Here is a 57671-nt window from a genome sequence, read left to right as displayed (position 1 = left end):
CTGACAGGAGAAATGAATACCGCTGTCAGTAGTGTATATGCACTGGAAGGCCAATGTTTCTTCATTGGTGCCTGCGCTCTGGTTTCTCAAGAAATGATTGATATGATATGCCAAACCGAAGAACATAAAGCTCTATTAGAGACAGGTGGAGGTTATGCCTGTATTTACGGACCAGATGGTAAACAGATTGCCAAACCATTACCCCCTAATGAAGAAGGGTTATTGTATGCAGATATCGATCTCAGTGCGATTACCTTAGCAAAAGGGGTTGCAGACCCCGTCGGACATTATTCACGACCAGATGTCACCTGCCTGCTCTTAGATAAAACCCAACATCAACCTGTTATTATGAAACAAGACTATTGCTGTAGTAGCGAAACTGGCGCCGAAAAAGAGAATATTAGAGGAAACTCAGAAAAAGAATCTGATACCATTAATACCAACACTAAATAGAAAAGCATAAAGTAATCTTATAAATTCATTTTCAATTGCGCAGTCGTGATTTAATTGTGTTATTCCCTGAATACACGGCTGCGTCACACATCGCTCATCCTTTACTTAATCCTTCACCCCTTCTTTCAGTAAGAACATCCCCCGTTATTTATTTAAAAATATTTATCATTTATCCTGTTTACAGCTTATCACAGGGAGCCTTCACCAAATATTCCTATCACCCAGGAATACCTTTCCATTCCCTTTCTCAACGGCTGTACTGATTTGCTGCCATCCGTATATAAAAAACAATAGATAAACATTTATATATAATTGGACTAATTAATAGTTTTATAATGTTATTAATTGATATTTGATATTACATCAGTTTTATTATAATTACTCTGCCTTACGATTATGATGAGAAATTACAACATAATATGTTGGCATGAATAGCAAACTCTGTGAATCAGTTTAATACTGATAGCTATATAAATAATAAAATTAATCAACCTGGAGGATTATATGTCAAATTCTGAATACGATATCGCAAATAAAAACAATGCTTATCAGGAAAAAGAAAAGGAATATACTGTAGTCAATGGGAAATATTGGCAATATGAGCAAAAAGGAAACAAAAATAACAATAAGGTTTTTGTTTCCTTAATGAAAGACAATCAAAATGACCCAATCTGGATAACCTCTGACATTAAAGAAACGAGTCTATATATAATAGAAAGCTTATTTTCTTATCACAAATTTTCATCCGAATTACAACATACTTTGAAAAAAGCAGTGAACGCTGTTTTCAATGAGTATTCTGAAATAAAACACTCTGAGTTACTGCATAACATTAATAATATATTCAACCTATTTTTTATAAAAAATTATAATACAAGCGATATCGATGCAGCAATAAATATTTTAACAGCAAAAATAGAAATTTATGACAAACTGGAAAAAATCAATCAAGATAAAATAGATTCAAATAATACTAAAGTGGATATATGGGAGGAGCTAGGTATCAATGCCGAAGAGCCTTTACTGAAAATATATCGCGAAGCATTCTCTACAGGCGATATTGATGATGAGATCTATTCAGATGCATTACTAACTTTTATGTCAGATGGCAATATAGAGTTAAGTGATAAAGAGAAATCAGATTATAACCAACGAATTAATGATAAAGCAAATCTTTTCAAATCCTATAAAAAAGGAATTAAAAAAATAACGGACTTAATTACCTCAAACAATATTAATCCAGGTATACCCATTATTCATCCGGAGACAAATCAAACTATTAACATTGGCGATGACATACTATTAGCCCAATTAGCTAAAGAAGAGATAGCAATAAAAAAACAAAACCGGGGCGAATATAATCAGAAAGATATCTTTGACCTGCAAACACTACAAGCTGCTAAATATCATTTATTAGTCTTATCTTCGTTAGGTGCTCTACTCTATCAAATTGCCCCTAAAGTCGGAAAAATGACTAAAGGTCATGGTGATTATCGCGATGTTATTTTCGCCCAAAATCAGGCTAAGTTATTATTTAAAAAAAATAATATTCAATATGATACTGATCATGTTCTTACCCAGGAATCAAAACATATTGATATGGAAGGCTGTATTATTTTAACAGCAGCAATCATTTATCGAATGAGAAAAGAAAATGCTAATGTGGAACAGGCACTTAATTACTCCACATTAGAAACAATAAAATTATTTGAAAATGACAAGATAAAACTTACCCCTTTCAATAAAAAAAATGTAAAGCCGGCAGGGTACTTTTCTTTTATCGATTTCAAAAAGAGAGATAAATTTGACTCACAATACAATTTTAATGAGCAATTTAATGTTTATAAAAACCAATACAGTCATTACGAATCCATTTCACTCAGTAAATTAATACTCTCATCTCCGGCTGCAAAATTAACTGTCGAAGAGATTATTAACCCACCAGAAGAAGCTTTTCTCTATTCAGTCGAACAGGGTATGGGAAATGTCGCCATGATAAAAATGTATCAGGGTAATTGGTTGGTTATTTCAACGATCCAAGGCGGTGTGAAAGCAAAAAAATATTCCCAGCAACAAGTTGATAGCAATCCGACCTTACGTGCCATGTCTAAGCCCAATGCATTATTTTTCATTGAAAGAAAAATTGAGATAGGCATGGGAATATTAATGCCAAATATGATGGTCAACACCGGAAAAAGACTTTTCCCAACGGGTTATGAACGAGCCCAAACCTTGAGCGGCTTCGCAGAAACAAGCAGATATAAATATTCTTACGATACATTTTGGAATGATTATTATGGTATAACTTCAGGAATGAATGTAAGAATTAGTTTCACTGGTTCACCTAAATTTAATTTTTATAAAGAAGAGAACTTACTTTCTGTTACGGCAACGGTAATACAACAAGGTTTAAACGATATTGCAATAAAAAGTAAACAGGCGCTGGATATTACCTCTGGGTGGCATATAGCAGCAACCATTCTTATTCCTTTCTATAATGTTATCTATAAATCAACGACCGATAGTGAATATAAATTAACGGGAGAAGATATTGGTTCCATTGTCTTTGATACAGCAAATGTGCTTTTGGTTGTTGCTACCCTGGGTATGTCATTGACTGAATCAATGGCCGCAAAAGTAACACAAACTACATTGCGCCTCAGACAAGCTGGTCTGACCGGGAGAGCTTTAATTACAGCGGTTGTCAGGACACTACCAGAGCATGGAATCATAACCTTACGTCAATCCTCTGGAATTATACTCGGTGGGTTAATTGATTTAATCGAACCTTTACCTATCAGATCAACACTAACCTTAACTTATCGGGGAGTGATCAGCGCAGTCGGTGCAATGAGAAATAGCATTAAACTTGAGAAAAGTTTCGTTGATATTTTCGGAAAAAGTACCAGAGGATTAGGTAAACTTAAAAATGAATGGCAAGTCAGAAATATTTCACTCGATAGGATGGTACCTCATACAAATGAAGGAATATATAAAGGGATTTATTCAATACGCCCTGCTAATGTAGAAGCAGCGGTTAAACAGAACTACTATATAAAGGAATCTGGTACTAACTATCAAGTTAAATGGGATGATGCAAATCATACCTGGCGTGTCGTCAACCCGGCTTACCCCAAACAATTTAGTTACTGGCCTGCGGTTAAATTAGATAAAAATGGACATTGGATTACTCATGCCGATGTATCTAATAAATTTCTTATTCTGGAGCAAAGTAAAAAAATAGATCAGGAACTTGAAGCAGCATACAGTAATATTAATAACGATAATATATTGGATGCATTTATTCATATCAACACCGCATTCAAAGATTGTGAAAGATATGATATTGATAAACTATCAGATATTACTGACACATTAACCCATTTCTTCGAAAAATCACTAAAACTTGGAGATAAGACAGCTCTACTCAGCACAGAAATAGTAGATATCCAACAGACCTGGATACGTGAAATCATCTTACCATTGCAAAACAACCTGAATATTTCGGTTGAAAAAATTAATGCAATAAAAACAGAACTTCCCTATTTATTGAGAAAATCCTTTCCCTTTGATAACGAATCAGTGGTAAATAAAATTGCGTTTTCTATCGAGGAAATACCTACCACACTGATGCCAAAATATAGTTCAGGTAATATCTCAAAAACGGTACGATATACATCGTTAGAGAGTAACCATGTAGATATTCCTCCTGTCGGGATCACAATAACAGGTAATAATATATTCATCAATCAGGTCACTCGTATACTCAATGAAATAGAGGAGATACCATCCGGAAATATTATTATTCAAGAGATTGAGAAACAAGGTATAAATATCCAGCCACCTACCATGAGTGCCATTGTACGCGAAAAAGATGGGCAATTTTATGCCAAAAACAGCGCCGGCAGCAGTATCACATTTGATCCAGATAACCATCTGATTGGCATGGAAGAAAAGATTACCGAGGAACCTTGGCGTTCTCGTGAACCCGCGATTGCTTTATATCATGAGATGCTACATATCTATTATAATCGTTACCCAACATGGTTTACTTCTATCGATAATAAAATGATTGATAAGAAAATCAGTGGTGGTTTTTCTGCACTAGAAGAATCACGTATTGTGGGAACAAGATATTACGTCAATGATGAAAATACGTTATTCGATTTCAGTAATTCTGATTATTTATTGGAGAATAATTCAGCCCTGTTAACGGAAAATAGATTCAGAGCAGAATATGCCATATTTAAAGGAAAAAGTGAGTATATTATCCGACCTTATTCTGGCAAGGGCGATAGTCAAATTCCGCTGACAAATATCAAAATAAACATAAATGAATCACACCGAAATGTCATGGGCGTGGGTGATGGAAAACCTGAAAAAATGCCCGATGAGTCGGCAACCGATTACCGAAACAGAGTGAGAGAATGGAGGAAAGGCAATAAGAAACCAGAAACAGATATTGGAACGGGCGATATTAGAAAAACAAAAGCGGAAACCAGGATTAAACTTTTGAAAGAAAGTCATCCTCAATTTGAACCACAAAAAATTGAGCTTGGGGGTGCATTCCAATTATGGACGGTACCGAATGAACCTGCGAATAAATTGATGCTGAGTTCACACGGATATTTTTTCTCTGATAGTGCAGCGACAAAAGTCCCCGCAGGAAAAACGATCCAGTTTCTTGGTCCTCACGACAAGACATTATTGGAAGCACCGGAAAATCCATTGAATTCTCCCTTTGATGTTACATTGGGTAATAGCGGCTTGACTGTACAACCTTATGCAACAATTAAAGCAGGCAACACAGCAAGTCTGGCTAATGTAAAAATAGGTGACAAAACTTTTACCGTAAACGATATTCAAAATATGACTGCCAATGATGTTGAAAACTATCTACTTGCTACCGGAGTAGAAGCTAATAGCTCAAATCATGGCAGGGTAAGAAATTATGGTATTAAATATTACGAAAGAATGCCTGATGAAGAAGTTAAGGCGGCAATATGGAAAAACAGAGCAGACGATACGGCAATCAATAAATATGATGCACTGGTGGTTAGCCCTGAAGCAGGAAACCGTAAAAAATTGTCCGATATTTTTGCTCTGATGAAAACAGACGAAAGGATGTCAAAGTACGACGAAATAACCTTTGTTGCTTGTCGTGAAGAATTGAACAGAATAAACATGAAATCAGTTCATGATACCGGCCTTGGCGGCGGTTATGAACCCAAGCTGGAACCAACTGTCATTCTTTCACGTCGGCGACGGGAAGCGACATTCACCCCCGATGGAGCAGTAATCTATTCGGTTATTGCGGTAAATCTGCATCATAATTTCATAACAGAAAAAATCGTCGGCATAGCCCCTTTCCTGTTTATAGATAATTAAAAGGTCTTTTTGTATTACTTGAAACACTAAATTGAGGCGAGGAATGTTTTCTCGCCTTATTTATTTTAAACTGTACTAGAATCCAGCCTCACTCCTCGCGCCGTGAGGAGTAAGAAAAAGCATCCTACGATTTTGATATCTTATTTAGCCTGCTACGTAGATCTGCGGGGGCAATATAAGGTATCTTCCTTGTTTATCAACAATACTATATTCACTGAGGTATTCCCCGAATTTAACAAAATCTAAATTTGAGAAATCAAGTCTAGGTAATTGTTCTACAGGATGTTTTGCCACATTACCTCACATTTCAAAACTTGATGTATAGGTAAGTATGACAATAAATCCTTAAGGAGATCAACACGAATAAACCCGATTCATGAACTGTTTGAAACGGAGGCAGTGAAAATGAAGTCCAGGGATTTATTGAGATTAAAGAGTTCTCAATCTCAGAGGCTACCCTCTTTAAGAGAGGCGATTAAAAAACGATCGGCGCGTTTAACGTACCAACCAGTAGCCGAGTCCCCCATTTGGCTCGTCACTCAGAAAATTTTTTTGCTCAGTTCCGATCGGCTGAAAATTTAGCTGATGAACCTACCAGCAGGCTGGTATATCGCTGATATTTCTTCAATAAAGGACTCATATAAAACTTTAAAGTATCTTAAATATCTTTATAAGCTTCAAATAGAACTATTAAACCATTCTCCTTTCATATCAAATTTTGGTAAAATAAGAGATATGATAAAATCTCTTAACCATAAAATTTAAACTTAAGAGGTGTATTTGTGGCTCTAATGCTTTATACCGAATCGGAGTTGCTAGAAGAACTTGGGCACCGCCTCCGGGAACATCGGCTGCGGCGTAACATGCTCCAAACAGAACTAGCGCTCCGAAGCGGTATTTCCGTCTCAGCGCTCAAAAAACTTGAAGGCAGCGGGCGGGGTACGCTTGAAAATTTCATGAAGGTCGTCTTTGCTCTGCGGCTGGAGAATGAAGTGAAGTCCCTGTTTATGCCACAACAGATCAGCATTGCACAGCTCGAAGCCATGAAGGTACCGGTTCGCCAGCGCGCTCGAACCCAACGTTCGTCTCGGAAACTCTCCGGCAATGGCCGCGCTCATCAATCAGGGGACTCAAAAAAATGACGACGCGAAACTTTCAATACCGGTCACTGGACCGACTACAGGTGATCTACAACGGTCATGGAGAACAGTGGGTATTGGGTCATCTGGCCGAAAGTACCGTGCATTCCCGCTATTTATTTGAGTACACCCACAAAGCTCTTGATAGCGGCATCGAATTCTCGCCTCTGCAACTACCGCTTTCCACTAATACTTACGCGAATTTTGAACACTTTCAGGACTGGCTCCCTGGCTTCATTGCAGATTCCCTGCCGGATGGATGGGGACGGCTGCTTATGGACCGGTTCCTTCGCCGTAATCATGTCGATCCTGGGCGAATTTCCGTTCTGGAACGTCTTGCATTGCTAGGCGATAACACGATGGGAGCTCTGACCTATCAACCGGCTCTACCTTTACCAGACGACCAGGAAGACAAATATAGTATTCTGAACTTGACCGGGCTGGCCAAGCAAATCCGTAAGGAAGTCACTGGTCAGGACTCGGAAGCACTGCGTGAACTTTTCCTGCTTGGCGGCTCGCCTCACGGAGCCAGACCAAAAGCACAAGTAGAATATAATCCCTCCACCGGCCAAATGAAAACGACGGCGTTCCCAGGGAGTGAGCCTTGGTTGGTCAAATTCCCCGCAGCAGAGGAAAATCCTTGGGTCTGTGCCCTTGAAGAAGCGTATGCCTGTACTGCCAGAATGGCGGGCATTAATTTCCCCACAAGTCGCTATTTCCGCCTTGAAGGAGGACTAGCCGCATTCGGTGTCCAGCGATTTGATCGCGAGAATGGAATGCGAATGCCAGTACTGAGTATGGCCGGCGCCCTACATGCCGACTTTCGATTACCCTGTATGGATTACATAGATATCTTACGGGCGACTGGCTCCATCACGCGCTCTGTTGTTGAGCGGGAAATCCAAGCCCGGCGTATGGTGTTCAACGTGTTGATGCATAATCGTGATGATCATGTGAAGAATTTCTCCTTCATTTTGAATGAAAGCAATGAGTGGGTAGTGTCCCCCGCCTATGATTTGACCTTTGCGGACGGCCCCGGCGGACAACATCAAACCTCGGTGACCGGCCACGGAACGGATATCACCCGCACCATGTTGTTGAAGGTTGCCGATAATGCAGTCATCTCACCGGCCAGAATGAACAGCATTATTGATGAAGTAGCGGATATCGCCGCCAATTTCGCTCATACTGCACGGAATGTAACTGATGATATTCCCGCTGACGAACTTCATCAGGTCACGGACTGCATTAACCGAAATCTGTCCTGCCTCAAACGATAGATTCAGGGTACGAACCTTATTAGATTCTTCTGTTAATCAGAATCCGACGGCAGAGAGTACCGCACATCGGCAGTGTCCTTGCCGTCGCCTGAAAAGAGTGGCCGCCAAACCTACGGTTTTATACGACGATTAAATCACAACCCTAATTCAGATAATCCGGGATGATCGTCAGGGCGACGTCCTAAAGGCCAATGAAATTTTCGTTCAGACTCTTTTATTGGAAGATCGTTAATACAAGCATAGCGGTTGTACATCAAACCATCTTCATTAAATTCCCAGTTCTCATTACCATATGAGCGAAACCAATTGCCGGAACCATCACACCATTCATAAGCATAACGAACCGCTATTCTATTATCAGTAAAAGCCCACAGCTCTTTGATCAGTCGATATTCATGCTCTTTTTCCCATTTTCTGGTTAAAAATTCTTGAGCCTCCTTACGGCTATGAACGAATTCAGAACGATTACGCCAATGGGTATCCAATGAATAAGCCAATGATACCTTCTCAGGGTCGCGGCTATTCCAGCCATCTTCAGCCAAACGAATTTTTTGAATAGCGGTTTCCCGGGTAAATGGTGGTACCGGTTGGCGAATTTCTTTTATATCAGACATGTTATCTCCTCATTAAATTTTCCATTAATTCACATTGCATTCATTTAATAATACTTTCGCAATATTCATCGCATCTAAAACACAATTCTTATCACTCATTACATGAGCCATGGTAATCGCACCTTCTATCAAAAGTAGAAATTTCCTCGCTAAATCTACCGCTAAATCTGGCGATATTTCTTCACAAATAGAGAGAACATAAGTAAAAACTTTATCTTTATGCTCCTTAGCAATTATTCTCACCGGATCATCAGGATTAAGGCGTTCACCAGATGTATTGATAAATGCACATCCTCTAAAATCATCACTTTCGAACCATGTTTGTAATACCAGAAAAATATTTAATAATTTTTCTTCAGGCGTTTTATATTCGGCGATTGATGAGGTAAACCACCGCATCCAACGCTCATCTCGCCGGCGAAGAACCTCTTCAACCAACCCATCTTTCGTACCAAAATAACGATAAATTGTCTTACGTGAAGAACCTGTGGTGCGCGTTATAAGATCAATACCTGTAGCAGCAATCCCCCTTGTGTAAATCAATGCCTCTACAGCATCCAACATGTTTTCCCTGATGTTGGGCACCTGCTCACCTTCCATGCCTTTTAGGGTAGAACGATCGTTCTCCATAGTCAACCTCTTTACTAAAAAAATAGATTTAAATTGTTATCTCTATGATTTAAAAAGTAATTATAATACTTATTACCTTTTTCATCAAAGGTACTCATTTCCACATAAGAACGACATTAAATAAAGAGAAATCAAAGAATAATATTAATTTTCTTATTGCCGTTTCTTACTAAGATATATCAATAAAAAAATAGAATTATTTTTTAAGCATAGGTAAATAATATCATTAAATTATTTTCATGGAAATTTATAATAATTTATCTCATCTCTTTATTGTAAATAATTTTTAATTTAAATATTTGGTAATATTATTAATTAATATCTTAAAACGCTATCAATAATCAGACTGGGAAATAAAATGAAGGGCGAATACCCGCCCTTCTGTCAGCCACCAGCCAATTTAACTGTCATACCTTTGGCTTCAAGTAATTGTTTTAATAAGTCTCTTTTATCGCCTTGAATTTCTATTTCGCCATCCTTTACTGAACCACCACAACCACATTTTTTCTTTAATTCAGCCGCCAGTTTTCTTAGTGCCTGATCATCAACATCAATCCCAGTAATTACGCAGACCCCCTTTCCTTTACGACCACTGGTTTGGCGCTGAATACGGACAATACCATCACCTTTTGGGCGCTGAGGTTTAACGGCTTCTTCCTGAATACGGCCTCCGTCCGTGGAATAGACCAAGCGCGAATTATTATCTTGCATTAACAAGCTCCTGCAATAGATTGATTAATCTGACGCAATGCTGCCGCAGGATCAGCTGCACGAGTAATCGGGCGCCCGATCACCATATAATCAACCCCAGACAATACCGCTTGTTCTGGGGTCATGATACGGCGCTGATCACCCGCATCACTGCCTGCCGGACGAATTCCCGGAGTGACTAATTGGAAATCCTGACCGCAAACCTTTTTCAATTGTTGAGCTTCATGAGCAGAACACACTACCCCATTCAGCCCACATTCCTGAGTCAGTTTTGCCAATCTTTCAGCCTGTTGCGCTGGCGTAATATTCATACCAATGTCTTGCAGATCCGATTGTTCCATGCTGGTTAATACAGTGACGGCAATTAATAACGGAGCATCACTACCATAAGGTAGCAGCGCTTCTTTCGCAGCAGTCATCATTCTGGCCCCACCACTGGCATGTACATTGACCATCCAAACCCCCATTTCAGCCGCCACCGCCACCGCTCTGGCTGTAGTATTAGGAATATCATGGAATTTTAAGTCCAGAAATACTTCAAAACCACGTTGGTGTAGTGATTTAACAAACTGAGGACCATTAAGGGTAAACATCTCTTTACCCACTTTCAAACGGCAATCCTGCGGATCAATTTTGTCGGCAAACGCCAGTGCAGAATCTTGATTGTCGTAATCTAAAGCCACAATTACAGGCGAGTTAATCTGTTTACCGAATGATGTTAAGGTATGCGATGTCATTTTTTAACCTTTTTGACCAACAAAGAAATATTACTGTGACACTGTCACTGACCATCCAATCCACGAATAGGTTTAATAGAATCCCATAAACGACATGATGGGCAGTGCCAATAAAGTGAATGAGAAGTAAAGCCGCATTTATGGCAACGATAATCGGGCTTGGTACGAATTTGTTCACCAACCATGTCCCGCAGCAAAATAATACTTTCTTTCGCTCGGCCCTCTTCTGCTTCAGCCAGATGGTAATCCATCAGACGACAAAATAAGCGCATGGTCGGATGGCGTTTCAGTTGATGGTTGATATAGATTTGCGCGACTTCATGCCCTTCTTTCTGCTCAATAATATCAGCCAACAGAAGTTCAGCCGTTGCACCACTATTCTCTTCCACACAACGTTTCAGGAAATTTTCCCATTCATCATTCTGATTCAGGTGCTGATAGCACTCCTGGAGCATGGGCAATGATTCACTGACGAGCTCTTTATCCTGCTCAAGAACAGATTTCAAAGAATCTGCCGCTTTGGTGTATTCCTGCCGGGCCATAAACAGACGTCCCAGCATAATAGAAACTCTGGCGCAATTTTTATCGGCCTGAACAGCTTTATTGAGATAATCAATTGCTTCATCAAGATCATCACCGCTCATTTCTTGCAAAGCCAGCTCACAATAAAAATGGGCAATTTTTTGCCGTAACTCATGTTTACCGGATTTAACTAATCTTTCAGCAACATCAATCGCTTTTTTCCAATCACTGGTTGCCTGATAAATAACTAGAAGCGATTGAAAAGCATTTTGCCGAAATTCTTTTTCATCCACCAACTGAGAAAACATATTTTCAGCGCGATCATATAAACCCGCTGACATATAATCACGACCTAGTTGTTGAACTGCGAGTAGACGCTGCTCAAACGTCAGAGAAGCACTTTCTATAAGCGATTGGTGAATACGGATAGCCCGCTCTACTTCCCCTCTGGAACGGAACAGATTCCCCAAAGTCAGGTGAGCTTCAAAAGCGGAACTGTCCTCTTTTAGCATTTCAAGGAACAGATCCACGGCTTTATCCTGCTGGTTTGAAAGGAGAAAGTTAACCCCGGCTACATACTCCCGTGACAAACGATCAGCATTTTGTTGCTTATCCTGTTGAGCACTTCTGCGCCCCATATACCAACCATAAGCAGCGGCCACGGGAAGCAACAGAAACAGCAGCTCTAACATAGGAGTTTATTCCCTGTTAAGTATAGGTGATGAATGAACAACTGGAAGCTCCAGTTGTGCTTCCAATCTCTTAATCTTGCGTTCTGCTCTTCCTAATGACAAACGAACACGAAGATAGAATAATCCACAGATAACCCAGCCTAACACTAAACCACTCGCAAACAATACGGCCAAAAGTGTAGATACCGAGTAATCCCCTTTAGCAATCAGATAGTTAAAAGTAACAACCTGATCATTATTTGATCCAAGGGTCACAGAGATGACAAAGATCACCAATACCAGTAATAAAATCAGAAAATATTTCACATTTTTTCCTGTTATCTATCGTTGCTTGGGTATTATGCCAAATAACCGGCATAACGACTCGTTAAATTAGCATTTCCAGTCTGGACAAAGGAAGCAATTTATTACGATAAATGCTCCTTTCAGCGCTTTCTTAATGTCTTCTCATTAACTTAGTGTAAATAGGAAGCAATTACATATTAAAACCTTATTTGAAGTGAGGACGTTTATACCCTTCATCTTTCAAGTTGCTACTTTGTTGGCTGCTTTCACTTACCCCAGTCACATCGTTATCTATGCTCCCGAGGATGCGTTCACTTGCCGCCGCGCTGCATCTTGAAATCCATAAGGTATATGTCCCGAAGGAAATGCATACCCCGTTTCATTTTTCCAGTGAATGAGTTGCCAGTGAGAAATACGATGATCGGTTCTCAGATATTGTTTCAGTAACTTAGCTCGCTGTTTTCTCTGATGCTGATAAAACTCACTTGTTGGTACTTGATAATTTTTTGCTAACCAGACGACATAGGGGCGAGGCTCCTTAACCGTATTTTTTAATTAATATCTTTATTCTCTGTCCCACTAAAAGCTCCCCTACAACAACCGCAACCAATATTATTCCCTGTTTGGCCGGAGTACGGGATAATAATAACCAGAAAATAAAAAATAGAGAAATCAGATAACCCCCATGGCTCAGCAAAGGTATCCGTTATCCAATACAGTATTTCAAGCCACAAGCTCCCCCCATCGGTTGCCATTGCCACCCTTCTACCAACACCGCTACAGATGGCAGCAATAAAATCAATGTTACTACAACAATAGGCTTGATGAATTGATTCATGTCTGATACGAAATACTTTTATGTACATTTTAGAAATCTGCTTATAGCTTAACATACTGATGCTATAACTCTTGCTTACATATAATTATTTAAAAATTTTCACAGATAATTTTTTGCAAATATGGCAAAATATATACACGTTATAACCAGAGAAAACCTCCTATGCAGTTTCAGCTGATTTCCCAGACCGGTATTGTTTTTCTTTATCTATTCTTACAATGAGTCTGAATCAACATATGAAAAATAAAATGCAATTAAAACGAGTATCTGAAGCTAAATTACCCACGCCATGGGGTGACTTTTTAATGGTCGGTTTTGAAGAAATTGTCACCGGCCGAGATCATGTCGCCTTGGTATACGGTAATATTTCTGATAATGAACCTGTTCTCTCCAGAATCCATTCAGAATGTCTGACAGGTGATGCCCTATTCAGTTTACGTTGTGATTGTGGCTTTCAACTTGAATCAGCCCTTGCTCAGATCGCTAAAGAAGGGAGCGGTATATTACTTTATCACCGACAGGAAGGCCGTAATATTGGTCTGATAAACAAAATTCGGGCCTATGCGTTACAGGATCAAGGAATAGATACAGTCGAAGCTAACCATCAGTTAGGTTTCGCCGCCGATGAACGTGATTTCACTTTATGCGCAGACATGTATAAATTGTTGGGAGTTAATGCTATCCGTTTACTGACAAACAACCCTAAAAAAGTAGAAATTATGAACGAAGCAGGTATTAACATTGTGGAACGCGTTCCGCTAATTACCGGTCGCAACCCTAAAAATGCTTATTATCTGGATACCAAAGCCAACAAAATGGGACATTTATTACCTAAAGATATTACCTAAGAACCTCAAGTTATTTTTTCACCCACTTAAACAAGCAAAGACGACGCCAATATCAGCGCCGTCTTTATACCATATAAAAATTATTTCAACATATGACGGATAACATAATGCAAGATACCGCCATTACGAAAATAATCCAATTCAGTCCCGGTATCAATACGACACCGAGCATTAACAATTTCCTTGCGTCCATCAGCATAAGTCATTTTTACCGATACGGTTTGACCAGGCTTGAGATTATTCATCCCTCCAATATCAATCGTTTCATCACCTTTCAGATTCAACGTCTTACGGTTTATTCCCTGGGGAAACTCTAACGGTAATACCCCCATACCAATCAGGTTCGAACGGTGAATACGTTCAAATGATTCCGCAATAACCACCCGAACCCCCAATAACCGGGTTCCTTTCGCGGCCCAGTCTCGGCTCGAACCAGAACCATATTCTTTACCCGCAATCACAGCTAAGGGTATTTTTTCTTGCTGATAACGCATGGCCGCATCATAAATCGCTAATTGTGTCTGTGATGGTATATGACGGGTATATCCTCCTTCTACGCCAGAAATCATCTCATTACGGATACGGATATTAGCGAAAGTGCCACGCATCATAACTTCATGGTTACCACGTCTTGATCCATAAGAGTTAAAATCTTTAGGAGCAACGCCATGCTCCTGAAGATAGCGCCCTGCTGGGCTGTCAGTTTTGATATTTCCCGCAGGAGAAATATGGTCTGTCGTTACAGAATCCCCAAGAATAGCCAATATATTTGCGCCATGAATATCCGTTATGGCCTCCGGCTCTACTGTCATCTCACTAAAGAATGGCGGGTGGCGAATGTAGGTAGAATCAGGCTGGAAGTCATAAGTTACAGAACTGGCGACATCCAGCGACTGCCATGTCTCATCACCATCAAATACTTCGGCGTACTCTTTGTGAAACATGTCAACCTTAACTTTATCAACCGCTTCGGCAATTTCTTTCCTGTCAGGCCATATGTCTTTCAAATAGACATCATTGCCTTGCTGATCCTGACCAAGAGGATCTTTGGTCAGATCCTTTTTCATGCTGCCAGATAAAGCATATGCCACAACTAACGGTGGGGATGCCAGCCAGTTAGTCTTTATCAGAGGATGAATCCGACCTTCAAAGTTCCGGTTACCAGACAGGACCGCACCGACGGTAAGATCAGCTTGCTTAATCGCAGTTTCAATCGGTTCAGGCAATGGCCCGGAGTTACCGATGCAAGTTGTACAGCCGTACCCCACCAGATTAAAGCCAAGTTTCTCCAGATATGGCGTAAAGCCGGCAAGTTCAAGATAATCCGTTACCACTTTCGAGCCGGGTGCCAGTGAGGTTTTTACCCATGGCTGGCGTTTAAGCCCTTTCTCAACCGCTTTTTGCGCCAGTAAACCCGCGGCCATCATCACACTGGGGTTAGATGTGTTGGTACAAGAAGTAATCGCGGCAATGACAACAGCACCATCTTCTAACTCATAGGTCTGGTTATCCAGATTAACCGGCGCTGAGGCTACTTTTCCCTGGGCTTTATTCATCTCCAGATCAATGGCTGACTGAAATGCCTGTGGTACCCGCGCTAAAGCAACTCTATCCTGTGGACGTTTCGGCCCGGCGAGACTGGCCTCCACCGTCGACATATCCAGTTCAAGACTGCTGGTGAATACCGGTTCATCACCCGGATTTCGCCATAACCCCTGGATTTTACAATATGTTTCAACCAGAGCAATCTGCTGTTCTGTGCGCCCTGTCAACCGCATATAACTCAGCGTAATATCATCTACCGGGAAGAAGCCACAAGTCGCACCATATTCCGGTGACATATTGGCAATGGTTGCCCGGTCTGCCAGCGGCAAATCAGCTAATCCATCACCATAAAATTCAACAAATTTCCCAACCACACCCTGTTTACGCAGCATCTGAGTCACTGTCAGCACAAGATCTGTCGCAGTAATCCCTTCGCGTAACTTGCCGGTGAGTTTAAAACCAACCACATCAGGGATAAGCATGGAAACAGGTTGTCCTAACATAGCCGCTTCCGCTTCAATACCACCAACCCCCCACCCCAGAACACCGAGGCCATTGATCATGGTGGTATGAGAATCAGTGCCAACCAGGGTATCAGGATAAGCCAACTCCCGCCCGTTATACGTTTCATGCCAAACCGTTTTACCCAGGTATTCCAGGTTTACCTGATGGCAAATTCCTGTTCCTGGCGGTACTACGCGAAAACGGTTAAATGCATGTTGTCCCCAACGCAGAAACAGGTAACGTTCATAGTTACGTTCCATTTCTAATTGAACATTTTGTTCAAAGGCATTTTCCGTGCCAAATTTATCCACCATGACTGAATGATCAATGACCAGATCAACCGGTGACAATGGATTAACCTGTTCAACATCTCCACCAAGGCGCTGAACCGCGTCCCTCATCGCCGCTAAATCAACGACGGCCGGAACTCCGGTAAAATCCTGCATCAATACCCGTGCTGGCCGGTAAGCAATTTCCCTGTTTGCATGGCCTGTATTTTGCCAATCAATAATGGCCTTTAAATCATCAACAACAACAGAGTTGCCATCAATATTGCGTAGTAGATTTTCCAGAAGAACTTTCATTGATTTAGGCAAGCGGGAAATATCGCCTAAATGTTTAGCAACCAGTGGTAAACTGTAATAATCATACTCTTTACTTGCAGCGGAAAGTGTTGAAACACAAACCTTTTTCAAATCAAACGACATAACTCCTCCTTCTTATTATCTTGGCGTAACTTAAAGCCATCTTAATGATAATGGCACAAGTTAAACATAACATATAAGCAGGTATTTGTTTTTTATTGCCACACAATTTGCTAATTCAGTGTATCTATCAGAATTTCAGTAATAAATTTTGATAATTTAGTCGGGTAAACAATCGAATGATAATCGGATAGAATTAGTTTTCCATCAATTGGATTTAAATAATTAATCAAAAGAATAAGGATAAATCATGGATATGAAAAACTCAATTATGAATCACCAGGAACATATCGAAAAAATCAATGAAGCCAATAAGTTCTTTCACATCGATGAAGCTTATTTTAATATAGAAAATACAAACAAATACAATGAAAAAGATGGTTTAGTACAATTCATTGTAGCAACACAATTATCTGATCAAAAAGACGTTTTAGAAAAAACCAATAGCTTAAGTCAGACATTGATTGCCTTATCCTCCATCGTCACTAATTATGTAAATAAATATGCAGAAAAGCATGGAGAGCAATATAAGACAGATATGGCATTCTGGAGTAAAGCAGTAAGCAAACTGCCTTTAATGGGTACTAGCAAAGTTGAGTCTAAAAACTATACAGATTCATTAAATGGTCTAAGTATTTCAAAAAGTTTCCTTCATTTTATTATGAATGTTGTTGTATTTGAAAATACAGATATGCTGACAGATTTCGCCCATTTTCTTACAAAACAAGGGGAAACGATTCGTTTAGGTATACGGAAAAACAAAGGCTTCTATTCTACTGTAACGCTGGCGATTGCCATCGATACCTTAGTTGTAGGAGAGAAAACCGTATATATTCCTAAACTGAAGCTTTACCAAGTTAATTTTGATAGCAGTAATGCAAACTTTTTATCAAGTTGTGCTTCTAATGAAAATGTTAATATTGATTTCAAATATTCATCTTTAATATCAGTATTCGACTATGAAGCTCTTGATCATCCCGATGTTAAAGCCAGTTTTGATAATTTCATTAATAAGCAAAGAAAAACATCAATAGAAGAATCAGATGATTTCTTCAGTGGTGAATTTGACGCACTCTAATAAATAAATTCCGGGAGATAATGGCTATCATTATCTCCCTCACCATTTTACTACACGATTGGTAACTGGATATCTTTGAACATTGCTTCAATATCTTCATTTGAACGCAAAGCAACAGCCTGATCAACAACATCTCGCGTCAAGTGAGGTGCAAAACGCCACATAAAATCATACATATAACTGCGCAAGAAACTACTGCGACGAAAACCTATCTTCGTCGTGCTGTAGCCAAATTTCTCACGCATATCAATGCAAATAAGATCTTTATCCTGTATCGGATCAACTGCCATACTAGCAATAACCCCCACACCTAATCCCAATCGGACATAAGTTTTAATGACGTCGGCATCAGTAGCTGTGAAAACAATTTTAGGCTTTAAGCATACTTTATCGAATGCAACATCTAATTCAGAGCGGCCAGTAAAACCAAATGTATAAGTGACCAATTGATAATTAGCTAATTCTTCAATTGAAACATTCTCTTTACCCGCCAACGGATGATCTGGTGTAACAACTAATGTCCTATTCCAATGGTAGCAAGGCAACATTATCAGATCTTCGTACAAATGCAGCGCTTCAGTTGCGATAGCAAAATCAGCGTTCCCTTTACATACAGCTTCAGCAATTTGCGTCGGCGATCCCTGATGCATATGCAAAGAGACCTGCGGATAACGTTCAATAAATCCTTTAATCACCGGAGGTAATGCATAACGAGCCTGTGTATGGGTAGTGGCAATATATAGTGAACCACGATTCGGATAAGTATGTTCACTAGCAACTGACCGTATTGCATCAATTTTGGACAATACTTCACGGGAAATTCGGACAACCTCTTCACCTGCGGGAGTAACGTGCGTCAGGTGTTTACCACTACGGGAAAAAATCTGAATACCTAACTCATCTTCAAGCATCCTAACCTGTTTACTGATCCCTGGTTGAGACGTATACAGCCCTTCAGCTGTAGATGAAACATTAAGGTTGTGGTTTACCACCTCCACAATATAACGAAGTTGTTGTAATTTCATATAAGTACCATCCCAGAATAAACGCTGTGAACAATTATGACTTAAAATTTAGCCTGATATTGCTGTTTGCTATTTATTATAACTAATAGAAATAATTTTATCGTCGCATATAACCACTATAACACGATTATATATTTATATAACGAATAATTGAAAAATCATAATGAAAGTTATAGCTGTATTTCAATTCAAATATTTTAAGATTCTGTTGATAGATGAAAAAAGCCAACCTAATAAGGTTGGCTAATAGAAGAAAATGACTTCTTTTTGAGAAAAAAGAGAGGGTTAATTCTCTCAATAATTGTTACTTTTTATCTTTCTCAATCCATTTTCCATCAACATAGAACACGCTCCACCCCGTTGCCTTGCCATTTTTCTCTGAAGCAGCATATTGCTGTTTAGTTTTACGACTGAAACGGATAACAGTTTTATTACCCTCAGCATCTGCCACAGGCGCATCAGCCAGATAACGTAATTTTTCCGGCAGGCGGTCTTTAAAGAGAACCAACTCTTCTACCAATGGTGCCCTCGTTTCCCTGGATTTAGGGAAAGTATTAGCCGCTAAAAATACACCGGCAGCGCCATCACGCAATACAAAATATGCATCAGACTTTTCACAAGGCAGCTCTGGTAATGGTACTGGATCTTCTTTTGGTGGCGCGACTTCTCCACTACGCAGGATCTTACGGGTATTTTTACAAGTTTCGTTGGTACAACCCATGTATTTACCAAAACGCCCCATTTTCAGGTGCATTTCAGAACTACATTTATCACATTCAATAATCGGGCCGTCATACCCTTTAATGCGAAACTCACCTTCTTCCACTTCATAGCTATCACAAGCAGGGTTATTACCACAGACATGCAATTTACGTTGGTTATCGATGAGATAACTGTCCATTGCTGTGCCACATTTTTTACAACGGCGACGAGCACGCAACGCATTTGTTTCCGCTTCATCCCCTTCTAAAATGTTGAGAATTTCATTTTCAGGAATAAGGTTAATCGTCTGTTTGCAACGTTCTTTCGGTGATAGCGCATAACCCGAACAGCCCAAGAAAACACCCGTAGTTGCAGTTCGAATTCCCATAGGACGATCACAAGTCGGGCACGCAATGGACGTTATCACCATAGGATTAGGCCGCATCCCCCCATCTTCCGGGTCTTTATTTGCAACTTCTAGCTGTTCACTGAAATCAGTGAAAAACTCATCCAGAACCCCTTTCCATTCAGCTTTATTACTTGCAACCTGATCAAGCTGATCTTCCATCCGTGCGGTAAAATCATAACTCATCAGCTCGTTGAAATTTTCCTCCAGCCGATCAGTAACAATCTCACCCATTTTCTCCGAGTAAAAACGACGGCTTTCCACCCGAACATAACCACGATCTTGAATCGTAGAGATAATGGAAGCATAGGTAGATGGACGACCAATACCGCGTTTTTCCAACTCTTTAACCAAAGATGCCTCACTGTAACGTGCTGGTGGTTTGGTAAAGTGCTGGCTCGGAATCAGTTGTTGTAAGTCAAGTTCAGTACCAACCTCAACAATAGGCAACGTGTGATCTTCATCACCTTTACGCAGCGCAGGCATCACTTTTGTCCAACCGTCAAAACGTAATGTACGGCCTTTGGCTCGCAACTCAAAATCACCAGCCTGTACAGTCAGCGTTGTGGAATCATATTTCGCTGGTGTCATTTGACAAGCAACAAACTGACGCCAGATAAGCTGATAGAGTTTTTGAGCATCAGCATCCATATCTTTCAGTTGTTCAGCCATGACATCAACACTGGAAGGGCGAATCGCTTCGTGCGCTTCTTGTGAATTTTCTTTACTGCTGTAGGTATTCGCTGCTTTCGGTAGGTATTTGCCACCAAAATTATCACTGATATAACCACGAACCATATCCAGCGCATCCTGACTCAGGTTAGTTGAGTCAGTACGCATATAGGTAATATGTCCAGCTTCATACAAACGCTGAGCCATCATCATGGTCTTTTTAACACCAAATCCTAAACGGGTGCTGGCAGCTTGTTGCAATGTGGATGTGATAAACGGCGCCCCGGGTTTACTGGATGTTGGTCGATCTTCACGATCAATAACCTTATAACGGGCTTTTTCCAGCAAAGATACAGCGGCTTGAGTTTGTTCACTATTAACTGGCTTAAACGGTTTACCCCGTTTATGAGTCACTTCCATATGCAGTGAAATTTCACCTTTTGCCAGCAAATCAGCATGTAACTGCCAATATTCTTCTGGTACAAACGCTTTAATTTCACGCTCTCTTTCTACAACAAGACGCACTGCTACGGATTGCACACGACCAGCAGAAAGCCCTCTCGCAACTTTTTTCCACAGCAGTGGAGAAACCATATAACCGACAACCCGATCCATAAAACGACGGGCTTGTTGGGCATTTATCCGGTCAATATTCAATTCACCCGGCTTATCAAACGCCTGCTTAATAGCGTTTTTAGTAATTTCGTTAAAAACAACCCGGCTAAAACGATCACTATCGCCACCAATCACCTCCCGCAAGTGCCATGCAATGGCTTCTCCTTCACGGTCAAGATCCGTTGCGAGATAAACATGATCTGCTTTTTCAGCTAGTGATTTCAGCTCCGCCACAACCTTCTCTTTACCTGGCAAAATCTGATAATTAGCTTCCCAGCCGCGGTATGGATCAACCCCCATACGGTTGACTAACGCCGCTTTCTCATCCTTTTTAACTTTCTTCTTAGGCTTATCGCTAGATGAGTTTGAACTCTTTTGGCTGGCTGAGCCACTGGTCGGTAAATCACGGATATGACCAACGCTGGATTTCACCACGTAGTCACTTCCCAGATATTTATTGATTGTTTTGGCTTTTGCCGGGGACTCCACTATTACAAGAGCTTTACCCATAGTTATCTTTACCTAGTTATCTTTTCAGATGATGGAATTCACAGAGCCATATCACGGTATTTAAAACCTCTTTTTATATTGCGATAGATTCTCAATATATCAACTTATTTTTATCCAGTTGATTTGCCAGAACTCAAAACACGTTGAATTATCTAAGGTATTTTAGATACCGCCCATGGGCTATGCAAATGAATAAAACGATCATCGTAAACAAAATCTTCCATCTGCATTACGAAAAGTCCACACTCTACCTGATAAAAAATGATGCGCAACAAATTATTTTTGACAAGGACAGACAAATGCAAAAGAGAACGACACCGATTAAACGTGAGCAATTATTGGAAAAAGCCAACTGTATTATCCGCCAACATGAGGATTTTATTGATGGTATGTATACAAACAGTGCAAAACAAAAAGGAGAAATATTAGTGTTTAGTGGTAAGTTTTTTCTGAATGAACATGGTTTACCAACAACCAAAAGTCCAGCTGCTTTCAATATGTTCAAGTATCTGACACATACTCCTGTCAGGACAATATCATCTCGAAAATTAATAATAAAAACCTATCAGGCAACGAACAGGCAGATATATGAAATTCATATAAGAATATATCTGCCGAACATATGAAACACTTTAGACTAGAAACCTCAGATATCCCTTACACTTCCAGGGTGAGATCGGAGAAAAAACCTGCCATCAGGGGATTAAACAACTCCGGCGCTTCCCAAAATGGTCCGTGACCAAGATTGAGCAAATTATATACTTGACCCGTCCAAAGATTTTTGTAAGTAATTCCATTTATGTAGTCGATGTTGACAAATAAATCTTCTACACCATTGACAATCGCCAGTGGAGTTGGATTGGTTTCAACTAACAATCGCTGATCCATGACATCCAGTGAAATAGATGCTTCAGACATATATTGCCGAGCTAAACCATCAGTCCGTGCAACTGCGGCTCTAAGAAATGGTTCACAAAGCGCATTTTCTCCATACAACGCAAGGGTATAATCGGTAATTTCTTCTTCAGTTAGTGAAGCTTTACCAGATATTGCCATAAACCGGTTTGATTTAAATCCAAGGCTGACATTTTCTGGGCCTGGGCTAACCGGAGGCGTACCACAAATCATCAACCCTACAATACCTGGGAACCTCGGGATCATTTCCAAACCAATATGACCACCCAGTGACCAGCCGAAAACAGCAACTTTGTTGATGCCTAATTTTTCCAATACTTCAATAATACAGAGAGCATAACCGGGTATCGAATAAGTCCGGCGTGGGTCCACTGCATTCGATGAAGCACCATGCCCCGGTAAATCGATAGTCAAAACCCGATATTCGTCGCCAAAGCAGTTAACTTGATGGCGAAAAATGTCTTTACAACTTGAATTACCATGTATAAGGAGCACCGGTAACCCGTCACCACCAGTATCAGCAACAGAGATGACCGCATGACTGGTCTGAATATCGTATTGCGAAATAGCCATAATACTTTATTTCCTTATGAATATTTATTATAAGTCAAAATTTTTCTTGGAGTTACATAATGCGTTTAAATGCGCCGGCCAATAGCGCTATGCAAAAGTGATTGGTATTTGTTTTGAAGATCCACCAAATAAAACACATAAACGCGAAGTCAGAGTATCAATTATTGGTGTAGAAAAGCCTGCTTTTCATCACACAGGAGAAGGGGACGTGAAGCAAATTATGTAATGACTGTAATATTTTGAAAGGGCCAAAATTTTCAGGGGAATGTCAATCGCCCTGTTCAATTAAAACATCAACAGGGCAAGTTATTGGGAATAATATCAAGGCACTTCTTAGCGTCGAAATAAAACACCATTTGAGGTATGCCAAGATGCTATTATTCATCAAAACAGAGGTTTTTCTCCTCTTTGCCACCAGCGTAATAATAACTTATCAATACTTTCCATTGTGCTGCCGGTGAAACGCTCTACCATGCGCTTACGACGTGAATAATTGACACCAATCACTTCACAATTATCTATTTGAGCAATTAACAGATCATCACTGACACCAATTTCGTCAATCAGTCCTTTCTCTTTTGCCTGAGTGCCATACCAATATTCTCCTGTAGCCACATTTTCCACATCAAGTAATGGACGATGTGTATGAATAAACTCTTTGAATAATTCGTGAGTCTGGTTGAGATCTTCCTGAAACTTTTTCCGGCCTTGCTCTGTATTTTCACCCAAAAAAGTCAGCGTGCGTTTATATTCACCCGCCGTATGCAGTTCTACATCGATATCATTCTTTTTCAATAGCTTATGAATATTTGGGATCTGAGCAACCACCCCAATGGAACCAATAATGGCAAATGGTGCAGCAATAATGCGATCAGCAACACAAGCCATCATATAACCACCACTGGCGGCAACTTTGTCCACAGCAATAGTCAAGCGAATCCCTTTCTGACGCAAACGGGCAAGCTGAGAGGCAGCAAGTCCATAGCCATGAACCATTCCTCCAGGGCTTTCAAGACGCAACAACACTTCATCTTTTGCATCAGCAACGGCTAAAATCGCGCTAATCTCTTCACGTAATGAATCGACCTCATGTGCATCCATGCTGCCTTTAAAATCCAGTACATAAAGACAAGGTTTCTGTAACCCTTTCTGACCCGTTTTAGCTTGACTCTTCTTCTGCTTAAATTCGAGCTTTTGCTGCTTATTAAACTCTTTCTGCCAGATTTTTCTCTCAGCTTCCGTCATACGTGCTCGCTGCATTTGACGCTGTTTATCCCGGTACACCTCACCAAGATCTGTTAGCTTCAACTCTCCTTTTGGCGAGGATTTACGCATTCCTATGCCAATACCAAATATAGCCAGAACAATCACAGCCAACACTAGCGTTACCACTTTGGCTAAAAACAACCCATAAAGAGATAAATACTCCACAAATCCACCTTTTTTCTTCACAATACTAAAAATAAATATATTTCATTATTTTCATTTAAAAACAAAATATTATAATAAACCCGTATTCAATCAAAACAAATATGTACAAATAAAAAACATCCAGTATATCGGGCTTAGTAACTAATTCTACACCATTAGACAGAGAAATGGGGATCAGTTCAAAAATGAGAGAAATCATTTAGCAGTGAGAAAGCAAATTATTATTGCTGTAAACAATAAGGGCCAAACGGCCCCATCATTATGCTGCCCTTACAATATAGTTAAATGCGATATTGCGAGGGCGATTCTCTGAAGCCACAGGAACAACCCTTGACGCCTCGAATCCAAAGCCGTATGGAGTATCAGGGTTAAAATTATTTACCGATTTAAAACTGCCATCTGTCCCTATTCCAACAACTTGACTAGCATAAAAAGCCCCTCTTGTTGCCAAATGATAGTTTGGTGCTATCGTGCTGGCGAATGAACCCTGAATATTTCTGATGGCATCCCCCTGATGAGTTAGAATTCTACGGTTATTATCAACACCCCGGCCATCATCCCAACCTCGAATAAATTCCCCTCTTAAATCGGGTAATCTACCATCAGGATAAGCTTCTGCTAATTTCGGAAATTTCGACTTATCAAAGACCGAACCATTACACTGCAACCACCCAGCCGGTGGTATGGTAGTCGGCCAAGGCACAGGAACACCTACAGGAATGTTAGGAATATTTGAAATTTTCTGCTCTAATGCTTCATTTAATTGAGCAGTGAGTTTAGCTATATCACCATTATCCAAAACATCCCCGCCAGATTGTTCCGCAATAAAATTAGCTACAACAGATGATATTATTGAGGATTGGCGTAATACCTTATTTAATACATGAGTAGAAGCATTCTCTGGTGGAAATCCCATCTGTAAACTCTGACTTTCTTCATATTTTTCTTGACTCACTACATTAGCATCATTACTAATAGAAAAGGCTTTAAAATCATTTCTTTGGTTCATATATCTTCCTTAAATTAAATAATACCATTTCATAATCAACATATTTAAATCATTGTAAGAATAATCCCCTTGCCACTCACGCCAATCAAAGTCTAGTTTAGAAAAAGAATAATGCAGTGTTCTTATTACTTATAAGGTTAACTATTTTTGTATAATTGGCAGCAATAAATAGTTCAACATTTTTGAACCGAAAATATAGCCAACATACTTGTACTTAACATGTAGAAACTATATTTATCTCTCTTTTCCTGTAATTCCATCTATTTGATGATGGTATGAGTAATTAAACAGATTTAACTAAAAACAAACACCAGCGCCTTCAATGTTTCACCGTTTATCTCCTGAGCAATCAACCTTTGCAAATTTGACTCAGCATACAAACTTCTGTTTTGATAATCAGAGCTGCCACTGACGGCAACAACCTGCCCCATCAATAACAGGAAATCTTCAAATGTTACATTACCAACCCAAACACGACCTCCTACAGCAACGTATTATTCTGGTTACAGGCGCTGGAGATGGTATTGGTCGTGAAGTGGCTTTGACTTATGCCCGTTATGGTGCGCAAGTGATCTTGCTTGGAAGAACTGCATCTAAACTGGAAGCCGTCAAAAAAGAGATCGAGCAAGCAGGCGGAACCCCTGCAACTATCTACACCCTGGATCTACTCACTGTCACAGCCAAAGAATGCAAAGAATTGGCTGACGATTTAGCAAAATATTATCCACGTCTGGATGGGATTTTACATAACGCCGGATTACTGGGCGCTGTTGCCCCAATGGCAGAACAGCCAGCTCAGTTATGGCATGATGTTATGCAAGTCAACGTCAATGCGACTTTCATGTTGACTCAAGCACTACTTCCACTGTTACTGAAATCCCCTGACAGCTCACTCATCTTTACCAGTTCAAGTGTTGGCCGAGAAGGTCGCAGTGGCTGGGGAGCTTATTCTGTATCTAAATTTGCCACCGAAGGCATGATGCAAGTTTTAGCAGAAGAATATAAAAACAGTTCCCTGCGTGTTAACTGTATCAACCCCGGCGGAACACGAACAAATATGCGTGCCAACGCATTCCCTAACGAAAATTCTGCTAAACTGAAAACTCCAGCAGAGATTATGCCACTGTACCTTTATTTAATGGGCAGCGACAGTCTGCATAAAACAGGCATCAGTTTTGATGCGCAACCCGGACGCAAAGCAGGGCCAGCCGAATAATGACAATAAATGACAACCAGCACCAAAAAAGGCAACAACGTCTGAAAGAAAAAGTAGATTCCCGTATTGAAGCCGCACAGTTGGAACGGGGAATTCTCATTATTTTTACTGGCAACGGTAAAGGTAAAACCACCGCGGCTTTCGGTACTGTCACCCGCGCAGTAGGTCATGGACTACGTGCCGGTGTTATCCAATTTATAAAAGGTAAATGGGAGAATGGTGAAAAAAATCTACTGGAGCAGCATGGTGTAAATTTCCATGTTATGGCTACCGGTTTTACCTGGGAAACCCAAAGCCGGGAAACGGATACTACCGCCTGCCACCAGGTATGGCAGCATGCTCTGGATATGTTATCTGATCCTAATTTGGATCTGGTTGTACTGGATGAGCTGACTTATATGGTGAGTTATGGCTATCTTCCTCTCGAAGATGTTATAACCGCCCTAAACCACCGACCAGAGCACCAATCCGTCATTATTACTGGCCGCGGTTGTCATCGCGAATTATTGGAAATGGCGGATACCGTCACAGAGATGCGCCCGGTAAAACATGCCTTTGATGCCGGCATTAAGGCACAAAAAGGTATTGACTGGTAGGAAAAAGGCCCCGTTATTACACGAGGCCCACAGGAATAGCAATTAACCAGAAATAGAAATTAACGACCCTTTGATGCAGTTGTACGACCTGCATTCTGGCGGGAACTACCCGGACGTTTTCCTGCCGATGGACGTGATGCCACTCGAGCATGACGTTTAACCGCACGGCGGATCTGGTTGGCTTTCATACGACGTTGATCACGTTCGACCGCCACTTTGGAAACTGTCTCTTCGTTTAAACCAACTAATTGACGCAGATAGTTAGTTTGTTCCAGACCAAGCTCTGTCCAACCTCCACGTGGTAAGCCTTTTGGCAAACCAATATCACCATAACGCACACGAATAAGACGGCTTACTTGTACACCAACAGCCTCCCAAAGACGACGAACTTCACGGTTACGCCCTTCTGTCAGCGTCACATTATACCATTGGTTCATCCCCTCACCGCCTTTAAAAGCGACGGTGCGGAATGCTGCTGGACCATCTTCCAGCTGGATACCTTTAGCGAGTTGCTTCAATTTGGCATCATCAACTGCACCAAAAACACGGACGGCATATTCGCGTTCCACTTCACGGCTTGGATGCATTAAACGATTAGCTAACTCCCCATCCGTAGTAAATAGCAACAAACCACAAGTATTTACATCCAGACGCCCTACAGCTATCCAACGGGACCCCAGTAATTTAGGCAGACGATCAAAAACGGTTGGCCGTCCTTCCGGATCGTGGCGGGTACAAAGCTCACCTTCTGGTTTGTAATACGCCAGAACACGGCAAATCGCTTTTTGTGATTCTTTGATATTTAATATCCGGCCATCAAGGCGGATTTTTGTCGCGGGCTGCACTGCAATACGATCACCTAAAGTCGCAATCTTGCCGTCAACACTGACGCGCCCTTGTTGAATATAACCTTCTATTTCGCGGCGGGAACCGTGGCCGGAACGCGCGAGAATTTTCTGTAACTTTTCAGATTTTTGTGTCTTACCGCTCATTGAGCAACCTCTGTTGTCGCCTTCACAGGCGTCGTGTTATATATCGATCAATACGTTATAATAAAATCTTCTTATAACAAACTGATTTTAATACATTTTATAACATAGAATGTTAGAAAACAGGTCATACACTCTAGTTCGTGGCCGAACATTCTACACTAATTTTATAATCAATGATTCCAATAAATCACTCAGTCAGCTGAATGTGCTTAAATTCATGGTAAAAATACAAACATATTATTGTGGTAATCAGTTGAAACATGATTACTTAAAGATATGAATATCCATGATATTCAAAAGATAATAAAATTCCTAAATGCGATAAAATAACCAACGACCGACAGCTGTTAATTATCGATATTCCAGCCAGCATTCTTTCAAAACAAATTCACGTTGAAATATCAAAACCAAGATGAAAGTGGTCATGAGATATTAATCCACCCCACCAGCCACACTTTATTAAACTCTAATCTTTATCATTCCTGAATTGATGACAAATTTGCAATACTTTTCAGTGAATCAGGGACTGTTTCTCTGAGATTAATAATTCAAAATTAACAATAACCATTTCGATTAAATTAAAAAGCCAAAAATATAAAGCCCGTGTATAATGCACAGGCTTTATATAGATTCTGAAAATAATTACTGCTTAACTTATAAAAATGGAGTTATATTCCCTGCTCCTTCGCGTATTATAACCGGCGTATCATCAGTTAAATCAATTACAGTTGTAGGTTGTTGCCCTAAATAACCACCATGAATAATCAGATCAACCAGTTTCCCCAAATTATCTTTAATTTCTTCGGGATCAGATTCAGCAAAATCATTACCCGGTAAAATCAGACTGGTTGACATCAATGGTTCACCCACTTGTTCAAGCAGAGCCAGAGCAATGGGATTGGATGGAACACGTAACCCTATTGTTTTCCGTTTATCATTCATCAAGCGACGAGGAACTTCTTTAGTCGCACGCAAAATAAAAGTGTAATTGCCCGGTGTATTATTCTTAATCAAACGGAAAGCCGAATTATCGACGTAGGCATAGGTCGATATCTCTGATAAATCCCGACACATCAAGGTAAAATTATGATGACTATCCAACTGACGAATACGACATATCCGTGTCATCGCATCTTTATCTTCCAAACGGCAACCAATCGCATAACCAGAATCAGTCGGGTAAACAACTACTCCACCTTTCTTAAGCACATCCACACTTTGCCCTATTAGGCGTGGCTGCGGATTATCTGGATGAATATAAAAAAACTGGCTCATAAATTACCTCTTAATTTTATGCAGCCCCTACAGTGACCAGTTGCGCCATATTGGTACCACATCACCGGGTAACCACAATTTACGCCCTAATTCTATCCATGCGCAAGGCTGGTGAAAATCAGAACCTAACGAAGCCATCAAATCATATTCCCGTGACAATTGGCCGAGATATTGCCGCTCGTTAGGTGCCTGCTGGCACTGTGCAACTTCCATCGCATCACCACCATGTTGCTTAAACCAGACAATCAAACGTTTCAACCACTTAGTAGATAAATCATACCGCCCCGGATGAGCAATGACTGCCTGTCCACCTGATTGATGAATGACATCAATAGCTTGTTCAATTGTACACCATTGCGGTGAAACGTATCCGATTTTTCCCTTTGCCAGATATTTTTTAAATATTTTCGCAATCGTTGGCTCTTTACCTATTTCGATTAAATAGCGGGCAAAATGGCCTCGAGTCACTTGTCCACCATCCGCTAACCGGCTTGCCCCTGCCCAGGCATCGGGAATACCGACCTTTGCTAGTCTGCGGCCTATTTCAATTCCTCGTTCTTTCCTGAGTTCAGATTGTCTATTAAGTAATTCAATCATTGCATCTGACCGAATATCAATGTTCAACCCCACAATGTGAATCTCTATATTTTGCCACAAAGTCGATATCTCAACGCCTGATATGAGTTTCAATGGCAAATTGTGTTGGCTGATATGTTCATGAGCTAACGGAATGGCATCCGTTGTATCATGATCAGTCACAGCCAATACATTAACGCCCATTGTCACCGCACGTTCGACCAACTCCGACGGTGAAAGTGAACCATCCGATACTGTCGTATGGCTATGAAGATCATAAATTGTCACCAACTCAGTGACTGAATTTGTCATTATCTCTTTCCCTGACCAAATAGATTAAGAATAAGCTTAACGGTAAATGGTGATGTTTTACAGATTAAAGAAAGGGAGTGTTCGATATTCAGATAATTATTAACAATATCAAAAAATTTAGACGGGGCTTTCTATCGTTCCTAATGTATTTCCCTTGATCTCGTACAGGTGGAACAGAGCCAGTGCCACCTCACGGTTATCCGAGTTCGGTATTATGTTGCCATCTGGCAAAGATTTAGATCTTCTCTTTGAGGAATGACGAAAAAATCCTGACATCAAAATCGTGCGAGAACCCAATTTTTAAGCTTCACTCTGAAAAACATAACTGAACAAATATATACCCAATAGATTTCAAGTTGCAGGGCGGCAGCAAGTGAACGCATCCCCAGGAGCATAGATAACGATGTGACTGGGGTAAGTGAAAGCAGCCAACAAAGCAGCAGCTTGAAAGATGAAAGGTATAAATACTTCATAAAGCGCTTGACATATCAATACCGAACCAGTTTACTAGTACACAAGGTTAAGACAATGTCGTCTTATAGACTATCTCAATACTAAAGAGGCACTGAAAATGACTGCATTTATGATGTCTATCCGTTGGTGGCACAACTTCCCATTAAGGGCGGTATGGTCACGCACATAAATCATCAGTGCCAAATTACCAAAACCCGCCACAAGGCGGGTTTTTTGTATGCGTAATTCATTATCAGGACATAAAAATGACGGATAAACAACCAAAACTAATCATCATTGAGCAGGAAACCGCTTATCAGCCCGATCCTGCGCAACTATTCAATCAACTCTGCGGTGAGCGTCCAGCAACGTTATTGCTGGAATCTGCGGAAATTAACAGTAAAAAAAGCCTGAAAAGCCTAATCATCATCGACAGTGCCTTGCGTGTCAGTGCAAATGGCAATACGGTCACTTTTGATGCTCTGACAGAAAATGGTCGAAATTTATTACCTTTTCTAGCCCAAAAATTTACCAAAAACATTCAAGCCGAAATTACGCGCGATTCTCTTCAATTAATCTTTCCTAAGACCAACCACAATATGATGGATGAAGATAATCGACTGAAAGCTATGTCAGTATTTGATGCATTACGCGCCCTTCTTTCTCTAATGGAAGTGCCATCACAATATAATGCAGAGGCTATATTCGTTGGCGGTCTTTTTTCCTACGATCTGGTGGCCGGGTTTGAACCGTTACCAACAGTAAAAACGGTTCAGCGCTGTCCTGATTTTTGCTTTTATTTAGCAGAAACTTTACTGGTGATCGACCACCAGAATAAAAATTCCCGTCTGCAAATCAGTCTCTTTAGTGATTCTCAAGAAGAAAATCAACGCCTTAAACAGCGCTTGAAAATACTCACAGAACTGATCACAAAACCCGCTCAACCCATAAAACAAATCGCTGTACCTGCAATGAAAGTTTCGTGTAATCAGGATGACAAGATATATGCAGAAATAGTCGCACGGTTACAACAATCTATCCATCAAGGCGATATTTTTCAGGTAGTTCCATCACGACGCTTTTCTCTACCCTGTCCAGCACCGCTTAATGCTTATCAAAAGCTTAAACATCGTAATCCAAGCCCCTACATGTTTTTCATGCAAGACAAAGATTTTTGCCTGTTTGGTGCTTCCCCTGAAAGCGCGCTTAAATACGATGCATCCAACCGCCAAATTGAAATTTATCCTATTGCCGGCACACGCCCTCGTGGACGCGATGCCACCGGAGAATTAGATGCAGATCTGGACTGCCGGACAGAACTAGAGATGCGTACAGATCACAAAGAATTAGCTGAGCACTTGATGCTGGTTGACTTAGCTCGCAATGATTTGGCCCGTATTTGTGAACCTGGCAGCCGCTATGTCGCCGACCTGACAAAAGTGGATCGCTATTCCTTTGTTATGCATATGGTTTCCCGCGTCGTGGGAACACTACGCCATGACCTGGATATTTTTCATGCTTATCAAGCCTGTATGAATATGGGAACTCTCACCGGTGCACCAAAAGTACGAGCCATGCAACTTATCGCCCATTACGAAAATGAACGTCGGGGCAGCTATGGTGGTGCTGTCGGCTATTTCACCAGCAAAGGTGATATGGATACTTGCATCGTCATCCGCTCTGCCTACGTGGAAGATGGCATAGCGACAATTCAGGCTGGCGCTGGTGTAGTACTGGATTCTGTACCTTTGGCAGAAGCTGAAGAGACCCGCAATAAAGCCAGAGCCGTCATTCGTGCAATTGCTGAAGCTCATCAAGCAGAGGAGATTTTCTGATGGCAAATATTCTTCTGCTCGATAACGTGGATTCATTCACCTATAACCTCGTCGATCAATTACGCAGTAATAATCATCAGGTTGTTATCTATCGCAATACCGTTGCAACCGAAATCATTATGGAACAGTTCAGAATACTGCCATCTCCGTTACTGATGCTTTCACCGGGACCAGGCAAACCGTCTGATGCAGGATGTATGCCTCAATTACTCCAGCAAATAATCGGCAAAATTCCGGTGATTGGCATCTGTCTTGGACATCAGGCAATTATTGAAGCATATGGTGGAAAAATTGGCGCTGCTGATGAAATCCTACATGGTAAAGCCTCTCTGGCAGAACATGATAATCAGGCCATGTTCGCTAATCTGGAAAATCCTTTGCCCGTTGCACGTTACCACTCGTTGACAGGTAGCAGAATTCCATCTGAACTGACTATTTCGGCACGTTGTGGCAACACTATTATGGCTGTTCGCCACGACAAACATAAGGTTTGTGGATTCCAGTTCCACCCAGAATCTATTCTCACAACACATGGGGCTAGATTACTTGAACAAACTCTGACCTGGGCACTGAATTAAAAGGAGTGTGAAAATGCAGTTTATTTTCGATAAATTGTTCAGTGCACAGATACTGACACAACAAGAAAGCCAGCAACTGTTTTCAGCCATAATCCAAGGAAAATTAAGCGAATCACAACTCGCGGCTGTACTTATCAGCATGAAATTACGGGGCGAACAGCCAGAAGAGATCGCGGGGGCAGCTCAAGCGTTGCTGGAAAATGCCCTGCCATTTCCACGGCCAGACTACATTTTTTGCGATATTGTCGGAACAGGTGGTGATGGCACCAACAGTATCAATATATCGACCGCCAGTGCATTTGTCGCAGCTGCGTGTAATATCAAAGTTGCTAAGCATGGTAACCGCAGTGTTTCCAGCCGTTCAGGTTCATCTGATTTGCTGTCTGCATTTGGTATCGCACTTGATATCAGTGCAGAATGTGCACGCAACGCGCTGGATGAAATCGGCGTCTGTTTTCTTTTTGCTCCCCAATATCACATTGGATTCCGTCACGCAATGCCTGTACGCCAGCAACTAAAAACCCGGACTCTATTCAATGTGTTAGGTCCTCTGATCAATCCGGCACGTCCGCCGTTAGCATTAATTGGCGTTTACAGCCCCGATTTGGTTGACCCCATTGCCCGCACCTTGCAAGTTCTGGGTTATCAACGAGCAGCCGTTGTTCACAGTGGTGGAATGGATGAAGTTGCCCTACATGCACCAACAAAAGTTGCAGAGCTTAATGGTGGAGAAATCACCCGTTACCAATTAAATGCTGAAGATTTTGGTTTACAAAGTCATCCAATGGATGCATTAAAAGGAGGTTCACCAGAAGATAACCGCGAAATGCTCAGTCTATTGCTACAGGGCCGAGGTGAGAAAGCACATGCTGATGCTGTTGCCGCTAACGTTGCCCTTCTGATGAAAATTCATGGACAGGAAAATTTACGTCACAACACACAACAAGCTCTTGAAACTATCTATAGTGGCCGAGCTTATGAACGAGTCACTGCACTTGCAGCAAGGAGTTAACAATGCAAGCTACCGTTTTACAGAAAATTGTTAATGATAAAGCAGAATATCTTATTGGACGTAAGCGACAACAACCACTGGAAAGTTTTATTGATTCCATTGTTGCCAGCAACCGCAGTTTTTATCAGGCACTAAGCAATAAACAGACCGTTTTTATTCTGGAATGCAAAAAGGCATCTCCTTCAAAAGGACTCATTCGCCAGAATTTCGATCCAATCCAGATAGCAAAAACTTATCAGCCTTATGCCGCCGCAATCTCAGTATTAACTGATGAAAAATATTTTCAGGGTAGCTACGATTTCCTTCGGCTGGTGAGTGATGCTGTTCCTCAGCCGGTATTGTGTAAAGATTTTATTATCGATCCTTATCAGATTTATCTCGCTCGTTATTATCAGGCAGATGCAGTTTTATTGATGCTTTCTGTCCTTGATGATGAACAATATATTACGCTGTCTGAACTTGCGCATAGCCTGAATATGGGCGTACTGACTGAAGTCAGCTCAGAAGAAGAACGAAGCAGAGCTGTTACACTAAAAGCCAAAGTGATTGGTATCAATAATCGTGATCTGAGAGATCTTTCTATCGATTTGAACCGTACCAAACAACTTGCACCACAATTACCGCAAGGAACCATTGTTATTAGCGAGTCAGGCATCCACCAGCATCAACAAATTCGTGAACTCAGCCATTATGTCAATGGTTTTCTAATTGGCAGCGCTTTGATGGCTCAATCCGATTTAGATCTGGCATTACGCCAATTAATTCTGGGTGAAAATAAAGTCTGTGGGTTAACCCGCCCACAAGACGCCAAAGCCGCGTTACAAGCCGGTGCTGTATATGGCGGTTTGATATTTGTTGAACACTCCCCGCGTAAAATTAATATCAAACAGGCACAGCAAATCATCAATGCAGCTGCTCTCAAATATGTAGGCGTGTTTCAAAATCAATCATCTGCATTCGTCAGCCATACCGCCCATACCCTTTCTCTGACGGCGGTGCAATTGCATGGGGCAGAAGGCGAAATTTATATTCAAGAACTTCGAAAAATATTGCCTGAAAATTGCCAAATATGGAAAGCAATTGATATGTCAAAAGATACATTCCACACCAAAATCGGAAACATTGATTGTTATCTGCTTGATAACGGCAAAGGTGGAACCGGCAAGACTTTTGACTGGCAATTAATTGACAAACAATCACTCAATAACATCATTCTGGCAGGTGGATTAAATGAGGAAAATTGCCAGCAAGCAGCAAAATATGGCTGTCTCGGACTTGATTTTAACTCTGGTGTCGAAAGCTCACCTGGCATCAAAAGCAGTCATAAATTGAATAAAGTTTTTCAACGTTTGCGCTGTTACTAAGTAGCAACAATTTTCCGATTAATTACATGGACAAATAGAATAATGAGTAAACTTAACCCCTATTTTGGTGATTTCGGTGGACAATTTGTCCCACAGATCCTTATTCCAGCCCTTGATCAATTAGAATCAGCATTTATTACTGCTCAGAAAGATCCTGAATTCCAACAAGAGTTTCAGAATCTCCTGAAAAACTATGCGGGTAGACCCACTGCATTAACTTTATGCTGTAATCTGACCAGCGGCACTAAGGCTCGCCTTTATCTGAAACGTGAAGATTTATTACATGGCGGCGCTCATAAAACCAATCAAGTACTTGGTCAAGCGTTACTGGCCAAACGTATGGGTAAAGATGAAATTATTGCAGAAACCGGTGCCGGCCAGCATGGCGTAGCAACCGCCCTTGCCTGCGCACTTTTAAATATGAAATGCCGTATTTATATGGGGGCTAAAGATGTCGAGCGCCAATCCCCTAATGTCTTCCGCATGCGTCTGATGGGAGCCAAAGTTATCCCGGTTTACAGTGGCTCTGCAACCCTGAAAGATGCCTGTAATGAAGCACTGCGTGACTGGTCTGGCAGCTATGATAAAGCCCACTATTTGTTAGGGACTGCCGCAGGACCTCATCCTTATCCAACGATGGTTCGAGAGTTTCAGCGTATGATTGGCGAAGAAGCCAAATCCCAAATTCTGGCAAAAGAGGGGCGTCTGCCCGATGCCGTGTTGGCCTGTGTTGGTGGTGGCTCCAACGCTATTGGCATGTTTGCGGAATTTATTCCAGAAACCTCAGTACGGCTGATTGGTGTTGAACCCGCCGGACACGGTATTGAAACAGGTAAACATGGCGCCCCGCTGAAACATGGTAAGCTGGGTATCTATTTTGGTATGAAATCCCCAATGATGCAGACAGGTGAAGGCCAGATTGAAGAATCTTATTCTATTTCAGCAGGCTTGGATTTCCCTTCAGTTGGTCCTCAACACGCCTATTTAAATAGTATCGGGCGAGCTGACTATGTTTCTATCACTGATGATGAAGCATTAGAGGCATTCAAAACCCTTTCTCGCGAGGAAGGCATTATTCCAGCTCTCGAATCCTCTCATGCACTGGCTTATGCTTTGAAAATGATCCATCAATCTCCAGATAAAGAGCAATTATTGATTGTTAATCTATCCGGTCGTGGTGATAAAGACATATTTATTGTTCATGATATTTTAAAATCAAGGGGGGAAATCTGATGGAACGTTACGGGCAGCTATTTAAGACACTGAAAAGCCGCAATCAAGGTGCTTTTATCCCCTTTGTCACACTGGGCGATCCAAATCCAGAATTATCGTTGGAAATTATTGATGCATTGATTGCCGGAGGTGCTGATGCACTTGAGTTGGGCATTCCTTTTTCTGATCCATTGGCTGATGGCCCGACAATTCAGAATGCCAATCTGCGCGCTTTCTCCTCAAACGTCACCCCCACTCTTTGTTTTGAACTACTCGCAAAAATCCGAGTAAAACATCCTGATATACCAATTGGTTTATTAATGTACGCGAATCTGGTTTTTCACAATGGGATAGACGAATTTTATCGCCGCTGCAAAGATGCAGATATTGACTCGGTATTAGTTGCAGATGTTCCTATCTCAGAATCACGACCATTCCGTACCGCAGCAATGAAACATGGAATTGCCCCTATTTTTATCTGCCCACCCAATGCAGAAGATGAATTATTACGTGAAATCGCTTCTCATGGCCGGGGATATACCTATCTATTATCCAGACCAGGGGTTACCGGTACAGAAAGACGCGCTGAACAGCCTTTAAATCATCTAGTCAATAAGCTACGAGAATATCATGCTGCACCACCATTACAGGGATTTGGTATTTCAGAGCCAGCGCAGGTAAAAGAAACATTAACAAACGGAGCGGCAGGAGCAATTTCTGGATCTGCAATAGTCAGAATTATTGAAGAAAATCTTTCTCAGCCAGAAATAATGCTGAAAAAATTGACTGAATTTGTATCAAACATGAAATCTGCCACCCAAGTTTAGGGCAAAAAATGGGGCAAAATTTGCCCCATAATTTTCATATCAAACAAACTCTGTTCTCATCAGAAGTGATAACCCACACCAAACATAAATACCCACGGATCAAGCCGGGTGTCAATCTTATATTGTTGGCCACCTGCCTTGAATTTTACATCCGTTTCAACGTTTACCCACCATACAGAGGCGTTTAACATCCAGTTCTGATCTAACTCATAATCCAGACCAACGTGTCCCGCAACACCCCAAGAATCTTTTAAATCCAGACTATGTAAGTTGTTATCTCTAACAGCTGAATTACCATTAAATTTTTCGTTAAAGAAAGTGGTATAGTTCAGACCGATACCAACATAGGGGCGAAATTGACTTTCTTTAGAGCCGAAATAGTATTGTGCCATTAATGTCGGCGGCAGATGTTTTACTTTAGCAATATCACCAACACCCGGTAAACTTACCTGATGTTGGAAAGGTGTCGCTGCCAGTAATTCAACACCTATATTATCGGTAATCATATAACTGAAGGTTAAACCCATCTGAGTATTATTATCCGTACTAAAAGAGCCTACCCCTAATACATTATCAGAACCAGTATTAGGTCTTAACGTCGCAGTACCCGTGCGGAAAATAAAATCACCTGCTTCATGAGCAAGAACAAACGATGGTGCTAAAGTTGCCGCTGCCAATACAAATGCAGAAAGTTTTTTCATTATTCATCCCATTCCTGTTATTTAAAGTAGACCAAAATATACCGATATATTTTAAATTATGATCCAAGACAGATCACATCTTTTAAATAATTTAAGTAAGATCGCACACTTGCAATATTATTATTTCAAAAATGAATTATTTTAAATTGATACAAATCAATGTTTATTATTAATTAGAGTTTTTTCATACTTATATACCAATTCCAATATTTTACATTTTATCTAATTATATTTCCATTATGTTTTAACAAAGTTAAATTTATGTTTATTTTTATATTGAAAATATCATATGAAGAACTTTTTTCTCTCATCAACCATGACTATCAGCTATTAATTTATCCGTATAATCTCCTTTCAACTATCCACATTTGTCCATACAGAGTACAATTGACCATTGTGTATCATTGTTTAACCTGATGGGAGCTGTCTTCATGCCAATCACGGCGAATACCCTGTACCGTGACAGTTTTAACTTTTTCAAGAATCAACTGTTAAGTATTCTGACTCTAGCCATTCTTGCGGCCCTGGTTACTACCCTATTAGGGCACCTGTTTATCCCTGATAGCGAACAGATGAAGCTGCTAACAGAAGCAGAATTCACTTTTGCAACATCGGGTAAGGCAGGTATTCAGGATTTAGTGTCTCAGATGACACCAGAACAACAGTCAATGATTATGCGTGCGGGAATAGGAACTATTTTCTCAAGTATGATTGGTAATGTACTGCTCGCTGGTGGTGTGCTGACATTGGTCGCTGCAATTTCAGCCGGAAACCGTATCTCTTCATTACAAGCAATCGGTTTATCAGCAAGCCAATTACCGAAGTTGTTTCTTCTGCTGCTGATATGTATCCTGCTAATTCAACTTGGTTTGATGGCAATGCTGGTGCCAGGCATTATTTTATCTATCGCACTGGCCTTGGCACCCGTTATTATGACCGTTGAGCGTAGTGGTATTTTTGCCTCAATGAAAACAAGCTGGAAACTGGCATTTGCCAATATTCGTTTACTGATTCCGGCAATTCTACTATGGCTGACTGCAAAACTCTTGATAGCGTTTATTACTGACCGTCTGACATTCATTCATAATGAGGTGGCAGGAATCACGCTTGGCGTATTGAATAACTTGATCTCCGCCATTCTGCTGATCTACTTGTTCCGCTTATATATGCTAGTTACTTATTCACAGCAAAAATAAATATAAATTCCCTGTCTTACGACAGGGAATCTTCTCAAAATAGTGCTAACCAAGTTAAATATAAATTAGCGAATTTGATTAAAATCGATAACCAACACCAACTACCCAAGTACCTACTTTAAGGTCACCCAGTTTTGAATATTCATAGGATGCATCGATAGCCAGATTTGGCATAGGATTAAACTGTAATCCTGCGCCATAGCCAACAGATGTTTTGCTATCTGAATAATCATTAGGGCCTTTAACTTTTCCACGAGCCGCACCAACCAGACCGTATACACTTACATATTCATTAAAGCGGTATGAAGGGCCAGACATCAAGGAATAATAATCCATATCAAGTTTAGTGAGTTTTTTATCACCATATTTGAAATCGTAACCCGTATATGTGGCCGAGCCAATAACACCGAAATGATCATCCAGCTCATAACGATACTTCAAGTTAAAACCTTTTGGGTCCTTATTAGATTTATATTCATCACCATCATACTTTACATGTCCCTGAGCATAGCCACCAGAAATAGTACTTTCACCACCCGCATTTGCCGCAACTGCAAATACAGATAAACCTACTGCCACCACTGAGGCTACCAATGTTTTTTTCATTGAAAATCCCTAATATTATATAAATTATAAAAACAACTAATTGCGAGCCGGTATTGTTTATCAACTATTAGTAGAAAACAACTAAATCCTGTTTATTGTTAATTAATCGTTTAATAAAGAGAAATACTATAATTTTGTTAATTTCAGTAGAAAACCGTATTTATTTATCATAGAAAATTGATTTATTAGCAAGCCAACTCGCGAAATGGCCCCCGCTACTACTTATCTACCTTATAGCAGATATTCGCCAATATTCTCTTGCTGGTTTATACAATTCCATTATAACTGACCATGAAATTATTATGGATAATTATAATAAGATGGTAAAAATCATTATTGACGTGTTGAATAATCTAATCTCCATTATTTTACTGATTTACCAATTCCGGTTATATATGCTAATTGCCTTTTCATAGCAAAAATAAACATAAAATCACTACCCGAACAAGCCCCATAGTTATAAAAACTATGAGGCTGACAGGTCATAACATAAATAAATTGGCTCACATTGTATTAGATGTGCTACTTCAAGCCGCTATATTCTTAGTTCCACAAGATGACATAACCCTTTCAACGATTTCTTGCTCAATTTTTATTTCAAAATCAGTAAACAACGCCTTTGGTTTTACATTTCTGCCATTCTTTTCCAAAGCCACAAAACCGTGTCGATTCAGTGTTTTTAACGTAGCTGACAAGTTACTTGGTTGCCTTCCTGACAACTTAGCCAGCTCTACGATTGTTTCCGGTTTCTGTTCATTGATCAGACGTAAAAGAACAATATTATCACTGCTAAGTACCTGGGCCAGAGCGATCATAGAGGTAAACCAAATCTTAGGTTCACCAGGCTGAACGACATATTCACCTTTGACTATAGCCAGTGTGCGCTTACGTATAAGTTCTTCATTCATTACGCCAATGAGTGCTTTCATCGTATTACCCTCTTTTTTCGCGTACAGCGATAATTTCATCAATTTTAGTAAAAAAATCCTCAATTAACTGATATGCAGAAGTAAATTCATACGGAACACCCTTATCTATAGAGTTTCTATGAACATGGTCATACACTAATCGCCCCCGGTACTGATTTTTTCTTGATGGCGTAATTGCGTGCGCATTATCCATTCCAAACACTCGTGTATTGTATTTGTCATGCAATGTTAAGTTATAACGGATACCATGTGGAATGAAATTCGTTGGCTGGACAGCCCACACCTCAATTTTCCACCAATAACCATCATCCCTATTGACTCGCTGACCATGCAACTCAAGTAAGACGTCCAAACCTGAATCAAATTGCATTACTAAAAACCTCCTTGTTTATTATGACCTAATCATATGTTTTTATCCGATGAACTTCAAGCTCAGTGAATAACCATGCACCATTATCTTTTGATGTAATTAGAGTACCACTCAGGCTTACTTTGAATCATTCGTACCGCAAAATAGAGATCGGGCACCACAATCAGATCGTCGTCACTACTTTTAAGTTTATTCTGCTTTATCCAACGAGTAAGTTCTGTCCGACGACCAGCGAGCACCAGTGTGATACCTTTCACTTTCAATTCAGTAATCAATTCATCAATAGCCGCAAATACACTGACATCATCATGGGTGAAACTAACAGCAGCATCGACAACTAACCAACCTGGACGTTTTTGCACTCTGTCAACATGCTGTAACACCCGCTTTTTAAAATAACTGACATTGAAATAAGTCAATGGTGAGTTAAACCGGTACAACATTACACCGTCTATCGGTTTAATCTCATTACCCTGATTAATTGAATGGATCATCCCTTGTTCATTAACACCTAGGAGTTGATCTGTCGGGCGGAATATAATTCGCAAAAACTGCAATAAACCAAGCAGAACAGCAAAACCTACACCATTAATCAAACCAACCACCAACACTGCAATCAGTGTAAATAATGACAGAGTAAATGCCTGACGATTTCGTTTCCTCAATGACAGAATCGCCCGCAGACTCAACAGTGACGATGCTGAATAAATAAGCACCACACCCAGAGATGACAACGGAATATAATTCAGAAAATCTGTCATAAACAGCAAAACTAACAAAATAATAGAGGCGGCAATGACAGAAACCAGTTGAGTTTTCCCGCCAATAGCATCATTAACTGCGGTACGGCTGCTAGCCGCACTGACCGCAAACCCCTGCGATAAAGCAGAGGCAATGTTCGCAATACCCAACGCCCTAAGCTCAGAATCCGCATCGATCTGATAGCCATTTTTACTGGCAAAGCTACGAGCAGTCATCATAAAACTAACAAAACTGATAACAGCGAGGTTCAGAGATGGAATAACCAGCTCACGCATAATTCCAGGCTGAAAATCTGGCACGGGTACAATGGGTAATCCCTTACCACTAACACTACCAACAATCTGGATACCATATTTTTCAAGCCCAAATTGCCAACTTATATAAGTCGTTAATACCATAGCCAATAGAGGCCCGGGCCAGGCAGGACGTAAGAAACGCACAGTCAACAAAATCAACACCGTTACAACAGACATTGCTAACGTTGGTAAATGCGTACTCATTAATTTAGCAGGCAATACGAGTACCCTTTCAATCAACCCAGCGGGTACACCAGAAAAGCCGAAGACTTTAGCCAACTGATCCACAATGATTGTCAATGCAACCCCATTCATTAATCCTTTAAGAATCGGTCTTGAAAGAAAATCAGCAAATGCACCTAATCGAAAATGACTAGCAACAACACACCATACCCCGGTCATTAAAGTCATCACAATCGTAAGCTGCCACCGCACATCTTCATTATCAAAAACTAATGGTGCCACTGCTGCGGCAATGACGGCACACGTTGCCGCATCCGGCCCAACAATCAATTGTCTTGAAGTACCAAATAATGCATAAGCGAACATAGGTAAAATACAGGCATAAAGACCTATAATTGCACTTATTCCCATTAATTCAGCATAAGCAATAGCAACAGGTAGAGCGACTGCAGCCACAGAAAGCCCGGCTCTTAGATCATGACTAAACCACTCCTTACGATAATGAGAGAAATTGCCTAACCCTGGCATCCAACGCTGTAGTTTTTTCCACTGCATCTGGTTTATGCCCTCTTATTTTTCAACGGGTCTTGGTTATAATGCTGTGTTATATGTTTACTGACAACAGGAAGTTAATTACACCGCCCTTTATGGTAAAATTGTGCGAAACGGATCGATAAAATTCTTTTTTTATTGATAACTAAAGTCATACTGTTGCCGCTTGGTACACTTAATCACCAACATCAGGTACAGTCAGATATCGGAATTACGATAGGTTCAAACATGAAACAACTTTTAGACTTTCTACCTTTAGTCGTGTTTTTTGTTGTATACAAAATGTATGACATTTTCTACGCTTCCGGGGCCTTAATTGCAGCGACGGGTTTAGCTGTAGCCATTACTTATTTCATCTACCGAAAAGTAGAAAAATCTTCCCTGATTACTTTTATCATGGTTACGGTTTTCGGCACCTTAACTTTGGCTTTCCACAGTGATCTATTTATTAAATGGAAAGTCACAGCAATCTATGGTTTATTTGCATTAGCTTTGCTAGGCAGCCAATGGTTCATGAAGAAACCACTTATTCAGAAAATGCTAGGAAAGGAGTTGATTTTACCGGATTTTGTCTGGAATAAACTAAATATGGCGTGGGCACTATTCTTCATTGCTTGTGCACTGGCTAATATTTATGTCGCATTCTGGTTACCACAAGATGTCTGGGTCAACTTTAAAGTATTTGGTCTAACTGCCCTGACTCTGGTTTTCACCGTGCTCAGTGTAGTATATATTTACCGCCATCTGCCACGCGAACAGAAGTAACCATATTCAAATGAATACCTGTCTTCTGTAATCTGAGGCAGGTATTGTCTTTTCATCAAATAAAGTAAAGTTTTCAATGACACAACAACAATTACCCAACGGAGAGTTAGTACTCCGCACACTGGCTATGCCTGCCGATACCAACGCAAATGGAGACATTTTTGGCGGATGGTTAATGTCACAAATGGATATTGGGGGCGCAATTCTAGCAAAAGAAATTGCAGAAGGCCGCGTTGTCACTGTCAGAGTAAATGGTATTACTTTCCTAAAACCTGTCGCTGTTGGTGATGTAGTATGCTGTTATGCACATTGCCTCAAAACTGGTAACAGCTCGATTACCATTAATATCGAAGTCTGGGTCAAGAAAGTAGCATCTGAGCCTGTAGGTCAACGCTATCGTGCAACCGAAGCTGTATTCACTTATGTTGCTGTTAATGAGGATAATACTCCCCGCCGTTTACCAGAAGGCAAAACCCAATTCCAACTAGCCAGCAGCATTTGCGAATAAACCTGATACGGATAAAAAAAGGAGCATCTTAATAATGCTCCTTTTTTATCTATACTCTTCATCTTTCAAGTTGCTGCTTTGTTGGCTGCGTTCACTTGCCGCCGCGCTGCAATTTGAAATCTATTGGGTATATATTTTTCCAATAATCAGGATTGAGTTATACCGGTAATTCTAAATTCTACCGTTGTGATATAGCCAACAGCGGGTATTTTTTCATAGCGCCATTTTCTCATTGCTTTTTTTACTTCCCGGTCAAAAACATTCGGTGGATTGGCCCCAATCACTTCTATATTTTTTACCCTGCCGTCTTCATCAATATCATATTTGACTTTAACGTAACCTTCGGTACCCAATGCTGAAGCTCTTGATGGGTAAATAGGCAAAGCTTTACTTAACGCCTTTGGGCCTTTCTGCGGCTTAATTACCGTATCATTCCGACTATTATCAATACGGTCAGCCAGTGCATTCTGGTTAAACGATGGTTTTTCCGATTGCTCCGCTTTCCTCTCCACGGGTTCAGATTGCTTTTTAACAACCTTTTTCTTTACTTCTGGCTTCGGTTTCTTCACCTCTGGTTTTGGGATCACTGGCTCTGGAACAGGTTCAGGTTCTGGTGGCTCCTCTGGTTCTGATACAGGTTCCGGTGCAGCAGGTTCTGATACAGAAACTTCTTCAGCAGCTAACTGAATCATAGCTACAGACATAGGTGCAACATCAGGCTGTCTTTCCGGTATCACAGTACCAAAAAGTGCGGCGGCAACAGAGATATGTAAACAAACTGATAAAAATACTGGCCAACGTATCCAGCGCATAAGAAAGTTCTTTATTAGCAGCATAATAGTCAATCCTCGAATAACTGCTAGTTTAAATGCAAATAGCAATCATATTCAATAAAGATTGTAGATGAGCGTGAATATTAAGGCCAAAAATACTATTTTTTTAATGCATCCATTCACCATACTGAACGAATAATAGAGCACGACGTTGTTTATAACCATTTAATTTACGTAGTGAATAAATTCGCAAATTACGTCTTGATTGCCCCACCAGCCACCGGCGGCGGCGGTGGGAACTCTGACGTAACATTCGCCACCTTCCTACTTCATTCCTGCTATGTCTCATAAAATATACCCGTAAAAATAATCACGCTCATTATAAGCCTTTAAAAATGATATCCAAGACGTATCTGGATAGTACTTTTTATATCAATAATGCGAAATGACTAATATCAAGTATGATGCTTGCAGTATACTTGCGGATTTTTTGGTAAATTCATCAGATTAATAGATCGTTTATATCCCGTGCCTCTGGGAAAACGTGTTAAACGCCACCAAAGATGTTTGAACAAAACAGGATTGATTGCCGAACATGACAACCTTTTATTCCGTCCTAAGTTGGCTTGCTATTTTCTTCTATTGGCTGATTATTGCCAGTATCACCCTACGCATTTTGATAAAGCGCCGACCTGTAACTTCCGCTATGACCTGGCTATTGATTATTTATATCCTGCCTTTAGTTGGAATTATTGCTTACCTGTCATTTGGTGAACTGCATTTGGGGAAACGTAGAGTTGAACAGGCCAAAGCCATGTGGCCATCAACAGCCACATGGCTTGAAGAGTTGCGCAAATCTCGCCATATCTTTGCTACAGAAAACAGTGAAGTAGCAACACCTTTATTCCAGCTTTGCGAGCGACGGCAAGGGCTTGAAGGTGTTAAAGGTAACAAGATCCAACTGCTGAAAACCTATGACACTTCATTAAAAACCATCATCAAAGATATTGATAACGCCAAACACAATATTGAGATGATGTTTTATATCTGGCAATCCGGCGGCTTGGTTGAACAAGTCACTGATGCCCTCATGGCCGCTGCACGCCGAGGGGTCAGATGTCGCGTCATGGTAGATTCAGCGGGAAGTTGGTTATATTGTCGCAGTCAATACCCAGACATCATGCGTCAAGCAGGAATTGAATTTGTTGAAGCTTTGCGGGTTAATATCTTCCGTTTATTTTTACGCCGGATGGATCTGCGCCAACACCGCAAAATCATCTTGATTGATGATTATATTTCTTACACTGGCAGCATGAATATGGTCGATCCACGTTTCTTTAAACAAAATGCTGGTGTTGGGCAGTGGATCGACATCATGGTAAGAATGGAAGGGCCTGTCACCACGACTATAGGGGTTATTTACGCCTGTGACTGGGAAATGGAAACGGGTCAGCGTATCTTCCCGCCATCACCAGACAACAACATTATGCCATTTGAACAGGCCAGTGGGCACACGACTCAGATTATTGCATCCGGTCCAGGATTCCCTGAAGAATTGATTCAACAATCTTTAATGACTGCTATTTTCTCTGCCCGTAAGCAACTGATTCTAACTACCCCTTATTTTGTTCCCAGTGATGACCTAATGAACGCTATCTGTACCGCAGCCTTACGAGGTGTAGACGTCATTATCATCGTTCCCCGTAGAAATAATTTTTTCCTTGTCCGCTGGGCAAGTCGGGCATTCTTTTCTGAGCTGTTAAACGCAGGAGTGAAGATTTACCAATTTGAAGATGGTTTATTACATACCAAAAGCGTTTTGGTTGATGGTCAGCTCAGCATGGTTGGTTCAGTTAATCTCGATATGCGTAGCCTATGGCTAAATTTTGAAATTACCGTGGTTATCGATGATGAAAACTTTGGCAATGACCTAACTCTGGTGCAATACGATTACATTTCCCGTTCTACATTGTTGGCAGTCAATGAGTGGGAGCAACGTCCTCTGTGGCATCGAATTATTGAACGTATTTGTTACTTCTTTAGCCCTCTATTGTGATCAATCCCCTCGTCTTGTAAAGACGGGGGTACCAATCAATGCTTCATCATGTTTTAATTCCTCCATCATAACTCACGAATAAATCAATATGGACAACAGGCCCCCGCAAACTATGGATTTAGATCTCAATAACCGAATAACAGAAGACGAAACTCTTGAGAAGGCGTATGACATCTTTCTTGAGCTGGCCCCATCCAATCTTGATCCTGCTGATATTCTGTTATTTAGCTTACAATTCGAAGTACGTGGCGGTGCCGAACTATTAAATCCTTCTGATGAGTGGCTTGAACATGTGGATTTCGATCTGAACCCTGACTTCTTTGCCGAAGTCATTATCGGATTAGCAGAATCTGAAGATACAGAGATTAATGATATTTTTGCCCGTATTCTGATTTGTCGGGAAAAATCTCACCAAATTTGCCATATTTTGTGGAAAGAGTAAAAAAACCAAAACTACATTTTGATCCGACGTCGCACCTCAAAAAGTGAGAGTTACCGGTTTTAATATAGGTTTGAACGCCTGACATAACACCAAAAAGTAACTCTCATATTTATGACTTACAAGATACTTCAATATATGATCAAATGATAAACACCATCTAATATGACAACGTCACTAACAATCACAATGGGTCAACCTTCAAACAAGACACGGCATGACGGAAACTCCCCTCCATCAATGGCCGTGTTTTAGCGCATTCAGGATCTGCCATTGGGCAACGAGTACGGAAAACACATCCTGATGGCGGATTGATGGGTGACGGTAACTCGCCTTCCAGCAATTCAATGTGTTTATTTCGCTCTTTATCCGGATCAGGCACTGGTACCGCCGACATCAACGCTTTGGTATAAGGGTGCTGAGGATTATGATAAACCTCATCATAAGTTCCCAGTTCCACGGCATGTCCAAGGTACATTACCAATACACGGTCAGATATGTGTTTAACTACAGCAAGATCATGGGCAATAAAAATCAGCGATAGCCCCATCTCACGTTGTAATTCCTGCAACAGGTTAACAACCTGAGCCTGAATGGATACATCGAGCGCGGATACAGGTTCATCACAAATCACCAGTTTAGGTTCAAGGATAAGCGCCCGTGCAATCCCAATACGCTGACACTGACCACCAGAAAATTCATGAGGGTAACGGTTAATCAGGTTAGGCAATAATCCAACCTTCATCATCATTGCGCTTACCCGGTCTTTGATTTCCAGCTTTTTCATCTTGGGATGATAAGTGCGCAATGGCTCAGCGATAATATCGCCTATCGTCATTCTCGGATTCAAAGATGCTAATGGGTCCTGAAATATCATCTGGATATCACTGCGGATATCTCGCCATTGCTTATCATTCATATCCAGCAGATTTTGCCCCAGCCAGGTTACTGAACCACCAGAAGATTTAACCAATCCGATAATTGCACGGGCAAGAGTCGATTTACCACAACCGGATTCACCAACCACACCAAGGGTTTCGCCTTCATACAACCTCAATGTTACGCCATCGACCGCTTTCAGCGTTTTGGCTGGGTGCCAGAACCATTGTTTGCCATCTTTGATATCAAAGTGAACTTTTAAATCTGCTACTTCCAGCAGCACACGTCTTTCTTCAATCGGACTCATACCAATTCTCCCGGTGCTTTAAAACAAGCTCGCAAACGCCCGTTGCCAAATGCCTCTAACTTTGGTTCACAATCTACACAACGGTCTACTGAAAACTGGCAGCGTGGCTGGAACGGACACCCTTTCGGCAGCCGCAACAAGTTAGGCGGATTCCCCGGGATCGTCGTCAATGATTCTTCATCACCATCAAGACGAGGAACAGCACTAAGAAGGCCAATAGAATAAGGATGAGTTGGTTGATAAAACACTTCACGTGCTGAGCCATATTCCATCGTTCTCCCCGCATACATCACCAACACTTTGTCACAAATACCTGCAACGACGCCCAAATCGTGAGTAATCATAATAATCGCGGTATTAAATTCCCGTTTCAGCTCATTCAGCAGGGTCATAATCTGAGCCTGAACCGTTACATCAAGTGCGGTTGTCGGTTCATCAGCAATAAGTAATTTTGGCCGGCATAACAATGCCATGGCGATCATTACACGTTGGCGCATACCACCAGAAAATTCATGAGGATACATGTTCATACGCTTACGCGCTTCCGGCATTTTAACCGCATCTAACATCCGAATTGACTCAAGATACGCTTCACTTTTACTCATATGTTTATGCAACATCAATACTTCTGTCAGTTGGTCACTGACGCGCATATAGGGATTGAGAGAAGTCATTGGGTCCTGAAATATCATCGATATTTCTTCCGCTCTCATGCGGTTTAGTTCTTTCTCTTGCAAATTAAGAATTTCCCTGCCATTAAAAATAGCAGAGCCACCGGTTATCCCGTTTCTGGCAAGCAATCCCATCAGAGCAAAAGCAGTTTGTGATTTCCCAGAACCAGATTCCCCTACAATCCCCAGTGTTTCCCCGGCCCGTAAATCAAAATTTAACTTATTCACCGCGATAACATTCCCTTCCGGGGTGCTAAAAGTCACGTTCAAATCTTTAACAACCAACAACGGCTCAGAACTATTCTGGTTTTTAACGCTGTTCATGTTACCTCCTTAACGATCTTTCGGATCGAGGGCATCACGTAGGCCATCGCCGATAAAGTTAAAACAAAACAGTGTCACCACCAGAAAACCGGCAGGAAACAACAGTAACCATGGGGAAACTTCCATCGAATTCGCACCATCACTTAACAATGCCCCCCAACTACTTAATGGCTCCTGAGTTCCCAACCCCAGAAAGCTAAGAAACGACTCAAACAGAATCATGCTTGGTACTAATAAAGATGCATAAACCACCACTACCCCTAATACATTAGGGACGATATGGCGCAATACGATGTAACGGGTTGACACACCACACACCAGCGCTGCTTCAATAAACTCCTTACGTTTCAAGCTCAGCGTCTGACCGCGGACAATACGTGCCATATCCAGCCATGACACCATACCGATTGCGACAAATATCAGAAAAATATTCTGTCCAAAGAAGGTCACCAATAGGATCACAAAAAACATGAATGGAAATGAGTTCAAAATTTCCAGCAGACGCATCATAACTGAATCTGTTTTTCCACCCAGATAACCAGATAATGATCCATATAAAGTTCCGACGACTACCGCAACCAAAGCGGCTGCCACCCCAACCATCAATGAAATTCGCCCCCCAATGGCAACACGCACCAGCAAATCACGACCGGAAGAATCTGTACCAAAATAGTGACCTGATTCAAAATCAGGTGGCATCGACATCATAGCCCAGTCAGTATCATCATAAGTAAATTGAGCTAACATCGGTGCCAGGATCACAAACAAGGTAATCAAAGATAACAGACACAAGCTGGCAATCGCCGCCCGGTTGTGAATAAAACGACGTCGTGCATCCTGCCATAAACTACGACCTTCAACTTCCAGTTGCTCAGAGAAATTTTCCAGAGCTTCGCTGTTTTGTTTATTTACTATCATTGCGCGCTCCAGTTTTAATAACGGATCTTCGGATCGATAACCGCATACAACACATCAACAATCGCATTGAACAGAATAGTCAAGCCACCAACCAAAATAGTCAGGCTTAATACCAATGAATAGTCACGGTTCAATGCTCCATTAACAAACAACTGCCCTATTCCCGGCAAACCGAAGATCGTTTCAATAACCATTGAGCCAGTGATAATGCCAACAAAAGCAGGTCCCATATAAGAGATGACCGGCAGCAATGCAGGTTTTAAAGCATGGCGGAAAATAATGATGCGCAATGGCAACCCTTTAGCACGCGCAGTACGGATAAAGTTAGAGTGCAACACTTCTATCATTGAACTACGGGTAATACGGGAGATACTGGCAATATAAGCCAAAGACAATGCCACCATTGGCAATATCACGTACTTCGGTGCTCCACCATTCCAGCCTCCTCCCGGCAGCCATTTAAGATGAATAGCAAACACCAGCACCAGTAACGGTGCTACGACAAAGCTTGGGATAACAACCCCCGTCATGGCGAAACCCATAACTGTATAATCCCACTTTGTATTTTGATTAAGTGCAGCAATCACCCCGGCGCTGACCCCCAACACAACTGCCATAATAAATGCCGCAGCACCTAACCTGGCAGATACCGGAAATGCCACGGCGACCAGATCGTTAACGGTATAATCCTTATATTTAAAAGAAGGCCCAAAATCCCCCTTAGTAAGCTGGATTAGGTAATCAAAATATTGTTTATAAATTGGATCATTCAAATGATATTTCGCTTCAATGTTTGCCAGTACTTCTGGCGGTAACTTCCGTTCACCGGTAAATGGACTGCCTGGCGCCAACCTCATCATGAAAAACGAAATAGTAATAAGAATAAAAAGTGTCGGGATCGCCTCTAAACAACGGCGTAAAATAAATTTAAGCATTGCCCGTTCCTATGTGTTGGCCCTGAACCCTGGCCTTAAAATAATCTGCCACTAAAAGCAGCCATTTCCAGGCTGCCCTACAACCATTAGTGTTTGATAATATAAAGATCTTTGGTATGTAAATTATCTAAAGGATCTTTCCCTGTGTAGCCACCAACATAGGGCTTCACCAACCGGGTATTCACATAGTAGTAAAGGGGAACAATAGCCGAATCTTTATCTAGTTGCTCTTCTGCTTTCTGGTAGATGACCGCACGCTCATCGTCAGTTTTTACTTGCAGAGATTCTTTCATCAGTTTATCAAATTCACTGCTCTTATAATGAGCCGTGTTATTACTACTATAAGAAAGCATGGAATTCAGGAATGAAGAAGGTTCGTTGTAATCCGCACACCAGCCCGCACGAGCTACGTCATAATTGCCCTGATGTCGGGTATCAAGAAACGTTTTCCACTCTTGGTTTTCTAAACGAACATCAGCACCTAAATTTTTCCTCCAAACAGAAGATACCGCAATTGCAATTTTTTTATGCAGATCGGAAGTGTTATAAAGCAAGTTAAATTTTAATGGATTATCTTTATTATAACCGGCTTCAGCCAGTAATTTTTTGGCTTCCTGATTGCGCTGTTCCTGACTCCAACCAGTAAACCACACCGGTTTCATCTCTTTCATACCATCAGTAAACGGCGGTGTATAACCGGAAGCCGGGATATCACCCTGTGCTTTTACTTTATTGGTCACAATATCGCGATCCATAGCCAATTTCAGTGCAGTACGGACGCGGGGATCATTAAATGGGGGTTTTTCGTTATTAATTTCGTAGTAATAGGTACATAAAAGTGGGCTAATGCGTAATTCGTCCGGGATCTCTTTTTTTAACTTCTGGAATAGCTCAATCGGCAAGTTGGTATAAGTCATATCAATTTCACCACTGCGATAACGGTTTACATCCGTTACTTCTGAGGAAATTGGCAGGAAAGTGACCTGATCAATAATCGTATTTTTGTTATCCCAATATGTCGGGCTACGTTCCATCACAATACGCTCATTGACTATCCAGTTTTTCGGTTTGTAAGCTCCATTGCCCACAAAATTCTGTGGCTGAGTCCATTTCTCACCATACTTTTCCACTGTAGCTTTATGCACCGGCGACATGGGTGAATGAGCCAAAAGTTTTACCAAATAGGGAACCGCTTCGCTCAATGTTAGCTGTAATGTATAGTCGTCTAATGCCTTTACACCCAGAGTATCTGGTTTCTTTTTACCACTGATGATGTCATCAATATTCGTGATATGAGCATACTGGAGAAAACTTGTATAGGGAGAAGCAGTATTGGGATCAGCCAGACGTTGCCAACTGTAAACAAAATCCTGAGCAGTGACAGGGTCACCATTAGACCACTTAGCATCTTTACGCATATGGAATGTCCAGACGGTAAAGTCTTTATTCTCCCAACTGGTCGCAGAACCTGGCAAGATTTCGCCATTCGGGCCAACGATGACAACACCTTCAAACAGATCACGGGCCAAATGTGACTCTGGTACTCCTTCAATCTTATGCGGGTCCAGCGATTGCGGTTCAGAACCGTTATTACGAACTAAAACCTGTTTATCCGCTAATTGAACACCATCAGGCACTTGTGCAGCAAAGACCTGACTTGCCATTACCATACTCAGTGCAGCGCTAATGCTGGCAATAAGTAATTTCTTTTTAGTTGTGTTTATCATCTTTTTCTACTCCAATTTTACATCGCCAGACTTTTATAAGTCGACGGCCCAAAAATAAGGGACGGATTATCACCTGCATTCAAAAGGAACGATTTTGTTTGCAGGACCAGTAACTCTTTTGAGTAAAACTAGTGTCTAGTTTTTTATCATATACAGTCGCTTAATATCCATATAATCCAATGGGTCTTTCCCTGAAAACCCTCCCACTGATGGGCTAACAAGCCGTACACTCACCCGGTAATAAACGGGAATCAATACCGAGTCTTTATCGAGTTGAAACTCAGCCTGCTGGTATAACTTCTTACGTTCAACAGCATCTTTGGCGATTAATGCCTGTTCCAGATAGCCATCGAAATTTTTATTCTGATAGAAAGTCGTGTTGTTACTGCTATTTGAGAGCAGCATATTTAAAAATGCAGTAGGTTCATTGTAATCAGCACACCAGGTCGCTCTACCCACCTCATAATTCCCCTGATGGCGGCTTTCGAGAGAGGTTTTCCACTCCTGGTTTTGTAAAATCACATCGGCTCCCAGATTCTTTTTCCACATGGAAGCGGCGGCAATAGCCTGTTGTTTATTTTGATCAGATGTGTTGTATAACAATGTGAACTTCAGCGGATTTGCTTGATTAAAACCAGCCTGCGCCAATAATTCTCTGGCACGTTTATTACGCTGTTCCTGTGTCCAGTCAGCCCATTCTGGTTTTGAAAAATCGCCACCACCAATAAACGTTGGCGTAAAACCATAAGCGGGTATTTGCCCCTGCCCCATAATTTTTCCCGCAATAATATCTCTGTCGAGAGTTAACTTGACTGCTTCACGGACTCTGACATCAGTAAACGGGGGTTTTTTATTATTAATCTCGTAATAAAACGTACAAAGATAAGAACTAACGCGCACCTGATCAGGGATCTCTTTCTTCATTTTCTGATACAGATTAGGAGGAATGGCGCTGTTGGTTATATTGATTTCCCCACTACGATAACGGTTAATACCGCTAGTTTCTGACTGAAGAGGTAAAAGAGTGGCCTGTTCAATAATTGTCTTCTCGTTATTCCAATATTGTGGATTACGCTCAAGTACTATCCGCTCATTCACCACCCACTCTTTCAACCGATATGCCCCATTTCCCACATAATTTTCTGGCAATGTCCATTTATTGCCCAACTTCTCGACGATATCCTTTTTCACGGGTTTCATTGCTGTATGACTGAGCATATTGACAAAATAAGGCACAGGATGCGTCAGAGTAACTTGTAAACGATGATCATCTAGCGCTTTAACACCCAACTGATCGGGAGATTTTTTACCCCTAAGAACATCATTAATGTTTTCAACGTAAGCATATTGAAGGTAACTGGCATAAGGTGATCCCACATTTGGATCAGCCAATCGTTGCCAGCTATACTCAAAATCGTGTGCAGTGACCGGCGTTCCATCACTCCATTTAGCGTTATCACGCAGATAGAAAGTCCATACCGTGTAACCTTGATTTTCCCAATGGCTTGCAACTGCCGGAACAATTTCCCCTTCCGGACCGGTACTCACCAAGCCTTCTAATAGATTAAGAATAATGTTGGTTTCCGGCACACCTTCGACTTTATGTGGATCAAGTGAGGCAACTTCTACACCATTATCAACAGTAATCTGCTGTTTATCGGCAAGTTTCACCCCCTCTGGTACTTCAGCCGCGAACACAGCCGTAACAGGAAATGCTAATAATAAAAATATACTGGAAACAAACTTATATAATTTTAATTGTTTGATCTTCATTTCTTTCCTCCAGATTTGGTGAATCTTCTCATTCACTCCGCATATATCCCATAAAGACCGGCATCTTCACGTTATTCACCCCAAAGTAAAATACTTACGGATTAAATATTAAAGACTGCTTATCATACCAGTTGTTAAAATATTCCTTTCATATTGCAAAGATCAGCCTTACAAACAACTTATTACAACCTATTACATTAATTGGCAAAAGATCCCAAATCACACAACAATACATTGATATATAAATATTTTTACACAAAATGATTAACTAAAACAGGATATAAAGGTAAACCCAAATGAAAATAAACATAATTTTAACAAATTGCAATCAATGCAAATTAAAAACCTACATTCATCACAAAACCATGGTGGAAGCAACTAGTTACACATTGAACAAACAGACCAGGATAATTTAAAAAATATTGGATTATTTGTATAAAATTCAGGAAGTACCGATAAAAAAAGCGAGAAAAGACGATAAAACAAGCTTTATAATAAAAATGATAAGAATATTATAATTTATAATTTGACTAGAAAAAAATTCACATCTTTTCTCGCAAGTCGTATCAGATTAACCCTGGAAATAATGCCCTAATCCCTGTCACAATCAGTTCGATTCCCAAAGACATCAACAACAGCCCCATAATACGGGTGATAACGTTAATTCCCGTTTGCCCAAGGTATTTGACCACTAAAGGAGCGGCTCGAAATAATAACCAGCAGCAAAAAGCAAACAACGCGCTGGTTAGCACAAGTCCAATAAAATTTTGCCACCCCTGGTAGCGAGAACTCCAAACAATACAAGAACTGATTGCCCCAGGACCTGCCATTAACGGTAATGCCAATGGCACAACCCCTACACTCTCTCTGATCGCTGTTTCTGATTTTTCCTGCTTATTTTGCTTATCTTCCCCAAGCTTACCGTTAATCATCGACATAGCGATAGTCACAACAAGAATCCCACCAGCAATACGGAAAGAATCAATGGAAATACCAAACATACGCAGGATCGAATCACCTAACAGCAAAGCTGTCCATAAAATGATGGCAACAGAAATATTGGCGATAAAATTAGTTTTATTACGGGCAGATTGAGTCTGGTAATGAGTCATGCTAATAAAAACCGGCAAGATACCAACGGGATTAACTAGCGCAAACAATCCAACAAAAAACTTAATGTAACCAGAAAGATCCAGTAGCAAGTCACTCACAAATAACTCCTCATTGAACTACGCAGTATTAGTAATCATGTTTCCATATGGTCATCCACCAGAAGATTATGGAAAACTTAATTTTTTCTTTACATTATACCGATGAGATTTTGGTTTCTATCGGCTATAACCCATTTTTTAATTAATAATTTCTTATATGAAAAGTTGTTTACTCGATATTTTCACCAGGTTAATAACTTAATTTTATTAACTCTTTTGCCATTCCTCTCATATTATCACCCACCAAAGCTGAAAGGAGTCAGCTTTGCATTTGTGTGATTAAGATCAATATATATTTAATACCAAATGGTAATCTGTGGCTATCATAAAATCACCAGACTAAATAGTCTGGAAAATGCTTATTTACTTAATATTAAAGATTTTTAATATTTATCAGGAGTCGTTTTTTATGACTGTAACTAATGCTACTGAACTGAATGAAATGGTTGCCAGAGTAAAAAAAGCGCAACGTGAATTTACTAACTTCTCTCAAGAACAAGTTGACAAAATCTTCCGAGCTGCCGCTCTTGCGGCAGCTGATGCACGTATTCCTTTAGCAAAATTAGCCGTGACAGAATCTGGTATGGGTATTGTCGAAGACAAAGTAATTAAAAATCACTTTGCCTCCGAATACATCTATAACGCATATAAAGATGATAAAACTTGTGGCATTTTGTCCGAAGACAAAACATTCGGCACTATCACTATTGCTGAAC

Annotated in this window: 50 protein-coding genes, 1 pseudogene and 1 other annotated feature (2 of these 52 cut by a window edge); of the genes and pseudogenes, 21 read left to right on the top strand and 30 right to left on the bottom strand. The window is 40.8% G+C overall.

Going from position 1 to position 57671, the window contains the following annotated elements:
* The 4 genes from C5469_RS06615 to C5469_RS06600 form a co-directional block, all read left to right on the top strand.
* Positions 1–453: the final stretch of a carbon-nitrogen hydrolase family protein gene (locus C5469_RS06615; protein WP_166303991.1), read on the top strand. The gene continues 597 nt to the left of window position 1, outside the view; the window shows 453 of its 1050 coding nt (coding positions 598–1050); its start codon lies beyond the left edge, outside the window; it ends in the stop codon at positions 451–453.
* A gap of 504 nt (positions 454–957) precedes the next feature.
* Positions 958–5841 (top strand): putative adhesin, encoded by a 4884-nt coding sequence (locus tag C5469_RS06610; protein ID WP_166303988.1) that lies wholly within the window; start codon positions 958–960, stop codon positions 5839–5841.
* 791 nt (positions 5842–6632) lie between these two features.
* Entirely contained in the window at positions 6633–6983 is a 351-nt protein-coding gene (locus tag C5469_RS06605; protein ID WP_207628801.1) for a helix-turn-helix domain-containing protein, read from the top strand.
* On the top strand, positions 6980–8260 hold the full coding sequence (locus C5469_RS06600; RefSeq protein WP_166303982.1) for a type II toxin-antitoxin system HipA family toxin: 1281 nt from the start codon (positions 6980–6982) through the stop codon (positions 8258–8260). Before C5469_RS06605 ends, C5469_RS06600 begins: the two co-directional genes overlap by 4 nt.
* 134 nt (positions 8261–8394) lie before the next feature.
* Here the strand turns inward: C5469_RS06600 and C5469_RS06595 are convergent, their stop codons facing one another.
* The 7 genes from C5469_RS06595 to C5469_RS06565 all read right to left on the bottom strand — a co-directional run bounded on the left by C5469_RS06595 (position 8395) and on the right by C5469_RS06565 (position 13317).
* Positions 8395–8874: a nuclear transport factor 2 family protein gene (locus C5469_RS06595; protein ID WP_166303979.1), complete on the bottom strand. Its 480-nt coding sequence runs from the start codon at positions 8872–8874 to the stop codon at positions 8395–8397.
* A gap of 24 nt (positions 8875–8898) precedes the next feature.
* Positions 8899–9504 carry a TetR/AcrR family transcriptional regulator gene (locus C5469_RS06590; protein ID WP_166303977.1) on the bottom strand — a complete coding sequence of 202 codons (606 nt, stop codon included), beginning with the start codon at positions 9502–9504 and terminating at the stop codon, positions 8899–8901.
* A gap of 384 nt (positions 9505–9888) precedes the next feature.
* The gene (gene yciH / locus C5469_RS06585; RefSeq protein ID WP_166303974.1) at positions 9889–10215 is read right to left on the bottom strand and encodes a stress response translation initiation inhibitor YciH; all 327 of its coding nucleotides are present in this window, start codon (positions 10213–10215) and stop codon (positions 9889–9891) included.
* Entirely contained in the window at positions 10215–10952 is a 738-nt protein-coding gene (pyrF, locus tag C5469_RS06580) for an orotidine-5'-phosphate decarboxylase (protein WP_166303971.1), read from the bottom strand. The genes yciH and pyrF overlap by 1 nt, the downstream gene beginning before the upstream one ends.
* A 44-nt stretch (positions 10953–10996) precedes the next feature.
* Positions 10997–12166, bottom strand: coding sequence for a lipopolysaccharide assembly protein LapB (lapB, locus tag C5469_RS06575; RefSeq protein WP_166303968.1), 1170 nt, complete (start codon positions 12164–12166; stop codon positions 10997–10999).
* Between the two features lie 6 nt (positions 12167–12172).
* A complete protein-coding gene (locus C5469_RS06570; RefSeq protein ID WP_166303965.1) occupies positions 12173–12472 on the bottom strand; it encodes a lipopolysaccharide assembly protein LapA domain-containing protein in 300 nt (99 codons plus the stop codon).
* 530 nt (positions 12473–13002) lie between these two features.
* The gene (locus tag C5469_RS06565) at positions 13003–13317 is read right to left on the bottom strand and encodes a hypothetical protein (RefSeq protein ID WP_166303962.1); all 315 of its coding nucleotides are present in this window, start codon (positions 13315–13317) and stop codon (positions 13003–13005) included.
* A gap of 220 nt (positions 13318–13537) precedes the next feature.
* On the opposite strand from C5469_RS06565, the gene ribA reads away from it, so the two are divergent.
* Complete coding sequence (gene ribA, locus C5469_RS06560; RefSeq protein WP_166303959.1) at positions 13538–14137, top strand: GTP cyclohydrolase II; 600 nt, start codon at positions 13538–13540, stop codon at positions 14135–14137.
* A gap of 80 nt (positions 14138–14217) precedes the next feature.
* Here the strand turns inward: ribA and acnA are convergent, their stop codons facing one another.
* Positions 14218–16893, bottom strand: a complete 2676-nt coding sequence (acnA, locus tag C5469_RS06555; RefSeq protein WP_166303956.1) for an aconitate hydratase AcnA — start codon at positions 16891–16893, stop codon at positions 14218–14220.
* 247 nt (positions 16894–17140) lie between these two features.
* On the opposite strand from acnA, the gene C5469_RS06550 reads away from it, so the two are divergent.
* The gene (locus C5469_RS06550; RefSeq protein ID WP_166303953.1) at positions 17141–17968 is read left to right on the top strand and encodes a hypothetical protein; all 828 of its coding nucleotides are present in this window, start codon (positions 17141–17143) and stop codon (positions 17966–17968) included.
* Between the two features lie 50 nt (positions 17969–18018).
* Here C5469_RS06550 and cysB read toward each other — a convergent pair whose 3' ends face one another.
* Positions 18019–18993 carry an HTH-type transcriptional regulator CysB gene (cysB, locus tag C5469_RS06545; RefSeq protein WP_166303950.1) on the bottom strand — a complete coding sequence of 325 codons (975 nt, stop codon included), beginning with the start codon at positions 18991–18993 and terminating at the stop codon, positions 18019–18021.
* 304 nt (positions 18994–19297) lie between these two features.
* Complete coding sequence (gene topA / locus C5469_RS06540; protein ID WP_166303948.1) at positions 19298–21898, bottom strand: type I DNA topoisomerase; 2601 nt, start codon at positions 21896–21898, stop codon at positions 19298–19300.
* Between the two features lie 299 nt (positions 21899–22197).
* Here topA and C5469_RS06535 point away from each other — a divergent pair.
* A pseudogene (locus C5469_RS06535) lies at positions 22198–22450 on the top strand (DUF2498 family protein).
* Between the two features lie 105 nt (positions 22451–22555).
* Here C5469_RS06535 and C5469_RS06530 read toward each other — a convergent pair.
* The 3 genes from C5469_RS06530 to C5469_RS06520 form a co-directional block, all read right to left on the bottom strand.
* The gene (locus tag C5469_RS06530; RefSeq protein ID WP_166303945.1) at positions 22556–23386 is read right to left on the bottom strand and encodes an alpha/beta fold hydrolase; all 831 of its coding nucleotides are present in this window, start codon (positions 23384–23386) and stop codon (positions 22556–22558) included.
* A 384-nt stretch (positions 23387–23770) separates the two neighbouring features.
* On the bottom strand, positions 23771–24817 hold the full coding sequence (gene sohB, locus C5469_RS06525; RefSeq protein WP_166303943.1) for a protease SohB: 1047 nt from the start codon (positions 24815–24817) through the stop codon (positions 23771–23773).
* A gap of 259 nt (positions 24818–25076) precedes the next feature.
* Positions 25077–25826, bottom strand: a complete 750-nt coding sequence (locus tag C5469_RS06520) for a phage tail protein (protein WP_166303940.1) — start codon at positions 25824–25826, stop codon at positions 25077–25079.
* 451 nt (positions 25827–26277) lie between these two features.
* Between C5469_RS06520 and C5469_RS06515 the strand changes: the two genes are divergently transcribed.
* Both C5469_RS06515 and cobO read left to right on the top strand, forming a co-directional pair.
* Complete coding sequence (locus tag C5469_RS06515; RefSeq protein ID WP_166303937.1) at positions 26278–27042, top strand: YciK family oxidoreductase; 765 nt, start codon at positions 26278–26280, stop codon at positions 27040–27042.
* Positions 27042–27638, top strand: coding sequence for a cob(I)yrinic acid a,c-diamide adenosyltransferase (cobO, locus tag C5469_RS06510; RefSeq protein WP_166303935.1), 597 nt, complete (start codon positions 27042–27044; stop codon positions 27636–27638). Before C5469_RS06515 ends, cobO begins: the two co-directional genes overlap by 1 nt.
* A 59-nt stretch (positions 27639–27697) precedes the next feature.
* Here the strand turns inward: cobO and rluB are convergent, their stop codons facing one another.
* The 3 genes from rluB to rnm form a co-directional block, all read right to left on the bottom strand.
* Positions 27698–28630: a 23S rRNA pseudouridine(2605) synthase RluB gene (rluB, locus tag C5469_RS06505; protein WP_166303932.1), complete on the bottom strand. Its 933-nt coding sequence runs from the start codon at positions 28628–28630 to the stop codon at positions 27698–27700.
* 654 nt (positions 28631–29284) lie between these two features.
* Positions 29285–29905 (bottom strand): L-threonylcarbamoyladenylate synthase, encoded by a 621-nt coding sequence (locus C5469_RS06500; RefSeq protein ID WP_166303929.1) that lies wholly within the window; start codon positions 29903–29905, stop codon positions 29285–29287.
* 27 nt (positions 29906–29932) lie between these two features.
* Positions 29933–30793, bottom strand: a complete 861-nt coding sequence (gene rnm / locus C5469_RS06495; protein WP_166303926.1) for an RNase RNM — start codon at positions 30791–30793, stop codon at positions 29933–29935.
* Between the two features lie 592 nt (positions 30794–31385).
* Positions 31386–31485 (top strand) — a sequence feature (Trp leader region).
* 27 nt (positions 31486–31512) lie between these two features.
* Between rnm and C5469_RS06490 the strand changes: the two genes are divergently transcribed.
* The 6 genes from C5469_RS06490 to trpA are packed head-to-tail and all read left to right on the top strand — an operon-like array spanning position 31513 to position 38074.
* Positions 31513–33081: an anthranilate synthase component 1 gene (locus C5469_RS06490; protein WP_166303923.1), complete on the top strand. Its 1569-nt coding sequence runs from the start codon at positions 31513–31515 to the stop codon at positions 33079–33081.
* Complete coding sequence (locus C5469_RS06485) at positions 33081–33659, top strand: glutamine amidotransferase-related protein (protein WP_054475319.1); 579 nt, start codon at positions 33081–33083, stop codon at positions 33657–33659. Before C5469_RS06490 ends, C5469_RS06485 begins: the two co-directional genes overlap by 1 nt.
* Positions 33660–33672: 13 nt before the next feature.
* A complete protein-coding gene (trpD, locus tag C5469_RS06480; RefSeq protein WP_166303920.1) occupies positions 33673–34671 on the top strand; it encodes an anthranilate phosphoribosyltransferase in 999 nt (332 codons plus the stop codon).
* Between the two features lie 2 nt (positions 34672–34673).
* The gene (gene trpCF, locus C5469_RS06475; RefSeq protein WP_166303917.1) at positions 34674–36035 is read left to right on the top strand and encodes a bifunctional indole-3-glycerol-phosphate synthase TrpC/phosphoribosylanthranilate isomerase TrpF; all 1362 of its coding nucleotides are present in this window, start codon (positions 34674–34676) and stop codon (positions 36033–36035) included.
* Between the two features lie 42 nt (positions 36036–36077).
* Positions 36078–37268, top strand: a complete 1191-nt coding sequence (gene trpB, locus C5469_RS06470) for a tryptophan synthase subunit beta (protein WP_166303914.1) — start codon at positions 36078–36080, stop codon at positions 37266–37268.
* Positions 37268–38074 carry a tryptophan synthase subunit alpha gene (gene trpA / locus C5469_RS06465; RefSeq protein WP_166303911.1) on the top strand — a complete coding sequence of 269 codons (807 nt, stop codon included), beginning with the start codon at positions 37268–37270 and terminating at the stop codon, positions 38072–38074. The genes trpB and trpA overlap by 1 nt, the downstream gene beginning before the upstream one ends.
* 59 nt (positions 38075–38133) lie before the next feature.
* On the opposite strand, the gene ompW is transcribed toward trpA, so the two are convergent.
* Positions 38134–38775, bottom strand: coding sequence for an outer membrane protein OmpW (gene ompW / locus C5469_RS06460; RefSeq protein ID WP_166303908.1), 642 nt, complete (start codon positions 38773–38775; stop codon positions 38134–38136).
* Positions 38776–39206: 431 nt separating this feature from the next.
* Here ompW and C5469_RS06455 point away from each other — a divergent pair, with 431 nt between their 5' ends.
* On the top strand, positions 39207–39971 hold the full coding sequence (locus C5469_RS06455) for a YciC family protein (RefSeq protein WP_166303905.1): 765 nt from the start codon (positions 39207–39209) through the stop codon (positions 39969–39971).
* Positions 39972–40049: 78 nt separating this feature from the next.
* On the opposite strand, the gene C5469_RS06450 is transcribed toward C5469_RS06455, so the two are convergent.
* The 4 genes from C5469_RS06450 to C5469_RS06435 all read right to left on the bottom strand — a co-directional run bounded on the left by C5469_RS06450 (position 40050) and on the right by C5469_RS06435 (position 43672).
* The gene (locus C5469_RS06450; RefSeq protein WP_166303902.1) at positions 40050–40577 is read right to left on the bottom strand and encodes an Ail/Lom family outer membrane beta-barrel protein; all 528 of its coding nucleotides are present in this window, start codon (positions 40575–40577) and stop codon (positions 40050–40052) included.
* 527 nt (positions 40578–41104) lie between these two features.
* Positions 41105–41506 (bottom strand): HVO_A0114 family putative DNA-binding protein, encoded by a 402-nt coding sequence (locus C5469_RS06445; RefSeq protein WP_166303899.1) that lies wholly within the window; start codon positions 41504–41506, stop codon positions 41105–41107.
* Positions 41507–41510: 4 nt separating this feature from the next.
* Positions 41511–41876: a toxin-antitoxin system TumE family protein gene (locus C5469_RS06440; RefSeq protein WP_166303896.1), complete on the bottom strand. Its 366-nt coding sequence runs from the start codon at positions 41874–41876 to the stop codon at positions 41511–41513.
* An 83-nt stretch (positions 41877–41959) separates the two neighbouring features.
* The gene (locus C5469_RS06435; RefSeq protein WP_166303893.1) at positions 41960–43672 is read right to left on the bottom strand and encodes a SulP family inorganic anion transporter; all 1713 of its coding nucleotides are present in this window, start codon (positions 43670–43672) and stop codon (positions 41960–41962) included.
* 225 nt (positions 43673–43897) lie between these two features.
* On the opposite strand from C5469_RS06435, the gene C5469_RS06430 reads away from it, so the two are divergent.
* Together C5469_RS06430 and yciA are read left to right on the top strand one after the other, a co-directional pair.
* Entirely contained in the window at positions 43898–44434 is a 537-nt protein-coding gene (locus C5469_RS06430; protein ID WP_166303890.1) for a septation protein A, read from the top strand.
* 76 nt (positions 44435–44510) lie between these two features.
* Positions 44511–44942, top strand: coding sequence for an acyl-CoA thioester hydrolase YciA (gene yciA, locus C5469_RS06425; protein ID WP_166303887.1), 432 nt, complete (start codon positions 44511–44513; stop codon positions 44940–44942).
* A gap of 146 nt (positions 44943–45088) precedes the next feature.
* Here the strand turns inward: yciA and tonB are convergent, their stop codons facing one another.
* The gene (tonB, locus tag C5469_RS06420; protein ID WP_166303884.1) at positions 45089–45778 is read right to left on the bottom strand and encodes a TonB system transport protein TonB; all 690 of its coding nucleotides are present in this window, start codon (positions 45776–45778) and stop codon (positions 45089–45091) included.
* Positions 45779–45881: 103 nt separating this feature from the next.
* Positions 45882–46064 carry a YciY family protein gene (locus tag C5469_RS06415; RefSeq protein WP_054475299.1) on the bottom strand — a complete coding sequence of 61 codons (183 nt, stop codon included), beginning with the start codon at positions 46062–46064 and terminating at the stop codon, positions 45882–45884.
* Positions 46065–46310: 246 nt separating this feature from the next.
* Here C5469_RS06415 and cls point away from each other — a divergent pair, with 246 nt between their 5' ends.
* Positions 46311–47771 carry a cardiolipin synthase gene (gene cls, locus C5469_RS06410; protein ID WP_166303882.1) on the top strand — a complete coding sequence of 487 codons (1461 nt, stop codon included), beginning with the start codon at positions 46311–46313 and terminating at the stop codon, positions 47769–47771.
* Positions 47772–47883: 112 nt separating this feature from the next.
* Positions 47884–48213 (top strand): HI1450 family dsDNA-mimic protein, encoded by a 330-nt coding sequence (locus C5469_RS06405; RefSeq protein ID WP_166304223.1) that lies wholly within the window; start codon positions 47884–47886, stop codon positions 48211–48213.
* A 181-nt stretch (positions 48214–48394) separates the two neighbouring features.
* Here the strand turns inward: C5469_RS06405 and oppF are convergent, their stop codons facing one another.
* From oppF to C5469_RS06370, 7 genes are all read right to left on the bottom strand, one after another.
* The gene (gene oppF, locus C5469_RS06400; protein WP_166303879.1) at positions 48395–49396 is read right to left on the bottom strand and encodes a murein tripeptide/oligopeptide ABC transporter ATP binding protein OppF; all 1002 of its coding nucleotides are present in this window, start codon (positions 49394–49396) and stop codon (positions 48395–48397) included.
* Positions 49393–50391, bottom strand: coding sequence for an ABC transporter ATP-binding protein (gene oppD / locus C5469_RS06395; RefSeq protein WP_166303876.1), 999 nt, complete (start codon positions 50389–50391; stop codon positions 49393–49395). The genes oppF and oppD overlap by 4 nt, the downstream gene beginning before the upstream one ends.
* Positions 50392–50400: 9 nt before the next feature.
* Positions 50401–51309, bottom strand: coding sequence for an oligopeptide ABC transporter permease OppC (gene oppC / locus C5469_RS06390; protein WP_166303873.1), 909 nt, complete (start codon positions 51307–51309; stop codon positions 50401–50403).
* Positions 51310–51323: 14 nt separating this feature from the next.
* The gene (gene oppB, locus C5469_RS06385; RefSeq protein WP_166303870.1) at positions 51324–52244 is read right to left on the bottom strand and encodes an oligopeptide ABC transporter permease OppB; all 921 of its coding nucleotides are present in this window, start codon (positions 52242–52244) and stop codon (positions 51324–51326) included.
* Between the two features lie 86 nt (positions 52245–52330).
* Entirely contained in the window at positions 52331–53971 is a 1641-nt protein-coding gene (gene oppA, locus C5469_RS06380; RefSeq protein ID WP_166303867.1) for an oligopeptide ABC transporter substrate-binding protein OppA, read from the bottom strand.
* Positions 53972–54106: 135 nt separating this feature from the next.
* Positions 54107–55744 (bottom strand): ABC transporter substrate-binding protein, encoded by a 1638-nt coding sequence (locus C5469_RS06375; protein WP_166303865.1) that lies wholly within the window; start codon positions 55742–55744, stop codon positions 54107–54109.
* A gap of 566 nt (positions 55745–56310) precedes the next feature.
* The gene (locus C5469_RS06370; RefSeq protein WP_166303862.1) at positions 56311–56955 is read right to left on the bottom strand and encodes a YchE family NAAT transporter; all 645 of its coding nucleotides are present in this window, start codon (positions 56953–56955) and stop codon (positions 56311–56313) included.
* Between the two features lie 409 nt (positions 56956–57364).
* Here C5469_RS06370 and adhE point away from each other — a divergent pair, with 409 nt between their 5' ends.
* Positions 57365–57671, top strand: the start of a protein-coding gene (gene adhE, locus C5469_RS06365) for a bifunctional acetaldehyde-CoA/alcohol dehydrogenase (protein ID WP_166303859.1). 2354 nt of this gene lie beyond the right edge of the window; only the first 307 of its 2661 coding nucleotides appear in the window; its start codon is at positions 57365–57367; its stop codon lies off the right edge, out of view.

Origin of the sequence: Photorhabdus cinerea (assembly GCF_011189575.1) — a bacterium.
GTDB lineage: Bacteria > Pseudomonadota > Gammaproteobacteria > Enterobacterales > Enterobacteriaceae > Photorhabdus > Photorhabdus cinerea.
The sequence above is the reverse complement of the archived record's forward strand: the minus strand, read 5'-3'. Positions and strand labels throughout refer to the sequence as shown.

Excerpts from the sequence above, each read along its gene's own strand:
- C5469_RS06610 (WP_166303988.1), top strand. The coding sequence starts at position 958 with ATGTCAAATTCTGAATACGATATCGCAAATAAAAACAATGCTTATCAG.
- C5469_RS06605 (WP_207628801.1), top strand. The coding sequence starts at position 6,633 with ATGCTTTATACCGAATCGGAGTTGCTAGAAGAACTTGGGCACCGCCTC.
- C5469_RS06600 (WP_166303982.1), top strand. The coding sequence starts at position 6,980 with ATGACGACGCGAAACTTTCAATACCGGTCACTGGACCGACTACAGGTG.
- C5469_RS06595 (WP_166303979.1), bottom strand. The coding sequence starts at position 8,874 with ATGTCTGATATAAAAGAAATTCGCCAACCGGTACCACCATTTACCCGG.
- C5469_RS06590 (WP_166303977.1), bottom strand. The coding sequence starts at position 9,504 with ATGGAGAACGATCGTTCTACCCTAAAAGGCATGGAAGGTGAGCAGGTG.
- yciH (WP_166303974.1), bottom strand. The coding sequence starts at position 10,215 with ATGCAAGATAATAATTCGCGCTTGGTCTATTCCACGGACGGAGGCCGT.
- pyrF (WP_166303971.1), bottom strand. The coding sequence starts at position 10,952 with ATGACATCGCATACCTTAACATCATTCGGTAAACAGATTAACTCGCCT.
- lapB (WP_166303968.1), bottom strand. The coding sequence starts at position 12,166 with ATGTTAGAGCTGCTGTTTCTGTTGCTTCCCGTGGCCGCTGCTTATGGT.
- C5469_RS06565 (WP_166303962.1), bottom strand. The coding sequence starts at position 13,317 with ATGTACATAAAAGTATTTCGTATCAGACATGAATCAATTCATCAAGCC.
- ribA (WP_166303959.1), top strand. The coding sequence starts at position 13,538 with ATGCAATTAAAACGAGTATCTGAAGCTAAATTACCCACGCCATGGGGT.
- acnA (WP_166303956.1), bottom strand. The coding sequence starts at position 16,893 with ATGTCGTTTGATTTGAAAAAGGTTTGTGTTTCAACACTTTCCGCTGCA.
- C5469_RS06550 (WP_166303953.1), top strand. The coding sequence starts at position 17,141 with ATGGATATGAAAAACTCAATTATGAATCACCAGGAACATATCGAAAAA.
- cysB (WP_166303950.1), bottom strand. The coding sequence starts at position 18,993 with ATGAAATTACAACAACTTCGTTATATTGTGGAGGTGGTAAACCACAAC.
- topA (WP_166303948.1), bottom strand. The coding sequence starts at position 21,898 with ATGGGTAAAGCTCTTGTAATAGTGGAGTCCCCGGCAAAAGCCAAAACA.
- C5469_RS06530 (WP_166303945.1), bottom strand. The coding sequence starts at position 23,386 with ATGGCTATTTCGCAATACGATATTCAGACCAGTCATGCGGTCATCTCT.
- C5469_RS06520 (WP_166303940.1), bottom strand. The coding sequence starts at position 25,826 with ATGAACCAAAGAAATGATTTTAAAGCCTTTTCTATTAGTAATGATGCT.
- C5469_RS06515 (WP_166303937.1), top strand. The coding sequence starts at position 26,278 with ATGTTACATTACCAACCCAAACACGACCTCCTACAGCAACGTATTATT.
- cobO (WP_166303935.1), top strand. The coding sequence starts at position 27,042 with ATGACAATAAATGACAACCAGCACCAAAAAAGGCAACAACGTCTGAAA.
- rluB (WP_166303932.1), bottom strand. The coding sequence starts at position 28,630 with ATGAGCGGTAAGACACAAAAATCTGAAAAGTTACAGAAAATTCTCGCG.
- C5469_RS06500 (WP_166303929.1), bottom strand. The coding sequence starts at position 29,905 with ATGAGCCAGTTTTTTTATATTCATCCAGATAATCCGCAGCCACGCCTA.
- rnm (WP_166303926.1), bottom strand. The coding sequence starts at position 30,793 with ATGACAAATTCAGTCACTGAGTTGGTGACAATTTATGATCTTCATAGC.
- C5469_RS06490 (WP_166303923.1), top strand. The coding sequence starts at position 31,513 with ATGACGGATAAACAACCAAAACTAATCATCATTGAGCAGGAAACCGCT.
- C5469_RS06485 (WP_054475319.1), top strand. The coding sequence starts at position 33,081 with ATGGCAAATATTCTTCTGCTCGATAACGTGGATTCATTCACCTATAAC.
- trpD (WP_166303920.1), top strand. The coding sequence starts at position 33,673 with ATGCAGTTTATTTTCGATAAATTGTTCAGTGCACAGATACTGACACAA.
- trpCF (WP_166303917.1), top strand. The coding sequence starts at position 34,674 with ATGCAAGCTACCGTTTTACAGAAAATTGTTAATGATAAAGCAGAATAT.
- trpB (WP_166303914.1), top strand. The coding sequence starts at position 36,078 with ATGAGTAAACTTAACCCCTATTTTGGTGATTTCGGTGGACAATTTGTC.
- trpA (WP_166303911.1), top strand. The coding sequence starts at position 37,268 with ATGGAACGTTACGGGCAGCTATTTAAGACACTGAAAAGCCGCAATCAA.
- ompW (WP_166303908.1), bottom strand. The coding sequence starts at position 38,775 with ATGAAAAAACTTTCTGCATTTGTATTGGCAGCGGCAACTTTAGCACCA.
- C5469_RS06455 (WP_166303905.1), top strand. The coding sequence starts at position 39,207 with ATGCCAATCACGGCGAATACCCTGTACCGTGACAGTTTTAACTTTTTC.
- C5469_RS06450 (WP_166303902.1), bottom strand. The coding sequence starts at position 40,577 with ATGAAAAAAACATTGGTAGCCTCAGTGGTGGCAGTAGGTTTATCTGTA.
- C5469_RS06445 (WP_166303899.1), bottom strand. The coding sequence starts at position 41,506 with ATGAAAGCACTCATTGGCGTAATGAATGAAGAACTTATACGTAAGCGC.
- C5469_RS06440 (WP_166303896.1), bottom strand. The coding sequence starts at position 41,876 with ATGCAATTTGATTCAGGTTTGGACGTCTTACTTGAGTTGCATGGTCAG.
- C5469_RS06435 (WP_166303893.1), bottom strand. The coding sequence starts at position 43,672 with ATGCAGTGGAAAAAACTACAGCGTTGGATGCCAGGGTTAGGCAATTTC.
- C5469_RS06430 (WP_166303890.1), top strand. The coding sequence starts at position 43,898 with ATGAAACAACTTTTAGACTTTCTACCTTTAGTCGTGTTTTTTGTTGTA.
- yciA (WP_166303887.1), top strand. The coding sequence starts at position 44,511 with ATGACACAACAACAATTACCCAACGGAGAGTTAGTACTCCGCACACTG.
- tonB (WP_166303884.1), bottom strand. The coding sequence starts at position 45,778 with ATGCTGCTAATAAAGAACTTTCTTATGCGCTGGATACGTTGGCCAGTA.
- C5469_RS06415 (WP_054475299.1), bottom strand. The coding sequence starts at position 46,064 with ATGAGACATAGCAGGAATGAAGTAGGAAGGTGGCGAATGTTACGTCAG.
- cls (WP_166303882.1), top strand. The coding sequence starts at position 46,311 with ATGACAACCTTTTATTCCGTCCTAAGTTGGCTTGCTATTTTCTTCTAT.
- C5469_RS06405 (WP_166304223.1), top strand. The coding sequence starts at position 47,884 with ATGGATTTAGATCTCAATAACCGAATAACAGAAGACGAAACTCTTGAG.
- oppF (WP_166303879.1), bottom strand. The coding sequence starts at position 49,396 with ATGAGTCCGATTGAAGAAAGACGTGTGCTGCTGGAAGTAGCAGATTTA.
- oppD (WP_166303876.1), bottom strand. The coding sequence starts at position 50,391 with ATGAACAGCGTTAAAAACCAGAATAGTTCTGAGCCGTTGTTGGTTGTT.
- oppC (WP_166303873.1), bottom strand. The coding sequence starts at position 51,309 with ATGATAGTAAATAAACAAAACAGCGAAGCTCTGGAAAATTTCTCTGAG.
- oppB (WP_166303870.1), bottom strand. The coding sequence starts at position 52,244 with ATGCTTAAATTTATTTTACGCCGTTGTTTAGAGGCGATCCCGACACTT.
- oppA (WP_166303867.1), bottom strand. The coding sequence starts at position 53,971 with ATGATAAACACAACTAAAAAGAAATTACTTATTGCCAGCATTAGCGCT.
- C5469_RS06375 (WP_166303865.1), bottom strand. The coding sequence starts at position 55,744 with ATGAAGATCAAACAATTAAAATTATATAAGTTTGTTTCCAGTATATTT.